The sequence below is a fragment of the Brevibacterium otitidis genome (assembly GCF_042429315.1).
Lineage (GTDB): Bacteria > Actinomycetota > Actinomycetes > Actinomycetales > Brevibacteriaceae > Brevibacterium > Brevibacterium otitidis.
Genome location: NZ_JBHMAU010000073.1, coordinates 1 through 57,421, shown reverse-complemented (window position 1 = coordinate 57,421; position 57,421 = coordinate 1). Strand labels below are relative to the sequence as shown.

Below are 57,421 nucleotides of genomic sequence, written 5' to 3'. Positions count from 1 at the left end.
AGGAGATCCTCGCCTCCGATGACGGCGCGAAGTCGTACATGGAGCGGGTGAAGAACAAGGAGCAGGGCGTCCGCCTCATGGGCTTCGGCCACCGCGTGTACAAGAACTACGATCCGCGCGCGGCGATCATCAAGAAGACCGCCCACGAGATCCTCGAGCGCACCGGCGGCAACGACGAGATGCTCGAACTCGCCCTCAAGCTCGAGGAGATCGCACTGGCCGATGACTACTTCGTCGAGCGCCGCCTGTACCCGAACGTCGACTTCTACACCGGCCTCATCTACAAGGCCCTCGGCTTCCCGACCGACATGTTCACCGTGCTCTTCGCCGTCGGCCGCCTGCCGGGCTGGATCGCGCAGTGGCGTGAGATGATCAACGATCCCGAGACCCGCATCGGCCGCCCGCGCCAGATCTACGTCGGCGAGCCGAAGCGCAGCTACACCGACATCAGCGAGCGCTGATCCGGCCAGGGCGGCGCTGCGCCGGGGAGGCTCCGGCCGGCCCCTCAGGCGCAGGCAGCCGTACAGCGCAGCGCAGGCAGCCGTACAGCGCAGCGCAGGCAGCCGTACAGCGCAGCGCAGGCAGCCGTACAGTACGAAGGGGACAGACCATCTGGTCTGTCCCCTTCGTACTTGCTGGTGCGGCTCAGCGAGCTGCCGATGCCCGCCAGCCGGCGCTGCTGAGCGAGCGCCGCGCCGGCTCAGTGCAGATCGGGATTGAGTGCGATGCCCTGGGCGCTGCGGGCAAGCGCCTCGACCGCACCGGTCTCGGAGTTGCGGCGCAGCAGCACATTGTCGCTGCCGCTCAGCTCAGCGGCCTTGACGACCTTTCCGTCCTGCTCCGGCAGCACCACGCGGGTGCCGGCAGTGACATAGAGCCCGGCTTCGACGATGCAGTTGTCGCCCAGGGAGATGCCGACACCGGCATTGGCTCCGAGCAGCGTGCCCTCGCCAACGGTGATCTTGTGCGAACCGCCGCCGGAGAGCGTGCCCATGATCGAAGCGCCGCCGCCGATGTCCGTGCCGGCGCCGATGACCACACCCTGGGAGATGCGGCCTTCGACCATCGCCTGGCCGAGCGTGCCGGCATTGAAGTTGATGAAGCCCTCATGCATGACGACGGTGCCCGGCGACAGATAGGCGCCCATCCGCACACGGTCGGCATCGGCGATGCGCACGCCCTCAGGCACAACGAAATCGGTCATGCGCGGGAACTTGTCGACACCGTAGACCGACAGCTGGCCGCGGGCCTTGAGCTTGGCGCGGGTGATCTCGAAGCCCTCGACGGCGCACGGGCCCTCCGAGGTCCACACGACGTTGTTGAGCTGGCCGAAGAGCCCGTCGACATTGAGATCGTTGGGCTTCACAAGGCGATGCGAGAGCGCATGCAGACGCAGGTAGCCGTCAGCGGCGCCATCAGGAGCAGCATCGAGGTCGATGGTGACCGAGACGATCTCTGCGCGGGTTCCGCGGACCTCATCGGCAACCGCCAGCGGAGCGAGCACCTCATCGGAGACGGCATCGGCTGCGAGCTTGGCCGCCGAAGTCTCGTCACCGGAGAGGACAGGAGCGGGGTACCACACGCACAGGATCGTGTCGCCGTGGTACGTGGCGACACCCTTGGCTGAGACGAATCGTTGAGTCATGGCACCAGCCTATCGGTCGCTGCGCCGCGGAGACACTAGGCTGAGAGTGATCTGTGCCCCCGCAACGCCAGGAGTGCGTCGTGTTCACATCCGGAATCTACAATCGCGGACCGCTGCGGCTGCGCCGCTCCCAGGTGCCGAAGAAGACCGCCGATGAGCAGCTGCTCGAATCCGTCTCAGAGCACTCATGGCAGGACGAGGACCCCTGGCGGGTGCTGCGCATCCAGTCGGAGTTCGTCGAAGGGTTCGGCGCGATGGCCGATGTCGGCCCCTGCTTCTCCGTGTTCGGCTCCGCCCGCACCGCTGAGACCGCGCCGGAGTATGCGCTCGCCCGTGACATCGGCCGGCGCATCGTCGCGGCCGGCTACGGAGTCATCACCGGCGGCGGACCGGGCATCATGGAAGCCGCCAACCGGGGAGCGCACGATGCCGGGGGACTGTCGGTGGGGCTGGGCATCGAGCTGCCCTTCGAACAGCGCATGAACGACTACGTCGACCTGGGCGTGAACTTCCGGTACTTCTTCGTCCGCAAGACGATGTTCCTCAAATACTCCCAAGGCTATGTCGTGCTGCCCGGCGGATTCGGCACCTTCGATGAGCTGTTCGAAGCGCTGACCCTGGCGCAGACGCACAAGGTGCGCAAGTTCCCGATCGTGCTCATGGGCACCGCCTACTGGTCCGGTCTCGTCGACTGGCTGTCGTCGAAGCCGATCGAGTACGGCACCATCAGCCTCGACGACCCCGACCGGCTCAGCCTCACCGACGATCCGGACGAGGCGATGTCGATCCTCACCTCGGTCTCGGAGGCCTGAGACGCCCGTGCGCCTGCTGATGTTCACGCTGCCGCCGCGCGTCTGTGAGACGATACCGCTATGTTGATCTACCTCATCCTGGGCGTGTGCGCAGTCGTGTTCTTCGCTGTCATCGCCGTCTTCGGTGCCACCGGCGGATTCAACAGCGCCATGGGTGCCGACCAGGCGCAGCGGCGGCCGCTCGGACTGCAGTCCGGCTGGACGTCCGGTGACGTCCGCGATGTCCGCTTCCAGCTGGCCTTCCGCGGCTACCGCACCGATGCCGTCGATATGGTCTTGGAGCAGATGACCCGGCGGCTGGCTGAGCAGGAGGCGGAGCTCGGGCGTCTGCGCGCCGCATCCGATCAGCGCGGTGCCGGGCGTTCGGAAGGCGGCCACCGCCTCGGCGACGGCTATCCGAGCACGCCGGAGGACAGCGCGAACGCAGCCGAGGACAGTGAGCCGCAGACCGGGAAGACCCGCGCCTGAGGCGATGACGACAGCTACACCTGCTTCAGCGCCTGCGCACGGTCCCGCGCCCGCACCCACCGGCACCTGGCGACCCGTGCGCCGCGCCAGCGACTGGCTCGTGCGCCTGCCGGTATGGGCGCAGGCCCTCATCGTCTACGCCGTCTGCCGGATCGTGACGATCGCGTTCATGGCCGATGTCCTGCAGGATCAGGGTGACAACCCGTGGAAGACCGGGGAGCAGACGAGCCTCAGGGACTTCCTCAACTTCTGGGACGCCGGCTGGTACGAGCGCATCGCCACCGAAGGCTATCCGGATGTCCTGCCGCGCGGTGAGACCGGCGACGTCATTCAGAACGCCTGGGCGTTCTACCCGCTGCACCCGCGCATCGCCGGCGATGTCGCAGCACTCACCGGCCTCGACTACCAGCTCGTCTCGCCGCTGCTCTCCACGCTGTACGCCGCAGGCGCGGCGATCGTCATCCTCGCGCTGTTCCGCCGTTACAGCACCCGCGGGCGGGCGATCTTCGGCCTCGCCGTCGTGTTCCTCTTCCCGGCCTCCCCGGTCTTCAGCACCGGATACGCCGAATCGCTCGCGATCCTGCTGCTGGTCCTGTCGCTCACCCTCGTAACCGACCGGATGTACCTGACGGCGCTGCCGGTGGTGGTGCTCATGGATCTGTCGCGGCCGATCGGGGTGGCGTTCTCCTTCTTCATGCTCATCCACCTCATCAGCCGTTTCGTACGCCGGCAGGATGACCCGTATCCGCTCGGCGAGGTGGTCCGCAGCTGGACGCTCGGTGTGGGCTCGTGCATCGCGGCGCTGCTGCACCCCATCCACGCCTGGCTGCGCACTGGTGAGCCGCTCGCCTACATCGACACTGAGCACGCCTGGTCCGGCGGCCACACCCGGTTCGTCATCCAATGGTTCGATATGTCGCGCATCGTCGCCGGCGACATCATCGGCCCGCTCCTGCTGCTGGGGCTCATCGGCGGCTTCGCCTTCCTCATCGTCTCCCCGGCCGGCCTGCAGCTGGGCCGCGAGCTGCGCTTCTTCACCATCGCCTATGCGGTGTACCTCTTCATCTTCTTCAACCCGCAGACCTCGACGTTCCGGCTGCTGCTGCCGCTGTTCCCGCTGGCGCTGGCGATGAGCTACTCGCGGTCGTGGGCGTACCGGGGACTGCTCGTCGTCGTGCTGCTGGTGGCACAGCATGAGTGGATCAGCGAGCTGTGGCACTTCACCCCGCCGGCCGATCTGCCGCCCTGATGGGCAGCGGCGGGGCGGACGCGTTACGTGATCGGGCTCAAATGGGGATAACCTAGGGATACTGGCAAGTATCGACCGGAAGGACAGAGGTTCATGGCAGCACAGAAACCGCGCACTGGCGACGGCCCTCTCGAAGTGACCAAAGAAGGTCGCGGCATGGTTCTGCGCCTCCCCGTTGAAGGCGGCGGACGACTGGTCATCGAGATCAGCCCGGAAGAAGCTGCGAACCTGTACGACACCCTCGCCGAGGCGCTGGGCAAGTGACGCAGTGACGGCCCCTGCGCCCTGACGCAGGCGCCGAGAAGACCGACGCACGCGAGCGCCGGCAGCACGCATTGTGCCGCCGGCGCTCTGCCGTGCTGGCAGGGGAGTGCTGGCGGGGGAGTGCTGGCGGCTGTCAGCCTCGGCGCCGCAGCACGAGCAGCCCGGCGTCGACGGGGATCATGAGCCGTTCGATGTCCTCGCGGTTCTCGATATCGGTGAGCACTGTGCGCATCACCTGGGTGCGCGGTGCGCGATTGGCGGGTTTGGCCACCGCTCCGCTGAGCAGCGCCTGGTTGATGATGAGCATCCCGCCAGCGCCGAGGCGTTCGATCGCCAGGGGCACGAGCCGCGGGTAGGTCAGCGGTTCGGAGTCGAGGAAGACGAGGTCGTAGCCGCCGGGAGCGAGTCGGGCGAGCACATCCTCACCGCGGCCGTGGATCATGCGCACGCAGTGCTGGCGGATGCGCGCAGCGCCGAGCAGCTCGCGGGCGACTGCCTGCTTATCGGCATCGACGTCGATGCTCGTGAGCACCGCGCTGGCTGGCATCGCCCGCATGATCGCCAGGGTGCCGGTGCCGGTTCCGGTGCCCACCTCGATCGCGCTGGCCGGTCTGGCCAGGCTGGTGAGCAGCTGCAGCAGGCCAGCCGTGTTCGACGACAGCGGGGTGACCACATAGTCCGCAGCGATCGTGCGCGCCGCATCCATGACAGGGTCGACAGGGTTGTAGCGCTCAGCGTATTGCGCATTGATCGCCCAGTCGCGGCTCATAGGTTCCTTCCTGCTGCCAGCGGATCGCCCACCGGTGAGAATGCGTGAGAAGCACCGGAGATCCGTGCCCTCAGTGTAGCCCTCAGCGGCCCGGCAGCCGTCGCCCCCACTGCTAGACTGAACGCCATGTTCGGGATCAACGGCACGGAGATGCTCATCATCATCATCGTGGCCCTCCTTGTCATCGGTCCCCAGCGCCTGCCCGAGTATGCCCAGCAGCTGCGCGACTTCGTCAAGGTCGTCAAGCGCCGCGCCGATGAGGCCAAGGGCACCCTCAAGCGCGACTTCGCCGATGACCTGCCTGATGTCGACTGGCAGAGCCTCGACCCCCGGCAGTACGATCCCCGCCGGATCGTGCGCGAAGCCCTCCAGGAGGAATCGCAGGAAGCTGCACTCCGCGCCCGAGGCGGCAGCTCAGCTGGCAGCACAGGCACGGGTTCCGGCGCGAAGGCCGCTGCTGCGCGGGTGAGCCCGGTGCAGCGCTATCGCGCACAGGCTGCGCTGCGCGACGCCGAGGCGGCACCGCCCTACGATCCGGAAGCCACCTGAGGCTGCCGTACGGCCGATCAGCTGGGGGAGAGTCCGAGCGAGCGCCCGGCCAGGCCGCGGGCCCGGGTCGACAGCTGCCGGGCCACTGTCGTCAGGGCCTGCGCCGCCGGTGACTCCGGTGCCGCGAGCACGGCCGGCACACCATCATCGCCGCCGGTGCGCACCGGCGGGTCGAGCGGAATCTGACCGAGCAGCGGCACCTCGCCGCCGGTGATCTGGGTGAGGTTCGCTGCGACCGTCTCACCGCCGCCGGAGCCGAAGACCTCCATCCGGGTGCCGTCGGGCATCTGCATCCACGACATGTTCTCGATGACCCCGACGACCTTCTGCTGCGTCTGCGTGACGATCGAACCGGCCCGCTCAGCGACCTGTGCGGCCGCCTGCTGCGGAGTGGTGACGATGAGCAGCTCGGAGCGCGGCAGCAGCTGCGCAACCGAGATCGCGATGTCTCCGGTGCCCGGCGGCAGATCGAGCAGCAGCACATCGAGATCGCCCCAGAACACATCGGTGAGGAACTGCTGCAGCGCCCGGTGCAGCATCGGTCCGCGCCAGACGATCGGCTGATGGGGCTGGACGAACATGCCGATCGAGATGACCTTCACCCCGTGGGCGAGCTGCGGCAGGATCATGTCATCGACCTTCGTCGGCTTGCCGGAGACGCCGAGCATGCCGGGGATGGAGAAGCCGTAGATGTCTGCGTCGACGACGCCGACACGCAGCCCCTGCCCGGCCATTGCCGCAGCGAGGTTCGCGGTGACCGATGACTTGCCGACGCCGCCCTTACCCGAGGCGACCGCGTAGATGCGAGTGAGCGAGTGCGGCTTGTTGAAGGGCACCTCGCGCTTGGCGCCGGGTCCCTGGAGCTTCTCGCGCATCGCCTGCCGCTGCTCCGGGGTCATCGTCCCGAGAGTGACGCTCACGCCGGTGACGCCGGGCACCTTCGCAACCGCCGCCTCGGTGTCGGCGGTGATGGTGTCCTTGAGCGGGCAGCCGGCGATCGTCAGCAGCACGGTGACCGCAACATGCCCGTCCTCATCGACTCTGATGTCATCGACCATGTCGAGTTCGACGATGCTGCGCCGGATCTCCGGATCGAGCACTGCGGTGAGGGCCTCGCGGACAGCGTCAACAGTGGGTGCGGTCATAGGAGCTGAGGAGTTTCCTTCCGACTGGCCGGCGGTCACGGGATTCCAGCGTACTCCACTCAGCTGCCGGCACGGGTGGGGAACCGATCACCCCGGGCCCAGGCCCGGGCGGTCCAGGGCCGAGTGGTGCAGGGGAGGGTGGTGCCGGGTGGTGCGGTCCGGCGTGGTCCATAATGGAGCTATGGCATCCAGACGACCGGTCACCCAGATCCCGCACGGAGAAGTGCTCGGCTCCTACCGCACACATGAAGACGCGCAGAAGGCCGTCCGCTACCTTGCTGAGAGTGAGTTCGATGTCTCATCGCTGACGATCGTCGGCTCCGATCTGAAGATCGTAGAACCAGTCACCGGCATGCTCACCTGGGCTGCTGCCGCTGGCCGAGGTGCGCTGTCCGGCGCCTGGGTCGGAATGCTCTTCGGGCTCGTGTTCATGCTGCTCGGCGGCGGCGCCGAGGCGTCGCTGACGACCGGGGCGCTGCTGCCGGGGATCGTCATCGGTGTGGGGCTGGGCATGATCTGGGGGATCGCGGTCAAGGCGATCAACCGCAAACAGGGCGCGATCATGTCGAGCCCGCAGGTGCTCGCGCGCACCTATGACATCATCTGCCCGCCCGGAGTCCTCAACGAGGCACGGGAGATCCTCGCCACCCGCTGAGGCCGGCGGGCACTGCTGAGCTGGGAGCGCGGCTCAGTCGACGGCGTTCCAGGCTGCGGCCAGCTGCGGGCACACCGCCTGCAGCGGGGGAGGAGAGGCCGGTGTCGGCGGCCCGTCCGCATAGTCGGCAGCTGAGATGACAGCATCGACGATCGCAGCGCTGAGAGCATCGGCGGCAGCGATACTCAGCTGTGCCAGCACCATCGGATCTGCGGTTGTGCTGGCTTGCGCATGACCGGCGCCGGCCTGCGCATGACCGGCGCCGGCCTGCGCATCACCGGCCGGAGTACCAGCGCTGCCCACCGCCGTGGCGCCGGTGGCGAGAGCGAAGACGGTGTCTCCGTCGAAGAGCGTGTGGGACGGGTGGATCGCCCGGGCGAGCCCGGCATGGGCCGACTGTGCGAGCCGGTGGACCTGAGCCGCATCGAGCTGCGCATCGGTGACGACCGCAGCGATCGTCGTGTTGAGCGACCCCGCGCCCGGTGCCCCGGCACCCGGCGCGTCACCCGGTGCGGAACCCGGTCCCGCTCTGTCGGCCGCTGCGTCACCGCCCGCACCACCGGCGGCCTGTTCAGCTGCGGCCGCCACGGCCGCGAACCGCTCAGCCAGCTCCGGCGTCGCATCTGCCGGCAGCTCGATGCCGTAGCCGGCGAGCACCTCGGCGGCGTGCAGCCGGCCCGCGGCGGAGATGACGGTGCCCATCGGATTGGCCACGACGATCGCCGCCACCCGGTGGCCGGTATCGGTGTCGATGACAGCCGAGCCGAGGCCGCCGCGCAGCAGCCCGCGCCCGGTCCACGCACCGAGCCCGCCGCCGACGGATCCGCGCACCACCGCCTCGGGCCCGGCCGTACGCGCAGCGAATGCCGCCCCGCCGGTCTCCAGGGTCGGAGGCAGGCAGGGCGCGCCGCCGCGGCCCAGATCGAAGATCGATGCCGCCGGTACGAGCGGAACCGTCACCCCAGGCAGACCCGGAGCCGGGAAACCGCGGCCGGCCACCGCCAGCGCAGCCTGCACACCAGAGGCGGTCACGAGCCCATAGGCGCTGCCGCCGGAGAGGACGATCGCATCCGGCCCGGACTGCAGCGTGCCCGGAGCCATGAGCTCCGTCTCATGACTGGCCGGCCCGCCGCCGCGCACATCGACGCCGCCGACGGTGCCGACCGGCACCACGAACATCGTCGTGCCGGTGAGCGCACCGGCCTCCGCATCGACATGACCGGCGTGGCCGATCTCGATGCCGGCGATCTCCAGGATTCCGCGGCCGCGGCGCAGGACAGCCATCAGCGGCCCTGCTGCACCCAGGCTTCGACCTCGGCGCGGGTGCGCGGGAAGTCAGCCGAGAGGTTCTCCACGCCGTCGGCGGTCACGAGGACATCGTCTTCGATGCGCACGCCGATCCCACGGTACTCCTCCGGGATGAGCTGGTCCTCAGCCTTGAAGTACAGACCCGGCTCGATCGTGAAGATCATGCCCGGCTTGAGCTCGGCACCCAGGTACATCTCCGCGCGTGCCTGCGCGCAGTCATGTACATCGAGGCCGAGGTGGTGGCTGGTGCCGTGGACCATCCAGCGGCGGTGCTGCTGGCCCTCCGGCGAGAGCGACTCGGCTGCACTGACCGGCAGCAGCCCCCACTCTTCGAGGCGGTGGGCGATGACGTTCATCGCCGCATCGTGGACCTCGGCGAAGATGACCGGGCGCTGGGTGTGCTCGGCGGCCACAGCGAAGGCGGCATCGGCGGCTTCGAGGACGGCGTCGTAGATCCTGCCCTGCACCTCGGAGAAGGTGCCGTTGATCGGCAGGGTGCGGGTGATGTCGGCGGTGTAGAGGGAATCGGCCTCCGCACCGGCGTCGACGAGGATGAGATCACCGTCGCGCACCTCACCGGTGTTCTTGATCCAGTGCAGGGTGCAGGCATGGTTGCCGGCAGCGGCGATGGTGTCGTAGCCGACACCATTGCCGTCGGTGCGGGCAGCGGATTCGAAGGCGGTCTCGACGACGCGCTCGCCGCGATGGTGGACGATCGCCTCCTTCAGCGAGGTGACGACATTGTCGAAACCGGAGCGGGTGATGTCGATGGCGTGGCGCATCTGCCCGATCTCATAGTCGTCCTTGATGAGGCGCAGCTCGGAGAGGAACTGCGCCATCTGGGCGTCACCCTCCTGGGAGATGTCGAGATCGGCCTCGACAGCCCGGCGCGCCTCGTCGATCTGCGCGGTGATCGCCTCATCGGCCTCGCGCACCACCCGGACGGAGATGGTGTTCAGGTCACGGCAGATCGCCTCGGCGGCGAGGGTGATGTCAGCACAGCGGATGCCGGTCTTGACCGCCATCGTCTCCAGGTCCTCGCGCGGACCCACCCAGTACTCGCCGTAGCGGGCATCGGAGAAGAACTCCTCGGTGTCGGCCCCGGCACGCGGACGGAAGTAGAAGGTCGCCTCATGGCCGTCATCGGTAGGCTCCAGCACGAGCACCGAATCCGGTTCGAGATCCGAGTGCAGGCCGGTGAGGTGGACGAATGCCGAATGGGCGCGGAAGCGGTAGTCGGTGTCATTGGAGCGGACTTTGAGCCCGCCGGCGGGGATGACGAGGCGCTCGCCGGGGAACTGCGCCGACAGCGCCTGGCGGCGGGCACCGGTGTAGGCGGCTGCGGCATAGGGTTCGACATGCGCCTCGGAGGTGCGGTCCCAGCCGGCGGCGACGAACTCGCGGAAGGCCTTCGACTGGGGGCGGCGGGAGCGGTTGTTCACACGGTCGGACAGCGGCTGGTCAGAGGAGGAGGCGGCTGATTCCGCCGCAGCGGAATCGGTGGTCTGCGCGGTGAGATCAGAGTCCTGAGTCATCATGCCGCCATTCTAATCACCGCCGGGTGCCAGCAGAGCATCTCCTAGAATCGACACATGATCATCGACCTGCACACGCATTCGAGCGTCTCCGACGGCACCCAGAGCCCGGCCGAACTCCTCGCTGAGGCGCAGGCGCGCGGGGTCGATGTCATCGCCCTGACCGACCATGACACTACGGCCGGGTGGACGGCCGCCGCCGAGGCGGCAGCGCAGCTGGGCATCGGATTCGTCCCCGGCATGGAGATCTCGTGCCGCTATGAGGGCATCAGCGTGCACCTGCTGAGCTATCTGCACGACCCGGCGAGCCCGGAGCTGGCCGCCACCGTCGGGGCTGTGCGCACCGACCGTGAGGGGCGGGCCCGGACGATCGTCGAGCGTCTGGCTGAGGACTATCCGATCTGCTGGGCCGATGTCGAAGCGGTGTGCGAGCCGGGTGCGACGATCGGCCGGCCCCATATCGCCGATGCGCTCGTGCGCGCCGGCATCGTCGCCGACCGCAGTGCAGCGTTCGCCGAGCTGCTCTCATCGCGGTCGAAGTACTACGTCACCCTGCCGACGGTCAGCCCCATCGACGCGATCCGGATGGTCCGCGAAGCCGGGGGAGTCTCTGTCTATGCGCACCCGCGGGCGCGGATGCGCGGGCGGGTCGTGCCCGATGCCGGTCTGCACGCGATGATCGCCGCCGGCCTCGACGGAATCGAGATCGACCACCGGGACAATCCGGTCGGTGAGCGGGAGGAGCTGCGCCGCATCGCGCAGGCCCACGACCTCATCATCACCGGCTCATCGGACTACCACGGCACCGGCAAACCCAACCGCCTGGCAGAGAACACGACGACCCCGGAGATGCTCGCCCGCATCGTGCAGGCGGCCTCCGGGGTCGCTCCCGTGGGTGTCAGCCTCTAGGCTCAGGCCTCACGCTGGGCTCAGGCCTCAGCCGGCTTCTCTGCGCCGGAGCGGCGACGCCGCCGGCGACGGCGCGGTGCGCCCTCACCGGAGCTCTGCTCCGCAGCCGAGGTGCCGCCCGCCTCGGCCTCGGCTCCGGCCTCGACGGGACGCCCGCCTCGGGTGCGGCGCCGCGGCCGGCGCCGACGGCCCTCGCGTCCTTCCTGCCGGTCGCTGCCGGAACGGCCGCTGTCACGGCCGCCGCGGCCACCGCCTCGGCGACGGTCCCGGTTCTCCTCCGCCGGCTTCGCGCCCTTGATCCGGCCCTTGGTGCCCTTGGGGATGTTGAGGTCTGCGAAGAAGTGCGGCGAGGTCGAATAGGTTTCGACCGGCTCATCGAAGTCGAGGCCGAGCTGCCGGTTGATGAGCTTCCAGCGCGGCACATCGTCCCAGTCGACGAGGGTCACCGCGATGCCGGTCTCACCGGCACGGCCGGTGCGTCCGATCCGGTGGACATAGGTCTTCTCGTCCTCCGGGCACTGGTAGTTGATGACGTGGGTGACATTCGAGATGTCGATGCCGCGGGCGGCGACATCGGTGGCCACGAGCACGTCGATGGTGCCGTCGCGGAAGGCGGTGAGATAGCGTTCGCGCATCTGCTGGGGCAGATCGCCGTGCATCGGCTTGGCGTTCATGCCGCGCTCGGCGAGCTCCTCGGCCAGGCGGTCGGCGGTGCGCTTGGTGCGGGCGAAGATGATCGTGCGGCCGCGGCCCTCCGCCTGCAGCAGGCGGGCGACCATCTCCGTCTTGTCCATCGCATGGGCGCGGTAGACGTACTGGGTGGTGTTCGTCGCTGTCTGCGTATTGTCATCAGGATCCTGCGAGCGGATGTGCGTCGGCTGGATCATGTAGCGGCGGGCCATCGCGATGACCGCACCGGGCATCGTCGCCGAGAACAGCATCGTCTGCCGCTGGGCGGGCAGATGCGAGATGATCTTCTCGACATCGGGCAGGAAGCCGAGGTCGAGCATCTCATCGGCCTCATCGAGGACCGCGGTGCGCACCCTGCCGAGGCGGAGGACGCGACGGCCGACGAGGTCGAGGAGGCGGCCGGGGGTGCCGACGACCACCTCGGCGCCGGATGTGAGCGCCTTGATCTGCGGTTCGAAGTCTTTGCCGCCGTAGATGGTGACGATCGAGAGGCTGCGGCGGGTCGAGGCGGCCTCCAGATCGCCGGCCACCTGCTGGGCGAGCTCGCGGGTCGGCACGACGACGAGCGCCTGCGGGATCCGCTCAGCCGGGGCATCGTCCTCATCCGGGCCGATGACGCGTTCGAGCAGCGGGATGCCGAAGCCCAGCGTCTTGCCGGTGCCGGTCTTGGCCTGGCCGATGATGTCCGCGCCGGTCAGCGCGACCGGCAGGGTCATGGCCTGGATGGGGAAGGGGTGCACGATGCCCTTGTCGGCAAGCGCATCGGCGATCGGGGCTGACACTCCGAGGTCAGCGAAAGTCTGTTCAGTTGTCGTCACGTTCGTCTCCTCACAGTGCTCCTTCGAGGAGCACGCGTTCACATCAGAGCGAGGCGGTAGGCTATGGGATATGCCCCATTCCTCGTCAGCCGCCTCGACTCCGGTGACAACCCTTGCCGTCATCGCCCATGGCCAGCTCACCGCTTTCGAACGGTCAGCCACTGATGCGCAGCACGCCCCCACCATGCAGGACAGAGTGGGACTTGCGACTGTCGCCGGGCACTCCCTGGACAACTTCATGCGCCTGGCCGCCCGCATCGGCGAGCTGGGCGAGGACGCGACGGCGCAGATGCAGCATGTGCAGCAGGCCTTCAGCGAGCTGCGCGACCGCACCACACCCCATGACTGGCACGAAAGCCTGATGAAGGGCTACGTGCTCGACGGGATCATGCACGACGTCTATCGTGCGGTGCTCACCGGCCTCGATGAGGAGAGCCGGCAGGTTGCCACCGCTGTCCTCGATGATACACGTCAGGCCGAGGATCTCTGCACACGCCTGGCCGCAGCGATCGCGGCGGATCGGTCTCTGTCCTCACGGCTGGCGCTGTGGGGACGGAAGCTGGTGGCCGATTCGATGGGCCGCGGCCGGCGCCTCATCCGCCGCTTCCAGGCCGCGGAGACCCAGGAGGCCGAGGCGCAGATCCTGCAGCATGCGATGACGAACCACTCCCGGCGCATGAGCGCGCTCGGCCTGGTGGCCTGAGCGCGCTCATGGGCGGGCGGTGCGGTCGGCGTCGAACCGGCCGTCACCTGAATGCGAGGGGTCAGGAGAGCCCGAAGCCGACGGGATGCTGCTGGGCGCTGCCGGTCTCCACATAGGCCAGGGCGTCGGCCGGGACGATGACCTTGCGGCCGCGGTCATCGGTGAGCACGAGGGTCTCATTCGATGAGAGGGCGGCATTCACCTGCTCGGTGATCTCCTCGGCGGTGGCATCGGTTTCGATGACCAGTTCGCGCGGGGCCTGACGGACACCGATCTTGACTTCCATACTCACTCCTTGTCCTGAGCGTTCGGGGTGGTCGACTGGGGATAGTCTACGTCCCACGGCCGGGCTGCCGCCGAACCCTCAGGTCCCGGTGGGGCGTTGCCGTCGACGCGCGGCATCGCCCCGAGGCCGCGGAAGGTCATGAACGCCAGCAGCCGGGCACTCGAGCGCGGATCCATTCCCTCGGAATCGACGAACAGGCCGGCGGCGTACTCGGCGATGCCGACGACTCCCTGCGCCAGCAGCATCGACTCCTCGAGGGTGGCGTAGGTGTAGCGGGTGATGAGTTCGGCGATCTGGTTGGCGACCCGGCGGCGCGCGGCCTGCGCCTTGCGGGCGGCCTCGGGCTCATAGGCATCCGAGCGGAACAGCACAGCGAACTCGTGGCGGTTCTCTGAGACGAAGGTGAGATAGGCGCGGTAGGTGCCGTGGACGCGCTGCTCGTTGTCCTCAGTGGCGGCCAGAGCGCTGCGGATCGCCTCAGCGAAGCTTTCGGCCGCGGTGTCGATGGCAGCCAGATACAGGTCCTGCTTGGAGGAGAAGTGCTGGTAGAGGACCGGCTTGGAGACCCCGGCGGCTTCGGCGACATCATCCATCGACGTCGTGTGATAACCGGACCGAGCGAACATCTCGGTGGCGACGCGCATGAGCTGCTCGCGGCGCTGCTTGCGGGGCATGCGTTGTGTGGTGGCCATGGGGTCATCCTAGCGACCGGCGTGCGGACGGACCCGGCACGGAGGCGAGAGAGCGGTCCGGAGGCGATGTCCGTGCCCTGTGTTTCAATGACACCATGGTCGCCACAGGAGATGAGAGCACACCGATCCACGCCGCTGCCGCAGCACATCAGCAGGTGTCGCTGAGCGCTGCCGTCGACCGGTGCGTGAGCGAACTGTCCGCTGCCGCAGACGGCTGCAATGTCACCGTCATCGGCGCCCCGGGAACCGGTAAGACGACGCTGGTCTGCCGGGTGTATGAGCAGCTTTTCGGCCTGCCGGACAGCAGCGCTGACGACATCCTCGTCATCACCCCCAATCGGGAGCACGCCAACCAGCTGCGCGACCGCCTCGGGACCGGCCGTGACGGAATCCGCTCCGCACCCGCCGCCCGCAGCATCCACTCCTTCGCCTTCGGGCTCGTGAGTGCCAGAGACGGCGCGCAGCTGGGCCGGGCGTCGACCTTCGTCTCCGGCGCTGAGCAGGATGTGTTCCTCGCTGAGATGCTCGACGGCTATGAGCTCGGCCGGGCACCGGCGCCTGACTGGCCGGAGCATCTGAGCGCCGAGGTGCGGGCCACCCGCGGGTTCCGCGACCAGCTGCGTGAGGCCCTCAACGAGGTCATGGCCCGCACCCTCAGCACCGCTGAGGTGACGGCTGCCGCGCAGACGCACGGGCGGCAGGAATGGGCGGTGCTCGGACACATCATGGCCGAATACCTCGACCTCAACACCTTCTCCGGCTTCGGCGGTGTCGACACCGCCAGCGTGCTGACCGAGGCGCAGCAGATCCTGCGCGACCAGGACTCCCGCGGGGTGCGCGCCGGCCGCGTGTGGGACTTCTCCGTCGCGACCCGGCCGGCTGCCGAGCAGACAGGCCAGCGGGTGCCGCGGTTCGTGCTCGTCGACGCCGCCCAGGACCTTCCCGATGGCGCCCTGCAGGTGCTGGCCGGGCTGCGGGCACTCGGCTGCCGGATCCTCGTGACCGCATCACCGGACACCACCACGCAGGCCTTCCGCGGAGCGACCGGTCTGCTGCTGCGACAGGCGACCCGGCACACGGAGGCGAACACCGGCCTCGCCGGTCCGGGCGGCATGTGCGTGCTCACCCTCGACCCCCTCGACCCCGCCTGCCGCGGCGCCGGCGCGCTCGCCGGGCTGTGGCACCGATTCGCCGGAGCCCTCTCAGCCGAGCAGGCCTATGGCCACCTGCCCGCCGGCAGGGGAGCGCAGGCAGCCGACGCGGAAAGCTCGGTGGGCGACGAGGACAGTCCGGCAGAAGGTGAAGGCAGTCCCGCGGATTTCGCCGTCTATGCCAGTGCCGCTGAGCGCACCCGCGGCATCGCCCGCACCCTGCGCCGCTGGCACCACGACGCGCAGCTCGACTGGTCGGAGTGCGCGGTGCTGTGCCGCACCGCCGGGACCGCAGCCGCCCTGGCGCAGGAGCTCGAACACCTCGGCATCCCCGTCTCCGGCAGCGGTATGTCACTGGCCGCAGACCCGGCCACGGCGCCGCTGCTGCGCCTGCTGGCCCTCGACCAGGACGACGCCCAGGCAGTCGAAGCTGTCGCCCGCGAACTCCTCACCGGCGTCTACGGCGGCGCCGATGCCCTGGCGGTGCGCGGTCTCGAACGCGAACTGGCCGTGCTGACCGGCAGCGCCGACGGCGCGCTCGTGACCGCCCTGCGCACCCGCCGCGCCGCCGAGCTGCCGCGCGAACTCGGCATGGTCCAGCGTCTGCTGGCCACCGCAGCCGAGGTGAAGGGCACCGATCCGCACAGCGCCCTGTGGCAGCTGTGGGAGACGTCCGACGTCGCTCGCCGGTGGGAGCCGCGCGCCTCGGCGCAGCCGACACATCCGCTCAACGACAGGCTCGATGCCGTCATCCGGCTCATGACCCTGGCCGAACGCTACAGCGGCGGCGACGCCATGCCGGCACGCGGCTTCGCCATGAAGGTCCTCGAACAGGACTTCGCTCAGGACTCCCTCGCCCGCCAGCACCACGGCGATATGGTCGTCGTCGACTCACCCGCCGGTGTGGCCCACCGCGATTTCACCGCCGTCATCGTCGCCGACGTCAACGACGGACAGTGGCCCAACCCCAAGATCCGCGGCTCGATCTTCGACACCGCCGACCTCTGCGATGCACTCGACGGCAATCTGCCGGTCGACGCCCCGGAGACCGACAGCCGCACCGCACAGGCGGCCCGGTTCGCCCAGCGGCGCCGCACCGTCATCCGCGATGAGGCGCGCCTGCTGCTGGCAGCCCTGTCGCGGGCACGGAAGCATCTGCTCATCACCGCACTTGATGACGGCGAATCGACCCCCAGCGGCTTCTTCACCCTGTTGCGCCCGGACACCAGCCTCGACACGGATCCTGCCGCTGCCGAGGAGCCGGCTGAGGCAGCTGATGCGCTCGCCGCCGCGGCGCCGGAGCTGGCGGCCGAACAGCTGAGCGTTCGCTCGATCGCGGCCCTGGCCCGCAACCGCTTCGAAACCGCCACCACACCCGACGAACGGGAGCAGTGGGCGCAGCTGCTGGCCGCACTGGCAGCGGCACAGGTCGGTGAGGCTCACACCTCGGCCTGGCAGCGCTGGTATGAGCGCAGCTCCTCAGCACCGATCCGTGAGGCCGATGAGATGGTGACGCTCAGCCCATCGGCGATGGAGAGCTTCGCGACGTGCCCACTGCAGTGGTTCCTCTCCCGCCATTCCGGGGAGATGGCGGCCACGCAGGCGCAGACGACCGGCACGCTCATCCACGCTCTGGCCGAGGAGTTCCCCGACGGCGACCTGCTGGGGATGCAGCAGGCGTTCGAGGAGAAGTTCGCTGAGTTGGAGTTCGACTCCGAATGGGAGCGTGAAGCTGAGTACGCCGCGATCGCGAACATGGTGAGCAATCTCAGCACCTATCTGCGGGGGCGCAGCGGAGCCAGCACCCGTGTCGGCGTCGAAGCCACGATCAGTGCCGTCGAGACCGATCCGGAACAGGGCGGACCGTGGCAGATCCGCGGCCGCCTCGACCGCATCGAACAGCTCGCTGACGGCCGCGGCCTCTACGTCATCGACTTCAAGACCGGCAAGAACCCAACAGGCACGAAGGAGATGCCCACACACGCGCAGTTGGGCACCTACCAGGCGGCGCTGGCCCACCCCAGCGGCGCCGTCGAACTCACCGACGGCACGCAGCTGACAGGCACACCCGCGGGTGCAGAACTGGTGTTCCTGCGCAAGACGAAGCCCACTCTGCGCGAACAGCCAGCCCTGCAGACTGAGGACGACAGTCCCGACGGGCTCAGCTGGGCTGCGCGGATGGTGAATGAGACGGCCCGGCAGATGCGCTCGGCGCACTTTCCCGCCACACCATCGGCAGATGCCTGCCGCTACTGCCGTGTGCGCAGCTCCTGCCCGGCCGTGATGGACAGCGACTCAGAGGAGGGCCGCGGATGACCGCGCAGTACAGTGCCGCAGAACTGGCTCAGATCGTCGGCGTGCATCCGCCGACCGAGGAACAGGCTGCGATCATCGAAGCCGAACTCGAACCCACCGTCATCATCGCCGGAGCCGGTTCCGGAAAGACGGAGACGCTGGCGCTGCGGGTGCTGTGGCTCATCGCCAACAGGTATGCCGACCCGCAGCGCATCCTCGGCCTGACCTTCACACGCAAGGCCGTCGGCGAGCTGACGGAGCGGATCTGGGCGTTCGTACGCACCTTCCGCCGTGCCACCCGCGCCGGCGAGGGCCGCACCCGCACAGCTGCCGCTGGTGGTGCCGGCAGCGGACACGGCGCGACGCTGGCGGAGTTCGAGATGCCGACGATCTCGACGTACAACTCCTATGCTGCGTCGCTCGTCAGCGACTACGGGCTGGTGATCGGCATCGAATCCGACTCCTCTGTCCTCGATGCTGCCGGTTCGATCCGCCTGGCAGAGGAGATCGTCCTGGCCGCTGCATCCCATGAGATCCCGGCCGGTGTCAGCCGCTCCTCGCTCATCGGCCGCGTACGAGAGATGGCCGGCCAGATCAATGAGCATCTCAGGACTCCGCAGGAGGTGATCGACTACCTCGATGCCTGCATCGACCGGCTGCTCGGTGAAGCGGGGATCTCGGCGTACTGCGCTGCGATCAAGCGGGGGAAGATGCTGGCGAAGGAGGAGAAGGAACCGGCGATCGCCGAGATCTGGGCGCTGGCCGAACGGGCCGGTGTCGGCCTTGCCGGGCTCGGCCACGGAGACCGTGAACTGCGCGATCAGCTGGCCGAACGCATCGTCTCGCTGCGCAGCACGAGCGTGCTCGGGGAGCTCATGGCCAAGCGGAAGGTCGCAGTCCTCGCCGAGCGGTTCCTCGAAGCCAAACGCCGCGAATCGGCGATGGAGTTCTCCGACCAGGTCAAGTACGCCTACGAGATCATGAGCCGTCCCGACAGTCGCGTCCTGCCGATCGAACGCAGCCGCTGGGATGCGATCATGCTCGATGAGTACCAGGACACCTCGGACTCGCAATTTCAGCTGCTTCAGCTGCTGTTCAACGGCAAGAACGTCATGGCCGTCGGCGACCCCCGCCAGTCGATCTACGCCTGGCGCGGCGCCTCAGCCCGCAACATCAGCGAATTCCCGCGCCAGTTCCAGCGCCGGCTTCCCGCAGCCAGCCCCGGCGCAGAACCGGAGAGTGCGGATGCGCACATCAGGACTCTGAGCATCGGCTGGCGCAATGACAAGAGCATCCTCGCCGTTGCGAACAAGATCTCCGAAGCACTGCCCGAATACGATGAGAAGGACGTGCTGCGCCACCGTCCCGGTGCTGGTGATGGGCACACCCACATCGTGTCGACGATCGGCGAACCCGATCCTGTGTTCGGCACCGACCAGATGGCCGCGCTCGTCGAGTTCATGCACAGTGCGACCGCTGCATGGCATGACAGCGGCAGGACGGAACCGCCGCAGCGTGCCGTGCTGTGCCGCAAACGCTCCTTCCTCTCCGAAGCGGCCCGTGCTCTGGAGACCGCCGGGTTCGAGGTGCACATCGCCGGTGCCGACGGGCTGCTCGAAGACACCTATGTCGCCGATCTGCATGCTGCGCTGCACGCGGTCGTCGACCCGAACGCCGGGACCGAGGTGATGCGGCTCATCAGCGGCCGCAGCTGTGCCCTCGGCGCCGCTGACATCGCAGCCCTGCACCGGTTCGCATCAGCCCGCAACGACCGTGCGCAGCAGGTCTTCAAAGCCAGCCAGCAGGCAGCAGCAGAATCCGCATCCGCTGCTGGCGCTGGCGGCGGTTCCGCTGCAGGTGGCACGGGACCAGACAGCAATGACGAGCAGGCCGCCGATGATCACGGCGTACCGACAGTGGGCATCATCGAAGCGCTCGATGACCTCATCGCCGTCGGCCCGGTCCTGCGCGAGCCCGACCGCGCTGAGAGGCAGCCGGTGGTCGTCGACTGGCGCACGTCCGGTCTGTCTGAGACAGCCACGCGCAGGCTCATCCGGCTGGCCGAGAGCCTCCGCCACCTCAGGCGCATGGCCGTCACCGTGCCCGGTCTCGTCCGGGCTGCCATCGTCGAACTCGACATCGACACCGAGATCGAGTCACTGCCGCCGGCCGTACGAGCCAATCATGAGAAATCCGTCGATGCGTTCATCTCGTTCACGGCAGATTTCGCAGCCCAGCACCCGGCCGGCACCCTGGAGGAGTTCCTCACCTGGCTGACGATCATGGATGAGGAGAAATCGCTCGGCATGCCGGAGGAACCGGCAGCGGCCGGGGCGATCACGATCATGACGGTGCACGGATCGAAAGGCCTGGGCTTCGACATCGTCGCCATCCCGCACATGACCGAAGGGGATATGCCCACCACGCTGCGCAGCTTCACGGCGTGGCTTTCCGGTGGGGCGCTGCCGTACGCGCTGCGCGGAGACAACCAGCACATTCCGCGCTTCGACCTGACAGAATCCAGGTTCGGCACCGAAGACGAGATCAAAGCGTATAAGGATAACGAGCTGCGCGCACAGCTCACCGAGCACCACAACACGGAGGAGCGGCGCATCGGCTACGTCGCTGTCACGCGCGCCAAACAGCATCTGTGGCTCGGCGGCAGCCTGTTCACGAGCCGGACGAAGCGCAATGAGTTCTCCCCATTCCTCTGCGAGGCAGCCGAGGTGCTCGGCCTCGACCCCGATGAGGTGCTCTCACCCGGGGATGAGAACACCGAACGGCCCGAGCAGCAGGGAACCCATGCTCTGTGGCCGCCGGCAGCCGATGAGTATGAGGCCGCACGCCGAGCAGAGCTCACCGCGGTCTTCGCCTCAGCGCTGCGCGCTGGCCCCAAGCTCAAACAGCTCGCTGACGGCGACGGGGCACCAGCAGAGATCGCAGCGCTGGCGCACATGGCACAGCAGCTGCAGGCCGAACGCCAGCAGCCGGCAGATGAGTTCGCACTGCCCAGCCGGCTCTCAGCGACCGGGCTCGTGCAGCTGGCCGAGGACCCGGAAGGCTACCGTCGGGAGCTGCGCCGCCCCATGCCGCAGGGACCTTCCCACGCGGCCGGGCTCGGCACCGCCTTCCACGCCTGGGTCGAGAACTACTTCGGCCAGGCAGCCCTGAAAGACCTCGACGACGACCCGCACATGGCTGCGCTTCCGGCCTATCTGCGCGCCACGTTGGACGAGCTGTGCGCCCGGTTCGAGAAGTCACGATTCGCGACACTCGACCCCGTCGCCGTCGAGCAGTCCTTCGAGCTGACGCTCACCGGCAGCGAAGGACAGACCGTGACGGTGCCGGGCAAGATCGATGCGATCTTCGCCATCGACGGCGGCTACTACGTCGTGGACTGGAAGACCGGACGGTCACCGCGAACGGAGACCGAACTGGCCGACCGGGCGATTCAGCTGGCGATCTACCGGCTGGCCGTGCAGAAGATGCCGGCTTTCGCCCATGCCGAGCAGATCGAGTGCGGGTTCTACTTCCTCGGAGATGACCGGGAAGTGACGGTCCCGCATGTCATGAGCGAAGCCGAGCTGGTCGAGCGACTCGAGCTCTGAGGGGCAGGTGCCCTGCCTCTGAGGATCAGGAGTTCTGCTGTCCGTCGGCGTCTGGACCGCTGATCCGCTCCGTGTCGTAGTTCGAGATGTCGTCATCGTCGAAGTCCATGATGCGCTGTGTGGGCGCGTCGGCTGCTGCACTCTCGTCGAAGGGAGCCGGTGCCGCCGCCGGCCGGAAAGTGTTGTCGCCGTGGCTGCCGCCCCGCACGTGCGGGCGCACTGCCGGCTGCCAGACAGCATCGGTGTGATCGGCCTCGTCGACGTCTGTCTCGGGATCCGCATCATCTGCCGCGGCAGCAGCAACCTCAGCCGACACATCACTGACCTCGCTGGGATCGTCAGCATCTGCACCGTCATCGGAAGCGGCACGTACGTCATCAGGACCCGCTGCGTCGGTCGGTTCTGCTGGTTCGCCGGCAGCATCCGGTTCATCGGCAGCCCCCGCCTCAGAGGCATCAGCCGGCTGCCGGTCGGTGAACTCAAAGGGCTGGGCGTGGCGCGGCTCCTGAACCTCGGCCGTGGCGACATCAGCCAGTGATCTCAGCAGCTCAACCGCATCGGCCTTCGCCGCATCATCCTCCGTGTCGACTGCGAGCAGCAGCCAGTCGAGCACCGCCAGCTCGGCCAGCAGCTCCGCCCGGGCCTGCAGACCCGCATCCTTGATCTTGCGCTGCTGCCGGTAGCGGGCGAGGAAGGCATCGTACTGCTCCCCGGAGACGAAGGTCGACACTGCAGCCAGATCAGCGGCAGGGTCACCGACCCGGAAGCGGAAGAAGTCACTGACAGAGGCGACCTGGCCCGCATCAATGCGGATCGCCTCGGGCGCAAGCGCTGCATGGATCGGGCACGGCAGGAAACGCCAAGTCGAGACGTTCTCCAAGGCGTCCTCCCACCGCTGCAGCAGCACAGTCGGCACCAGCCCGGTGCCAGCGGCGCGGTCGAGATCTGCCAGCAGCTGTTCGCGCAGCTCAGCAGAGTCATGGACGACAAGACCGGCATCCGCGACGGCGCCGGTATCGCTGTTGTGCAGGTCAGCGAGGAAATCAGCCAGCGAGGCAACCGCATCGGCGGAATCCTCGAAATCGGCAAGCGTCGCCGGAGTTCCGCGCAGTGGATCGGAGATCTGGACTTCATAGGGCACGCCGTCCTGGGTGAGGTCATCCGGGGCCGGCGTCGTCGCCACGATCTGCGGGAACCCGATCGGGGAATCCGGCAGCAGGCTGCGCAGCACGGCACCGGCGACAGCCTCGGTCTGGGCAGCCGGCACCTCGGTCTCGGGGATGAGGCTGACGACCAGCGACCGATCCTCCGAGCTGAGCAGCACCCGCGATCCACGTGAATCGGACAGCTGTGTCCACAGCGTCGGTTCGAAACCGGTGATCTCTCCGGCGGCGATTGCTGCAAGCCTCAGTCCCATGGTGTCCACGTGCACCAATCTACCTGCCGAGGCCAGCCCGATGGTGGATCTACACTCGGAGGATCCGCATCCGCCGTGGCCGCCTGCGGTGCTGTCCACACATCTGCCGGAGTGCGAAGCGGTGTCCGCGGCCTTCGCTACAGTGGGAGACATGGAGCCCCTCCCGATGCTCGAGCCGGCCAGCCTTGCCCGCAGTGCGATCGACCGCAACGATATGGCACGCGGGGCCGACGGTGACCTCTCCGAGCTGTGGCAGCGCCCGCGTGTGCACGGGATCCTCGCCCACCGCGGCTATCTGCTCGTCGCCTCCGGCGGACTGCTGCCGGTTGCCGAGCAACAGGTGCCGCACGACTCCACACAGATCTATCTGGGCGTCGACGACACCGATACGCATTGGATCGGCATCGACCTCAGCGATGACGGCCGGGCGGCAGTCGATGCGTCGCTGGCCGCCCAGCGCGACCGCGACGCCGTCGACTTCTTCGACGCTCCGTCCAGCGGCATCCAAGCAGCCGAGCCCACCTGGCTGTCGCTGCGCGAGATCGCAGAGGCCCTCAGCGACCGCGATGTCGGCCTGGCCTGTGAACTCGTCGCCGTCGGCAACTGGCACCGGACGCACACCCATTCCCCACGCAACGGCGCACCGACAGTGCCGATGCGCGGCGGCTGGGTGCGCCGCGATTCGGAAGCCGGCAGCGAACACTTCCCGCGCACCGACCCGGCGGTCATCATGGCCGTGGTGCACACCGATGATGACGGCACCGAGCGGATCCTGCTCGGCAGCAACGCCGCCTGGCCGGCAGACCGCTATTCGGTGCTCGCCGGATTCGTCGAGCCCGGAGAGACCCTGGAGAACGCCGTGCTGCGCGAGGTGTGGGAAGAGGCGCGGGTCCCGTGCCGCAACCCCCGCTATCTGGGGTCGCAGCCGTGGCCGTTCCCTGCTTCGCTCATGCTCGGGTTCAGCGCCGAAGCCGAGACACTGGACTTCCAAGCCGATATGGTCGAGATCTCGATGCTGCGCTGGTTCACCCGCGAAGAGCTGCGCGAGCAGTCCGCCAGCGGCGCGATCTCGACGCCGGGCAGCGTGTCGATCGCCGGGCAGCTCATCTCTGCATGGCTGCACAACGCATGACCCCAGCCCCCAACCCTCCACACGGCCAACCGCAGCCGAACGCTGCCAGCGGTCCTGGCGCCTCGGGCGCGGCAGAACGACTCCTCGACGCGCTCGATCCCGAGCAGCGGCAGGTGGCCGAGCACTTCGACGGTCCGCTCGTCGTGCTCGCCGGTGCCGGCACCGGCAAGACCCGGGCGATGACGCACCGGATCGCCTATGGCGTGCACAGCGGCCAGTTCCGGCCCACCGAGGTGCTCGCCCTGACCTTCACGTCCAAGGCCGCCGGCGAGATGCGTTCGCGGCTGCGCGGCCTCGGTGTGCCGAGCGTGCAGGCGCGCACCTTCCACTCCGCGGCGCTGCGGCAGCTGCGGTTCTTCTGGTCGGCCTTCGCCGAGGGCCCGTTCCCCGAGGTGCTGGCGCACAAAGCCGGAGTGCTCTCGCAGACGCTGGCCGGCCTCGGCTACGAACCCGAACGCGAAGTCGTCCGCGATGTCGCCGCCGAGATCGAATACGCTGCTGTGTCACTGCTCGGCGTCGAAGAGTATCTGCAGGCTGCGGAGAATCGTGAGCTGCCTGAGGGCATCGACATCGGCGGGATGGAGCGGATCATGCTCGCCTACTCGGAGCTGAAATCCCGCCGCCGTCTCATCGACTTCGAGGACGTGCTGCTCGTCCTCAATGGGGTGCTTGGCACCCGCGAGGACATCCTCGCCAAGGTCCACTCCCAGTACACCAGCTTCGTCGTCGATGAGTTCCAGGACGTCTCCCCGCTGCAGTACGATCTGCTGCGCCGCTGGCTGGGCAGGCGGGAGAACCTGTGCGTCGTCGGCGACCCCGCGCAGACGATCTACACCTTCGCTGGGGCGACGGACTCGTTCCTGCTGGGCCTGCGCCGCGACCTGCCCAACGCCACGACCGTGCGGCTGGTGCGCAACTACCGCTCCAGCACCGATATCGTCGAAACCGCCAACCGGCTGCTGGCTCACACCGGCAGGGGAGCGCTCGTGCTACAGCCGACGCATCCGCGGTCCGGGCCGGTGCAGTACTTCGAGTACAGCGACGACCAGGCAGAGGCCGCCGCCGTCGCCGAGGCGATCGCCGCGGAGCTGGCAGCCGGGCGGGCCGCGCAGGACATTGCGGTGCTGTTCCGCACCAACGGGCAGAGCCAGGCCTATGAAGAGGCGCTTTCGGCGCGCGGCATCAGCTATGTGCTGCGCGGCGGCGAACGGTTCTTCGCTCGGCCCGAGGTCAAGCAGGCGCTCGTGATGCTCAACGCCGCGACCCGCACCCATGGGATCGCGCCCCTGCACGACGTGGTGCGCGAGGTGCTGGAGAACACCGGCTGGTCGGCAACGGATGACGCCCGGGTGGGCGCTGCGCGTGAGAAGTGGGAATCGCTGCGGGCGCTCGTCGATCTGGCCGAGACGATGCAGGCCGAGTCCGAGGTGCCGGTTCCCTTGGAGCGGTTCGTCGCCGAACTCGCCGACCGGCAGGAGCACCAGTTCGCCCCGCCGATCAACGGCGTCACACTGGCTTCCGTCCACGCTGCCAAGGGCCTGGAATGGGACAGCGTGCATGTCGTGGGTCTGAGCGAAGGACTCATGCCCATCAGCTACGCCACCGAACCGGCAGAGATCGCCGAGGAGCGGCGGCTGCTCTATGTCGCTGTCACCCGTGCCCGCAAGCAGCTGCGGCTCAGCTGGTCGAAGGCCCGTCACGCCGGCCGCGCTGGCAGCCGGCGGCCCTCGCGGTTCCTAGCCGAACTGCGCGGCGAACGCGTGCAGCGGCCGCAGACAGCGCGGCGCAGCAGGGCAGCCGGCAGCGCACACGGGCGCGATACGGTGCTGTGCCAGAAGTGCCAGAAGGTCCTCGTCAATGTCGTCGAACGCCGGATCGGGCGCTGCGGCGACTGCCCCGGAGAGATCGACCCGCAGCTGCTGGAGGCACTGCGGGCCTGGCGCAAGCAGACCTCGGAGGAGAACCGGATACCTGCCTATATGGTGTTGACGAATGCGACGCTCAATATGCTCGCCGAGGTCGCACCCCGTGACCGAGAGGCACTGGCTCGGGTGCCGGGAATCGGTGCGGTGAAGCAGGAGCAGTTCGGCGAGGCGATCATCAGCGTCGTCCACCAGCATCAGAACGGCCGCTGAACCGCAGCAGCCTGTGAACCGCGGTGCTGCGTGAATCGCAGTGCTGAATGAACCGCAGAAGCTGCTCATCACACGCTGCTGAGCATCTGCGGCACCGAAGCCTGACAGCTGCAGCTGGGATGGAACTGCGGTGTGCGCTCCTCCACCGCGCCGGTGAGGGAGAAGACGAGGTCGGTGACCATATCGCTGCGTCCGAGGATGTGATCGCGCAGCTGGGCAGCCGTCTGGGCGAAGGACAGCGCACACAGCACGGGATCGACCTGCCCGGCTGCCGGTGTCTGCTGCCACAGCCCCTGCCAGGCGGCGAACCAGTTCTCATCCTCATCGCTGCGGAAACCGAACGCGCACGCGGTGCACGGGCTCTGCTGCGCACGGACGATGTGGGACAGCCGTGCCTGCTGCTGGCCGATGGTGAGATGGCAGTGTTCGATCTCGTGGTCGTGCAGGAACCCGGCTCCGACGGCGTCTTCGACCCACACGCCGGTCATGACGACGAGCGGACGGGCGACGGTGAGAGCGTCCTCAGCGCGTTCGATGATCTCCACCCGCATACCAGCCGACACGAGCTGGGCGTAGAGGCCGCGGCGCAGCGGTCCGAGCACCAGCACATGGGGTGCGGTCAGCTGACCGGCGGCCGTGCTGGGCTCGAGGCGGCAGCCGGCGGCATAGGCGTCGATATGCCCGGCCGTGCCGGCGCGGGCAGCGGCGTGCTCAGCAGGGATGAGGGCGCCTGCTTCATCGAGCAGCGACAGCAGTGACGCAGCTCGGGCCGGACTGACGTTGAGCTGCGCGGCACGGGCGTCGAAGTCACCGGCCCCGATGCCCATCCGGACGGCGCTGATGAGCTCCGCATCTGCCGCGGTGAGCCCGTCGATGAGCACCGGGTCGTCGATGCCGAACTGCACACATGTGCCGCTGCGCCAGACCACCGGAACCGACCGGTAGAGCTGATATCTCATTGCCGTGAACCCCCCTTGTTCACCGGCATCGTAGTCCGCCTGAGAGCACCGAAGACAGACCTGGGTGGAAAGTGTGGAAAACTCCGGGCCGACAGCCTGCTGGCGGGCTTCCGCCGCAGCCGCGCGGCACGGCTGCGCGGGGCGTGATGAGAGCTGTGCGGCGACAGCAGAGGGACAAAAGAGACCGGGCGAACGCACCCCTGACATGCGGTGTCATGCACACGCTGCCGGAGCTGTTCGCCCGGTCGACGCCCTCAGCCGCTCGCGAGGTTCGTGAACCTTCCCCCAGCCCACGAATCTCGGGTTTTCCGAGGGTCTGACTCCTCAAACTATGTTGCCCGCCGCGCCCACGTCAACAGAGTGCGGCCCAGCCCCTGTGCATGAGGTGTGGAAAACGCCGCATACTGGTTCCGAATACGTGGATAACGGTGTGCATGCTCAGGTGGATTCTCTTCCGCACGATCCCGCTATGCCGCCTCTGACATGAGCAATCGTCGTATCAGCAGGTGTGGACACAGAGAAAATCCAAGAAAGATTTTCTCCTGGTGCTTCCAACGGCGTGGCGGCTTGGAGAATCTGGTCACATGTGGAAGATGGGCGGCTGTCGGGTGGGCTGCGTCACGCTGTGCTGTCGGGGGAGCAGAGGTGCTCAGCAGCCGGTGTCAGTGGCACGTGCGAAGATGAGCGGCGGAAGAACGAGCGGTCGGGGCGGTCGGCTGGCGCGCTGGCTGTGTGGCTGCAGATAGGGCCGATGAGAAGAGGAGATGACGTGGACGTCGCGGATGTGCGTGCAGGGATCGACGACGGCAGCATCACGCTGCGCCGCTCTGCCAGGCGCCGGAAGACGATCTCGGCGACGAAGACTCCGCTGGGCTACCAGCTGGCAGTTCCGGCCCGCTTCGACCTGGAGCGCAACCTCGGCACCATTGCTCGCCTCATCGCGCGTCTGGAGCGTCGAGCAGCATCCTCGGCGCCCGGGGACGCTGAGCTTGAAGCTCGTGCTGCTGAGCTGAACAGGCGGCTGTTCGACGATGGGATCCACCCGAGCTCCGTGCGCTGGGTCGGCAACCAGCGCACGCGCTTCGGCTCGACCACCTCGGCGACGGGTCAGATCCGCATCTCCGACAGGCTGCGCGGCGTCCCGGACTGGGTGCTCGATGCTGTGCTCGTCCACGAGCTGGCACACCTGCGCGAACCCAATCACTCGCCGGACTTCCACGCGCTGGCGGCACGCTATGAGCGCACTGCGGATGCCGACATCTTCCTCGCCGGCTTCAGTCACGGGGAGGCCGCAGCCTCGCAATCAGGCGGATAGGACTAACCTACGGTTCGCAGGCTGACCGGCGAGGTGCGGGCATTCCTGCTGGTGCCGCTGGGGCGCTGCCGCGCCCGTGCGCTCAGCTGGCGGCAGCGGTTCGGGCGGCCTCCCACAGTGTGTGCAGGCGGTCGGTCAGGTCCGGCATGAGGTCCTCCGGCAGCTCGGTGAGGCTGAACCAGCCCAGAGCATGGGACTCGGCGGATCTGCGGGTCACGGCATCACTGGGCACATCGGCGGCGAAGAGCACATCCCGATGACGTGTGCAGCTGCCGTGGGCGGCTGAGAGCACATACTCGCTCACCTCGACAGGGGCGGGGGAGAACCAGCGCCAGCCTGTCAGCCCGGCCTCCTCGGACAGCTCCCGGGCCGCGGCAGCAGCGAACGATGCGTCTGCCGGTTCGATATGGCCGCCGAACTGCATCCACCGGCCGGTCTTCCGGTGCCGCTGCAGCAGCACCTGCCCGCCGTCTGCTGCCAGGTCGAAGACGATGCAGCTGGCGGTGAAATGCTCGCCGCTGTCGGCCTTGGACAAAGCGGCAGGCCCCGCAGCGAGGAGGAACTCTGCCTGCGGGGCCTGGCCGGCGCTGCTGAGCTCAGCAGCGAAGCGCGTGAGCTCGCGCTCAGCGTGCATCGCCGGAATCGGATTCGTCACCAGAGCCGGAATCGGAGTCAGTGTCGGAGTCTGTGTCGTTGCCGGAGGCGGAAGCCTCACCCGCACCGGAATCCGCCTCGCGCGCACCGGAGTCCGCATCGCCACTGCCGCCCGCATCGCTGCCGGCGCCTTCGCTCAGGATCTTCTCCAGCGCCTCATCGATCGCCGATTCACTCGACCAGGCCTCCTGGCGGCGCTCACGGTAACCGAGCGGATCATCGAGATCCTTCGTCGTCGGCAGCAGATCCGGATGGGTGAAGACATGGTCACGGGCCTCAGCGCCCTGCGACTGCTCAAGGTAGCCGAACAGCGCCACCGCATCGCGCAGGCGGGTGGGCACCAGCTCCAGGCCGACGAGCTCGGCGAAGCGGCGATCAGCTGAGCTCTGGGTCGCCAGCCGGCGGTGCAGCGCCTCACGGATCGCATCGCGACCGGTGAGCGCCTCGCAGGCGGCATAGGTGACGACATCAGCCCAGCCGGCGATGACGGAGAGCAGATTCTGCACCTGCTCGAGCGCCTGCGCCTGCTGCGGCGTCTGCTGCGGATTGAACAGACCCTCCCGGACTTCTTGGCTGACCTGTTCGAGGTTGCTCGGATCGATCTGCGCGGCCAGGCCTTCGATGCGGTCCATATCGACTTCGATGCCGGAGGCGTACTTCGCCAGCGCGGTCTCGACGTGACCGGCCAGCCACGGGGCGCGCTTGAACAGCCACAGATGTGCCAGCTCGCGCACCGCCAGGTAGATGCGCAGCTCCTTGGGATCGACATCGAGCTCAGCAGCCGCGCCGACGACATTGGCGTTGACGAGCACCGGGCGGTCACCGCTCACCAGCGGCAGCCCGATATCAGTGGAGGTCAGCACCTCGCCGGAGAGCCCGCCGAGCGCCTCGCCCAGCTGCACGCCGAACATCGAACCGGCCATCGAGCCGAACATCTGCGAGGCCCCCGCCAGCATCGGCTTGAGCTCTTCAGGCGCCTGCTCGGCGATCGTGCCGGTGAGCGCCTGCGTCATATTCGTCTGCACCGGCGACAGGAACCTCTCCCAGCCCTGCAGCGACTGCTGCACCCACTCCCTGCGGGTCAGCGCCTGCGCATCGCCGAGGCTCGTCGGCTGATCGGTGACCTGCCCCAGCCACAGCTCCGCGATCCGGAAAGCGTCGCGGATCGTCGCCAGCGTCTCCTCGCTGGCAGCCGGATCCGGGGTCGGCACCGACTGCTCAGCAGCCTGCACCGCAGCCTTCTGCGCGCCTGCGCCGCTCATCATCTCCTGCAGCTGCTGCATGATCCCGCCGAGCATCGCCGGATCGAATGGGAAGCCGCTCGGCATGCCCTGCTGACCGGAGCCATCGCCGGGACCGCCGAAGCCCGCACCGCCGCCGGGGCCGAAGAACATGCCGAACATATTGCCGAAAGGACTCTGATCGTCAGGCTGTTGTTCGCGGTCGTTCTCATCGCTCATGGTGACCCCCTGGTTCGGAGCGGGCAGTGGTATTCCTGTCAGGCTAACGGCACAAGCTGGTGAAATGTTCCAAGCGCGCGCGGCTGACACACCGGTTTCGTCCTCGGCGAAACCGCACGCGGCCAGCCGGAATCCGGCTGCGGCGAGCCGGTTCCTGAGTGGTTCGCAGGCAGTGCCTCGTCTAGACTGGATCAGGTCTGTTCACTGGTGCGTGTCGAAAGGGTTGAACCACGTGACGAACACCGTCGGTGCCGGTTCGGCACAGGATCCTGAGCCGGCTCACGGCAGCCAGTCTCAGCCCAGTTCCGGCGCCGCGCAGACCAGCCCTGCCACCGCCTCGGGAACGGCCGGTGAGAACGCGAAGAAGCCGCGTGCACGCGCCGGCGGAGTGCTCTCCGGGATCCTCACCTACAGCCTCGTGCTCGTCTGCGCGCTCGTCCCCGTGCCCTATCTGCTGCAGATGCCCGGACCGGTCGTCAACACCCTCGAACCGGTCGACGGTAAAGATCTCATCACGATCAGCGGCACCGAGACCTATGAGGCCGACGGCCAGCTCGACATGCTCACCGTCGCCGTCGCCGGCGGGCCGGGCAAGAAGGTCTACGCCTCCGAGGCGCTGCGCTCGGTCATCAGCCGCACCCAGACAGTCGTGCCGAACGAGACCTTCTACCCGCTGACCACCACGCGGGAGGACGTCTCCGGCGAGAACACCGCGCAGATGGCCTCCTCGCAGGACACCGCGACCGCCGCAGCGCTCGGCGAGCTGGGCATCGACTACTCCTCTGTCACCACCGTCGCCGAGGTGGTGGCCGACTCCCCAGCCGATGGTCACGTCGAGCCAGGTGATGAGATCCTCTCGATCGACTGCACCGACGTCGCCGGCGACCCCGAGGCCGCGAGCGCTGTCGCAGCTGCGGTGACGGAAGCGGACGGCACCGTCGAGCTCGGCCTCCTCCGCGGTGAGGAGGAGATGAGCGTCGAACTGGAGCCGACGCCGGTGCACGGGAAGAAGATGATCGGCATCTCGATGCAGCAGAGCTTCGACTTCCCGTTCGACGTCACCTTCAACGTCGAGGACATCGGCGGCCCGTCCGCCGGCATGGTCTTCGCGCTCACGATCATCGATGAGCTCACCCCCGGCAACCTCACCGGCGGCGTCCCGATCGCCGGCACCGGTGCCATCGAGGCCGATGGCACCGTCACGCCGATCGGCGGGGCCCGGCAGAAGGTGAGTGCCGCCTCGGACGCGGGAGCCGAGTACTTCCTATCCCCGCGGGACAACTGCGCGGAGGTGCTCGACGCCGCCGCCTCCACCGATCTTCATGTCGTGCGCATCGATACGCTGTCCGATGCCCACACGGCGGTCAAGGACATCGCCGCCGGCAACACCGACAGCCTTCCTCAGTGCGATGCCTCCCAGGGCGCACACTGATATCGCTTCGACGAAAGGGAACGAGTGACGTTTTCGGCCGGTCAACCCCGCAAGCCTGCCCGCAGCGGCGGGTCGCAGGGGCGTTCGACGAAGGTTTCGCCGCTGCTCCTCACGCTCATCGGCGTGGCCGTGGTGCTGGGCCTGTTCGTCGTGTTCGCGCAGCTCTACACCGACATCCTCTGGTTCGACCAGCTGGGCTTCCTGCAGGTCTTCACCACCGAATGGATCACGAAGATCGTGCTGTTCCTCATCGGTGTGCTCGTCATGTCCGGACCGCTGTGGCTGTGCCTGAGCCTCGCGCACAGCAAGCGCCCGGTCTACGCCCCGACGACGCCGCAGCAGGAGAACCTCGACCGCTACCGTGAGGCCATCGAGCCGCTGCGGGCGGTTGTGACGATCGTCGCCTCGCTCGTCGTCGGTGTGCTCGGCGGCATCGCGCTGTCAGCCTCCTGGCAGGAGGTGCAGATGTTCCTGCACTCCACGCCCTTCGGCATCGACGACCCCGAGTTCGGCATGGACGTGTCGTTCTTCGTCTTCCAGCTGCCGGTCCTGCGCATGGCCGTCGACTACCTCGGCATGGTGGCGCTGCTGGCCTTCATCGGCTCGCTCGTGGCTCACTACCTGTTCGGCGGACTGCGTCCGGGTGAGCAGCGCGGACTGGATATGAGCCGGGCCGCCCAGGTGCAGATCGCCGTCACCGCCGGCATCCTCATCCTCATGCAGGCCGGCCGGCTGTTCGTGCTGCGCTTCGAATCGCTGACCAACACCGGCGGCATCGTCACCGGTGCGACCTACACGACGAGCAACATCACACTCCCGGCGATGCTCATCATCGCGCTGGCCGCCCTCGTCGTGGCCGCGCTGTTCATCGCCAATGCCTTCCGCAGCATGTGGAAGCTCTCGATCGTCTCGGTCATCATGCTGCTCGTGCTCGGCGCGGTGTCCGTCATCGGCCTGCCGACAGCCGTGCAGCAGTTCCAGGTCTCGCCCTCGGAGCAGTCGCTGGAGCGCGAGTTCATCCAGCGCAACCTCGACGCCACCCGGTATGCCTACGACATCGAAGACGTCGATGTCATCCCGTACTCGCCGACCACCGAAGGCGAATCCGGTGCGCTGCGCGCGGATGCCGAGACTGCTGCCTCGGTGCGTCTGCTCGACCCGAACCTCGTCTCCGATACGTTCCGCCAGCTGCAGCAGCAGCGGCCGTTCTACAGCTTCCCCGAGCAGCTCGACGTCGACCGCTACCGCATCGATGACGAGATGCAGGACACCGTCATCGCGCTGCGTGAGCTCAATCCGGACTCGCAGGCGGACTCCTCATGGCTCAACCAGGCTGTCGTCTACACCCACGGGTTCGGCATCGTGGCCGCCTACGGCAACCGCCAGGGCAATGACGGCCAGCCGTCGTTCCTTGAGGCCAACATCCCGCCGACCGGTGAGCTGGGGGAGTACGAGCCGCGGATCTACTTCGGTGAGCGCTCACCGGTGTACTCGATCGTCGGCGGCCCCGAGGGATCGGATCCGCGCGAGATCGACTACCCGGCCGATGGTGAGGATGGTGAGGCGCAGGTCTACAACACCTTCTCTGGTGAGGGCGGCCCGAGCGTCGGAAACCTCTTCAACCGGCTGGTCTACGCCGTGAAGTTCCAGGATGAGCAGATCGTGCTCTCCGATGCGGTCAATGCGAAGTCGCAGATCCTGTATGAGCGCACTCCGCGTGAGCGCATCAAGCGGGTCGCGCCCTTCCTCGAAGTCGACGGCGATCCGTACCCGGCGGTCATCGACGGGCGCATCAAGTGGATCGTCGACGCCTATACGACGAGCCCCAACTACCCGTACTCGACTCCGCAGGTGCTGCAGGACGCCACGCAGGACTCGAACACCGAGCGCAGCAACAGCCAGCAGGCGCTGCCGCCGCAGCAGGTGAACTACATCCGCAACTCCGTCAAGGTCACCGTCGATGCTTATGACGGTGAGGTCGACCTGTATGCCTGGGAGGACGACGATCCGGTCCTGCAGACCTGGATGAAGATCTTCCCGGACCTGTTCAACTCCACGAAGGATATGAGCGCTGAGCTCATGGCGCACGTGCGCTACCCGGAGGATCTGTTCAAGGTCCAGCGTTCGCTGCTGACCCGCTACCACGTCGATGACGCGAACTCCTTCTACACCGGCCAGGACTTCTGGACGCTGCCGACGGATCCGACGGTCAATCAGGAGCGCAACCTCCTGCAGCCGCCGTTCTACCTGACGCTCAAGATGCCCGGCCAGGAGAAGTCGGCGTTCTCGCTGACCTCGTCGTTCATCCCACGCCAGGCGCAGGGACAGACTCGAAACAACCTCACCGGCTTCCTGGCAGCCAATGCCGATGCGGGTGAGGAGGCCGGCACCAAGAGCGAGGACTACGGCCGTCTGCGGCTGCTGCAGCTGCCGCGCAACACGACCTTCCCGGGACCGGGCCAGGCGCAGAACAACTTCAACACCGAGCCGGAGATCCAGTCGAGCCTCAACCTGCTGCGCCAGGGTGAGTCGCAGGTGCAGAACGGCAACCTGCTGACCCTGCCGGTGGCCGGCGGCCTGCTGTACATCCAGCCGGTCTACGTTCGCTCAGCTGGTGAGACCTCGTATCCGGTGCTGCAGCGGGTGCTCGTGGCCTTCGGCGAGCAGATCGGATTTGCGCCGACACTCGACGCGGCCCTCGACCAGGTGTTCGGCGGTGACTCCGGTGCCCAGGCCGGCGACGCCGGCCAGGAGCCCACGGACGAGGAGGAGGGCGCCACCGGTGGCACCGACTCCGGTGAGACCGCCGGCGAGGCCCTCGCCAACGCCCTCGACAAGGCGGCCCGCGCGATGGAGGACGCTGACAAGGCGCTCAAGGACGGCGACTTCGCCGCTTATGGCGAGGCACAGCAGCGTCTGCGCGATGCGCTCGACGAGGCCATGAAGGCTGAGAACGAGACGAATCCGGCTGACCGGGAGACCGATCCCGGCGATGCTGCCACCGAAGGTGCCGAGGACACCGGCGGCGGCAACTGAGCCAGCCTGCTCCGCGCCCGAGGCGGCGGTCACCACTGCGGTGACCGCCGCCTCGGCGTATGGGGGAGATGAGGGCATCAGGAGGTGGGAACCTGACGTCCGTGGGATCATGTGTGCGCGGCGTGCCTGCTGCTCAGCTCCACACGCCCTGGTCCAGCGAAGCGATGCCCTCATGTGCACCATCACCGCAGCCCTTTTTGAGCATTGACCCGCATTAGTCCGATTGTGCGTACAGTGGACATGAGAAAGGCCGCTGACCAGCGAAACTGCTGATCAGCGGCCTTTTTGGTGGCGGGGGGAGGATTCGAACCTCCGACCTCCGGGTTATGAGCCCGGCGAGCTACCTAGCTGCTCCACCCCGCGGCGCACATTCAACTATACGGCAGACCTCATGCGCAGCCAAATCTATGAGGGTGATGTTGTTAACACCTGCGTAACCGGGGCGTTGCCGACTTCACCTGAAGGTCGCCGTGGCCGTCAGCGGAGAGCCGCCGCGGCCGCGCGCACCCGTTCGGCCGCCTCGGCGGTGTCGTCCATGCCCTTGCAGAAGGAATAGCGGATGGTCTGGGCGAAGGCCTCGCTGATCGGGGTGCCGGCAGCGCACATTGCGGGGCCCGGGATGCCGGTAAAGCCATAGTCGCGGGTCAGACGCTCGTTGAGGGCATAGGCATCCTCATCCGTGGTGCCGGCGAAGTCGACGAGTGTGAAGTAGCCGCCCTGCGGCTGTGAGACCCGCACCCCGGGCAGCTCCTCGAAAGCCGGCACGAGGATCTTCGACCGTGCCTCCAGGCTGCGTGCCGTGGCCTGGGCGAAGTCCTCGTGGGCGTTGAGCGCCTGTGCCACCGCCGGCTGCAGCGGAGAACCACCGGTGAAGCAGAAGTACTGCTTCACCGCCTGGATCGCCTCACGGACCTCCGGCGCGGCGATCGTCCAGCCGATCTTCCAGCCGGTGATGTTGAAACTCTTGCCCGCCGAGGAGATCGACACGACCCGGGCCGGATCATCGACGATGCTCGCCAGCGCCGCATGCCTGTGCTCACCGAAGACGAGGTACTCGTAGACCTCATCGGTCAGAACCCACGCATCGTGCCGGACGGCCGCCTCATAGATGCGGGTGAGCATCTCCTCGGTGAAGACCATGCCGGTCGGGTTGTGCGGCGTGTTCACGATGATCGCCGAGGTCTGCGGGCCGATGGTGCGCTCGAAGGCCTCCCAGTCCGGGGTGAAGCCACCGGCACCGTCCTCGACGAGCCCGACGGTGCGCAGCTGTGCACCCGCGAGCACCGTAGCTGCGGCATAGGAGTCGTAGAACGGTTCGAACACGACGACCTCGCCGCCGCGGGGGACGAGCGCGACGATCGCGGCTGTCAGGCCTTCGGTCGCACCGATGGTGACGAGCACCTCGGCGGCGGAGACCGCCTGGCCGTAGCAGCGGCGACGCTGCTCAGCCACCGCATCGATGAGCACCTGGTGGCCCTGGCCGGGAGCGTACTGGTTGATGCCTGCGCCCATCGCCTCGGTCGCGGCGTCGACGAGGAAATCGGGGGTCGGATCGCCGGGCGATCCCTGCCCGAGGTTGACCGCATCGTGGCGGGCGGCCAGCGCGGTCATCTGTCCGAAGATCGTCTCGCGGATGGACCCGTCGGTGTTGACGAGGCCGGTCGACTGCGCCATCTGGTGCCAGGTGGGGGCAGCGAGCAGGTCCGGGTGGGCAGCGCTGGGCTGGCCCGATGAGATGGGATCAGACATAGGTGAGTACCTCCGCATGCAGTCGTCCGTTGGTGGCCAGGCCGTTGGCGCCGAAGGGCCCCGGCTGGCCGTCGAGATCAGTGAAAGCGCCGCCGGCTTCCGTGACGATCGGCACGAGGGCGGCCATATCGTAGAGTTCGAGCTCCGGTTCGCAGGCGGCGTCGACGGTGCCTTCGGCGACCATCATGTACGACCAGAAGTCCCCATAGGCGCGGGTGCGCCACACCGCATCGGTCAGCGCGATGAACCTGTCCCGGTCGCGGTGGTCGGCCCAGCCGGTGAGCGAAGAATACGACAGCGACGCATCAGCGAGCTCGCTCACCGTTGAGACCTCGATCCCCTCCGGCTCACCGCTGCCGCCGAGGCCTGCGGCCAGCTGCCGATGCGCGCCGGCATCAGCCGCGGCATACCAGCGCATCCCCAGCGCCGGAGCACTGACGACGCCGATGAGCGGCTGCTCACCTTCATAGAGTGCGATGAGCGTCGCATAGACGGGCACCCCGCGCACGAAGTTCTTCGTCCCGTCGATGGGGTCGACGATCCAGCGGCGGGCAGCCGTGCCGCTGCTGCCGAACTCCTCACCGTAGAAGGAGTCCGCCGGGCGCTGCTCGGCGATCGCAGTGCGCAGCATCTGCTCGACAGCCCGATCGGCGTCGGTGACCGGGGTCAGATCCGGTTTCGTCGAGACATGGAAGTCATGCGCGCGGAAGCGGGGGAGGCTGATGGCATCAGCCGCATCGGCCAGCTCCAGCGCCAGCGCGAGATCGTCAGTGGTGACGCGTTCGTCCATGGTGACACTGTAGCGGTGCGCCCGGCGGCCGCCGCTGCCCGGCCGTCATATGAACAGCGCAGCCAGCCTGCAGCAGGGCCCACAGCCGGCCCGCAGCCGGCCCTCAGTACGCTGGCTGCTGCAGTCCGCTCAGCAGCCGGCGCAGCGAGGCCAGCCGCTGGGCGCCGGCCTCACCGGCCCGGCCCGCGGCAACCCACGCATCGAGCGCGCAGTCCGGGGCGTCTGCCATATGCGTGCATCCGCGCGGGCAGTCGGCGGTTGCCTCGACGAGCTCATCGAAGGCCGAGAGCACACTGTCGGTGTCGACGTGGGCGAGCCCGAAGCTGCGCACGCCCGGAGTGTCGATGAGCCAGCCGGAGCTCGGCAGCGGCAGGCACAGCGCCGAGGACGAGGTGTGCCGGCCGCGTCCGGTGACGGCGTTGACATCGCCGGTCGCCCGGTCAGCCTCCGGGATGATCTCGTTCATGAGCGTCGACTTGCCGACCCCCGAATGCCCGACGAGCACTGAGAGTCGGCCGGTGAGCTGCGGCAGCAGCTGCGCGACCTGCGGCCGGCCTGCGGTATCGAAGCCGCAGGGCACGACGGTGACATCGGCATCGGCGTAGTAGTCGCAGATCGCGTCGATGGGTGCCAGGTCGAGCTTCGTGACGGCGATGAGCGGATCCATCCCGGCGTCGAAGGCCGCCACGAGCGCGCGGTCGATGAGCCCCCAGGATGGCTCGGGATCCGCTGCAGCGGTGACGATGACGAGCTGATCGGCATTGGCTACGAGCACTCGTTCGGTCGGATCGGTGTCATCGGCGCTGCGGCGCAGCAGCGTCTTCCGCGGCAGGATCTCGACGATGCGGGCCATCGTGCCCTCCGCGCCCGAGGTATCGCCGACCACCCTGACCCGGTCACCGGGGACGATCGAGCGGCGACGCAGCCGCGAGGAGCGCACACAGGTCACGACCGGCCCGCCGACCGGTGCGCTGCCGTCAGCGCCGTGCAGCACCACCCGGTAGCGGCCGCGGTCGACGGCGGTCACCATCGCCGTGGGCGCATCGGAGTAGTCAGGACGCTCCTTGGTGCGCGGACGCGAGCCCCTGCGGTTGGGCCGCGGCCGGTAGTCGTCTTCGGTGAAGTTGTCGTAGCGTCTGCCCATGCTCAGCGCTCGCCTGCCAGCATGCCTGCCCACAGCTGTGTGAACTCCGGCATCGTCTTGGCCACTGTGCCGACATCGATGACCTCGACAGCGTCGATGCACAGTCCGAGCACGGCAGCGGCCATCACCATGCGGTGGTCGTGGTAGGTCTCGAACGCCGCCCCGTGCGTCACCGGGGAGTGGATGGTGAGCGCATCGGCATGCTCGGTCACGCGTGCCCCGAGCTTCGTGAGCTCAGCAGACAGGGCAGCGAGCCGGTCGGTCTCGTGCCCGCGCAGATGCCCGATGCCGTGCAGCCGGCTCTTACCGGCAGCGCAGGCGGCCACGGCCGCGGTCACCGGGGTGAGCTCGCCGACAGCGGAAAGATCGGCATCGATCGCGGCCACCGACTCGAGCCCGGTGATGCACAGGGTGCCGTCAGCGAGCGCGACGCGGGCGCCGAAGTCAGCGGCCAGCTGCCGGAAGGCATCGCCGCCCTGCGTGGTCTGCGCCGGCCAGTGGGGCACGCACACCTGCCCGCCGGTGACGATCGCCGCAGCGAGGAAGGTGGCGGCATTCGACAGGTCCGGTTCGACGGTGACGGTGAAGCCGTGCGGCCGGCCGGGTGCGACCGTCCACGTGTCATCGCCGGTGGCCTGCACCTCGATCCCGGCGCGGCGCATCGTCTCCACGGTCATGTCGATGTGCGGGCGCGAGGGCACGCTCTCGCCGGTGTGCACGAGGGTGAGGCCGTCTGCGAAGAGGCAGCCGGCCAGCAGCAGCCCGGAGATGAACTGGCTGGAGGCCGAGGCATCGATCTCGACGCGTCCGCCGCGCACACCGCCGGGGGAGTGCAGCTCGAAGGGCAGGGAGGCAGCTCCAGGGGTGATGTCGACGCCGAGGCCGCGCAGCGCGGTGATCATCGTGTCCATCGGCCGCGCATAGGCCTGCGTATCGCCGTCGATGCGCACTTTCCGTCCCGTTGCGGCGGCCAGCGGCGGGATGAAGCGCATGACGGTGCCGGCCAGTCCGCAGTCGACGGCCGCTGCGTCCGTGCCCGAGGCAGTGGCCGGCTTCGTGCCCGAGGCAGTGGCCGGCAGCGGGGTGATCGTCACCTGGCCCGGGGTGGAGCGGTCGACCGCGGCGCCGAGGGCGGTGATCGCTGCGAGCATGAGCTCGGTGTCACGGCTGATGAGCGGATTCATGATCGTCGACGGTTCGGACGCGACCGCTGCCAGTGCGATGTAGCGGTTGGTCAGCGATTTCGAACCTGGAACAGTGACTGTGGCCCGCACCGGCGCGGTTGCACGCGGTGCGGGCCACAGTGACGTGGTGGGCTGGGTCATAGAGCTCAGCTGAGGTTGACGGCGTCCATCGCCTTGGCAGAGGTCTTCTCGACGTTCTTCCACAGATCGTCGGCAGCGTGCTGCACGCGCCAGGCCAGACCCGGCTTGCCGGCGGTGTCGACGCTGGCGAGCAGTGCGCCGCCGAGCATCGAGGTCTTCGTCAGCAGCGAGGTCTGCGAACGCTCCTCCTTGGGCGTGAGCAGCTGCTCGCCGATGACGTCGATGAGGTAGGTGCCCACGAGCACCGTGGAGGCCAGGCGCGGGAACTTGCCGATCGCGAGCATCGAACCGGCAGCGACCTGGGCGACACCGGTCGCACGCGCGGCCAGCTCAGGGTCGACCGGGATGTCCACCTGCTTGCGCACAGCGTTGATGACCGGGGTGATGGAATCGGCGGCGGCCTGGGGGTGCTTGATCCGGCTGATGCCGTTGGCGATGTATGCCGAGGCGAGCATGGGGCGGGCGATGAGACGAACCAGGGACACGGTGGTTTCCTTCCGATTGACGTCGGTGAGTCGAGCCTGCCACCAGCATAGTCGAAGTTCGCAGCACTGCTGCGTGGGGCGCCGGGCGATGAATCGCCTGAGCGGGGCCGCAGTCGTGCTGACTGCGGCCCCGCTCAGTGCAGAAGTCTCAGATGACGCGCACCGAGGTGGCCTGCAGGCCCTTCGGGGTGCTCTCTGCGGTGTACTCCACCGTCTGGTTCTCTTCGAGGCTGCGATAGCCGGTGCCCTCGATGGCGCTGAAGTGTGCGAACACATCAGCTGAACCATCGGACGGCTCGATGAAGCCGAATCCCTTTTCGGCGTTGAACCATTTGACGTTGCCTGTAGCCATTGCTTTTCCTTTGTGTTGAGATGGCCATCTTCATGACCGTGTGCCCCATGCTCGGGTGATCGAACATGTAAATCTGTGACGAGTGCACAGCAGGCGGAGATCAGCCCGGATGCGCTCTGCTGGAGAGATGAACATGCGCATGCTGCTGCCGGAGTCCGGTGTCAGCGGTTCGTCGCTGCCGGTCTCAGGGCCGGCGGAGACAAGCGCGGCGGAGCGGTGCATGCGGAACGGATCGCACAGCGGCGATCATGCGTGAGAAGGGGAACTGAGATAAACCAACCGAATCGTCTATTGGCAGGCCGCGCGAAGCCCCAGCTGCCGAAATGTACATCAGCACACCGATTTGAGATCCGCAGACGAAACCGGATGAGCCGAGGCGAATTCCCGATGATCGGAATTCAGCGCCTTGGACAGGTTTCACTGTATCACCGTTCGAACTCGGCAGAATCCAGTCTCCAGCCCCCAGACATTTCTGCTGCCGCACAGCCGATGCGCCTATGGGAGACCGAGCGTCGGAATGAACGCGGCTGCCGGAGTGTTGTCTGAGGTGAAGAACCCACCGGCACGCGGTGGCTAAGGAATCGACGCTCATGCGGCGGCGTCGGCAGAGTCCGGACGTCGTGAATGGACCGGCAGGAAGGGGCTGACGCTATGCCAGTGATAGAGGCGCAGTCGACGAAGCGCGTACCATGGACGGTGATGACGAAACCTCTTGCACCAGACGCGCCCGGGCCCTCACACGTGGAAAGCGAGTCCACTGCATCCGCTGAGGCTGTGGAGACTCCGGAAGAGCAGCATGCGCGCTTCGAACGCGATGCGCTCGAATACGTCAACCAGCTCTATGCCGCCGCGCTGCGGATGACGCGCAATCCGGCCGACGCTGAAGACCTCGTCCAGGAGACCTATGTCAAGGCCTATGCGGCCTTCCACCAGTACCGGAAGGGCACCAACCTCAAGGCCTGGCTGTACCGGATCCTGACGAACACCTTCATCAACTACTATCGGAAGAAGCAGCGCCAGCCGCAGGAGTCCAGCGGTGAGGGCATCGAGGACTGGCAGATCGCACGCGCCGCCAGCCACACCTCGTCCGAGGGCCGTTCGGCAGAGCTCGAGGCTCTCGACCACCTGCCGGATTCCGATGTCAAGGAGGCGCTGTCGAAGCTGCCTGATGACTTCCGGATGGTCGTGTACTACGCCGATGTCGAAGGCCTGCCGTACAAGGAGATCGCCGAGATCATGGATTCGCCGATCGGCACCGTGATGTCGCGTCTGCACCGCGGCCGGCGCCAGCTGCGCGAGATGCTCTCCGACTATGCGCGCGAACGCGGCTTCGGCGTTGCCGAGGCGGAGAAGAAGACCACCGAGGAGGTGACCTCATGAGCGAACAGCCGGCCCGCAGCGATGACTGCTGCCAGGAACAGGACCGCCAGCATCGGCTCATGCGGATCTACAACTACCTCGACGGTGAGCTGACCCGCGATGAGATCGACGTCATCAAAGATCACCTGGAGCACTGCCCGCAGTGCCAGGACGACTACACCGTCGAAGCAATGCTCAAAGAGCTCGTGCGCCGCTCCTGCTGCCATGAGCAGGCCCCGGCTGGGCTCGCCGAGCGGATCCGGGCGCGGATCGTCGTCGAGCGCCGCACCTACGTGCGCCGCACGTTCGGCTGAGAGACGGCATGGGAAAGGCGGGGCGGAGATCATATCTCCGCCCCGCCTTCGTCAATGTCTGAATAGATCAGGTGTTGGGACGCTTGCCGTGGTTGGCCCCACGCTTCTTGCGATCCTTACGCTTGCGAGCGCGCTTGCTTGCCATCTCGGTTCACTCCTTCTTTTGAATCCAGTCTATTTTTCCACACCCGTGCCAGCGGGGCAAAACAGTCCAGGCTGCAGGATGGGGTGTGTGGGGCCTTGCTAGGCGGGTTGGCAGGCCGGTCCTCGCACGGATTGGTGGCTATTTGAGTTGCCCTCTGTCCTGCGATGTGGACAGGAAGCTTCTACTCGATTCGTCGCGTGGAGTTTCGCAAAGTGCATAGAGCTCTGAGGGTTTCATTGGGATACAAGTCGAGGGGCGCCTTACTGGTTCCGCCGTGGGTCGGCCAGGACCAGTCAGCAGAGATCGTGAATGCCCTGAGAAGTCTAGAAGTGCCGACACGGCGAGACTAGGCTGAAAGCACCACACCATCTCAAACCTAGGAGGGCGCGATGAGTGACAGCTACCGTGTACAGAACCCCGCTACTGGTGACATTCTTGAGGATTTCGGCACTGCGACAGACGAACAGATTGAGGATGCGCTGTCGGCAGCACAGAGTTCCTATAGTGATTGGGCTGGGCGGCCCATGAGCGAGCGAGCAGCGATTGTTTCGAAGGTCGCTGCGCTCTTCGAGGAGAGGAAAGATGAGCTTGCAGACATCATCGGTACCGAGATGGGCAAGCGTAAGGCCGAAGGGATAGAAGAAGCCGAGTTCTGCTCAGCGATCTTTGCTTACTACGCAGACAACGGAGAGAAGCTCACTAAGGACCTTGACCTTGAAGTCGACGGTGCCAAGGCGGTGCTTGAACGCCGTCCTATCGGTGCCATTCTCGGCATCATGCCCTGGAACTTCCCTTACTACCAGGTGGCAAGGTTCGCTGCGCCGAACCTTGTGCTCGGTAACACCATCCTCCTGAAGCATGCTGAGATCTGTCCTAAGTCGGCTGGAGCGATCCAGTCGATCATGGATGAAGCTGGCGTGCCGAAGGGCGTCTACCAGACCATCTACGCGACTCACGATCAGATCTCGACCGTCATCGCTGATCCGCGAGTGGCTGGCGTATCCCTGACCGGATCGGAGCGAGCCGGAGCAATCATTGCTCAGCAGGCTGGCAAGGCGCTGAAGAAGGCAGTGCTCGAACTCGGTGGTTCCGATCCGTACATCATCCTCGATACGGACGATGTCAAGTCCGCAGCTGCAAATGCGTGGGCGACACGCATGTACAACACTGGCCAAGCTTGCGACTCGAACAAGCGACTCATCGTGATGGAGGATGTGTACGACGAGTTCGTGGCAGAGCTCGAGTCACTCGCTTCCAAGATGAAGCCCGGTGATTACGACACCGAGGATGAAACGATCTATCAGCCGTTGTCCTCCCGCAGCGCTGCAGAGCGGCTCGCCGATCAGCTTGACCGCGTCAAGAAGGCTGGTGCCAAGATTCGCGTTGGTGGAGAGCTAGCCGATGAAGGCGCGTATATCAGCCCGGCCGTAGTTACCGATATCCCGCGCGGTTCCGATGTCTACTATGAAGAGCTCTTCGGGCCGGTTGCTGTTGTCTACAAGGTGTCCAGCGATGAAGAGGCGATTGAGCTTGCGAACGATTCGCAGTTTGGCCTTGGCGGCTCCGTGTTCTCCAAGGATCGCGAGCGGGCTGAGAAAGTCGGATCCCAGCTGGAGGTCGGAATGTCAAAGGTGAACACTCACGCTGCTGAGGGTGAGGGGATTCCGTTTGGCGGCGTGAAACGCTCCGGTTATGGACGAGAGTTAGGCCCAGTGGGTATGGACGAGTTCGTTAACAAGCGTCTGTACTGGGTTGGAGACGAGGGAGCGTAAACCTAGCAACTCGCGAGGCAACTCCTGGCGAGCAGCGAATCGGCCCCTGACAGAGAGCTTCTGTCAGGGGCCGTCTATGTGACCAAGAACAAATCAGACCTGACTTCCACAATTTTTGGGGTTTTCTTCGTTTCTGGAACTGTTTGCGCTGGTCAGCGTGTTGTGCGGTTCGCTCTTGGGTAACTACATGGGTGTCTGGAATGGGGTTATGAGCCCGTCTGTCCGTCGTGTTCCTGGAAGACCGGGAGTCACGCTTGTGCAGATTGTGGACAAGTCTGGCGGGCAGTACAAGATCGTTAAGCATAGTGGTTTGGCTCGAACTGAAGCGGAACTGGCTGTGATGATGGACGAAGCGCGGGAGTTCCTCAATCCCGGCCAAGGTGTTTCGGACTTCGGTGCTGTCGACTCCGCAGCGGTCGGCCATACCGTCGCTGCCGCCGACCCAGTCAGCGAAGACGTCGCTCACATCCGCGTCGCAATCACACCGCCAGGGTAACTACAGTTGTGGAAGTCAGGTCAGAACACGCCGTGGTCGTGAACCGCGTCTTCGTCGGCGGGAACTTCGGAGATCGCATCCCATAGTTCGGCGATAGCTCCATCCTCGACACGCCAGAGCTCACAATACGAATGCCGAGCTCCAGCAATGCTGCCTTCAGAGTGAGTCAGAACGAAATCGCCTTGTGCTACAGTCCGGTGGATTCGGTCGTAGACCAGCCCTTCACCGGAGTCTCGTAGCTTCTCCAGAAAATCGATGACAGCGGGGATGCCGTCTCCGATGTCTGGACTGTGCTGTGTGAACTTACCGTCACGGCTGTACTCTTCGAAGCCCTGGTAGTCTCCGCCGATGAGCGTCTTCTTGAAGAACTCCGTGACCAGCGCGCGGTTGGCTTCGGTGTCTGCGTTCGAGTCGACATCGGTTGGCCCGTCCAACTGGGTATGCCCGGACTCGTTCGGGGGCGCGGCCGGTACGAGATTGTCCCAGTGCTCTGCGAGCTTGCCGTTCTCGACTCGGTAGATGTCGAAACCGACGAGGTCGTGCTCGTCCAGGCCTTCGAACTTCCCGTGCAGAGCGACCAAGTCCCCGTCTTCGATGACACGAACGTTCGTGTATTTCAGCCCGTCTCCCGCTTCGTCAACGAGCGCCTTCAGACCGCTCCGGTCTCCGGCGACCAACGGCGAGTGTTCGATGAAACCGTCGGCGAAGTGGGATTCGAGCACGGACGTGTCGTGCTCGTGGAAGAGCTTGGTATGGATTTCCAGTACGAGGCTTCCGATATCTGACATGTCAGCGTCTCCTCTGCTGCTCCAAATGCATGGCATTCGCCTGCTCCTTGCAGTCTAAGCGGCAGAGTCACACTTCGATAGGGTCAACCGCTGCTCCTCAGCGGCCGGCGAGGACGTCGGGCACGCCGAGCCAGTCGAACCAGCCGCGGTGGATGATGAGCCAGGCCAGCAGTCCGTAGCCCTCCTGGCTCGGCAGGCCGGTCGAGGATGAGGCGATCTCCCGCTGCCACACGGCGTGGCCGCGCAGGGGAGTGAAGGTGTCGACGTACGGCACACCTCGGCGGTGGGCGACATCCGCGAAACCGGCATTGAGCTCGGCGATCGAGCGGTTCGCCAGCTCGCCGATCGCCGGCGGCGGGCCGATGACGAAGGTCGAGACCTCAGCGGCCAGCGCCGCATCGAGGATGTTCGCCAGGTTCAGCCGCGAGCGGGCGGTCGAGAGGCCGGCCTCGATATCGGCGATGCCCGGCGCGATGACGAGCCGGTTGTCCGTCTCCGAGGAGAACCGCCGCATCGCTTCGCTGATGCACCGTTCGTGCAGATCAGCCGAGGTCTCATCAGGTGCCGCAAGAGTGTAGAAGCGGGCGCTCGGCAGGGCAGGGTGCGTGCGCACGGCAACACGGCCGACCCATCCGAGACCGCGCCCATCGCCGTGGCCGGCAGCGAGTTCGCTGCCGGCCACAACGATAGCGGTGGACTTCGGTGAACTCACGCTTCAGCGCTTGAAGACGCGTTCGATGAGCTCCGCCTGCTCAGCATCGTGGATGAGCTTGAGGCCGGTGGCCGGGGAGGCCGAGGCGGCGCGGGCGACGACGCGGATGTCGCGTCCGAGCTCCGGCACCAGGTTGACGGCCATGAACGGCCAGGCACCCTGGTTCTCCGGCTCCTCCTGCGCCCAGACGAGCTCGGCATCGCCGTACTGGCCGAGCACCCCGGCGATCGCATCGGCGTCGAGCGGGTAGAGCTGCTCGACGCGCACGATCGCGGTGGTCTCATCGCCGGCCTTCGCACGCTTGGCGACGAGATCCCAGTACAGCTTGCCGGAGACGAGGACGACACGGTCGACCTTCTTCGCATCCACCGAGGTATCGGCGATGACCGGCTCGAACCGGCCGGAGGTGAAGTCCTCGACCTCGGTCGCAGCGGCCTTGAGACGCAACATCGACTTTGGGGTGAAGACGACGAGCGGACGCTTGTTCGCCGAGTGCGCGTGGCGGCGCAGCAGGTGGAAGTACGAGGCGCCGTTCGAGGGCATCGCGACCGTCATGTTGTTCTCTGCGCACAGCTGCAGGTAGCGCTCGATGCGGGCAGAGGAGTGGTCCGGTCCCTGGCCCTCGAAGCCGTGGGGAAGCAGCAGCACGATGCCGCCGGTCTGCGCCCACTTCTGCTCCGAGGAGGAGATGTACTCGTCGATGACCGACTGTGCGCCCTGCGCGAAGTCGCCGAACTGCGCCTCCCAGCACACGAGGGCGTCCTTGCGCTCAACGGAGTAGCCGTACTCGAAGCCCATCGCCGCGTACTCGCTCAGCAGTGAGTCGTAGACCCAGAACTTCGCCTGGTCGTCGCTGAGGTTCGACAGCGGCGTCCACTCATTGCTGTTGAGGTGGTCGATGATGACGGAGTGGCGCTGGGTGAAGGTGCCGCGGCGGGAGTCCTGGCCGGCCAGTCGCACCGGCACACCCTCCATGAGCAGCGAACCGAAGGCCAGCAGCTCGGCGAAGCCCCAGTCGATGCCGCCCGAGCGCGACATCTCCAGCCGCTTTTCCAGCAGGCTCTTGAGCTTCTTGTGCACATCGAAGTTCGCCGGCACCTCGACATGGGCGGCGCCGATGCGCTCGATGACATAAGCCGAGACCGCGGTCTCCACGCCGTTGTCGGTCTCCAGATCGTCAGGGCGGCGGTCCTTGGTGAAGGTGGTGTCCTTCTCCGAGCTGTCCTTCTCCGCATCCTTGGTCTCAGCGAAGGCGGTCTCGAGCTTGGACTGGTAGTCCTTGAGGGCTTCCTTCGCCTCGTCCTCGGTGATGCAGCCGCGGCCGACGAGCGATTCGGTGTAGAGCTTGCGCACCGAACCCTTCTTCTCGATGAGCGAGTACATCACCGGCTGGGTCATCGACGGATCGTCGCCCTCGTTGTGGCCGCGGCGGCGGTAGCACACGAGGTCGATGACGACATCGCGGTTGAACTCCTGGCGGTAGGCGAAGGCCAGCTGCGCGGCCCGGTAGACGGCCTCCGGGTCATCGCCGTTGACGTGCAGCACCGGAGCGCTGATCGTCTTGGCGACGTCGGTGCAGTAGTACGAGGAGCGGGCCGAGGCCGGCGGCGTGGTGAAGCCGACCTGGTTGTTGATGACGACGTGGATGGTGCCGCCGGTGCGGTAGCCGCGCAGCTCCGACAGGTGCAGGGTCTCAGCAACCACACCCTGTCCGGCGAACGCCGCATCGCCGTGGACGAGGACCGGCAGCACGGTGAAGCCGCCCTCGCCCTGGTCGATGACGTCCTGCTTGGCGCGGGTGATGCCTTCGAGCACCGGGTTGACGGTCTCCAGGTGGCTCGGGTTGGCAGCGACCTGGACCTTCGTCGAGTTGCCCGACGGCGAGGTGAAGGAGCCTTCGGCGCCGAGGTGGTACTTGACGTCGCCGGAGCCCTGGAAGCTGTCCGGTGCCATCGTGCCGTCGAACTCGCGGAAGATCTGCGTGTAGCTCTTGCCGGCGATGTTGGCGAGCACGTTCAGGCGGCCGCGGTGGGCCATGCCGATGGTGACCTCGTCCATCCCGACATCGGCTGCCTGGTTGAGCACCTCGTCGAGCAGCACGATCGCCGATTCGCCACCTTCGAGCGAGAAGCGCTTCTGGCCGATGTACTTCGTCTGCAGGAAGGTCTCGAAGGCCTCAGCCGCATTCAGACGGCCGAGGATGTGACCCTGCTCGGCGCGGGTGAGCTCCTTGTGCGGAACCTCCAGGCGCTCCTGGAACCAGCGGCGCTGGGCCGGATCGGAGATGTACATGTACTCGATGCCGGTGGTGCGGCAGTACGAGTCGCGCAGCAGCCCGAGGATGTCGCGCAACGGCATGATCGGCTTGCCGCCGAAGCCGCCGGTCGGGAACGAGCGCTCCAGATCCCACAGCGTCAGGCCGTGCTGGTTGATGTCGAGGTCCGGGTGGGAGCGCTGGCGGTAGACGAGCGGGTCCGTATTGGCCATGAGGTGGCCGCGGTTGCGGTAGGCATCGATGAGCTCGATGACGCGGGCGGTCTTGTTGACATCGTCCTGATCGCCGGTGTCGACATCGGGCACCCAGCGCACCGGCTCGTACGGCAGGCGCAGCGAGGCGAAGACGTCATCGTAGAATCCGTCCTTGCCCAGCAGGTACTCGTGGACATCGCGGAGGAACTCACCGGAGCCGGCGCCCTGGATGACGCGGTGGTCGTAGGTCGAAGTCAGGGTCACGATCTTCGAGATCGCCAGGCGGTTGATGGTCTCCTGGCTGGCGCCCTGGTACTCGGCCGGGTAGGTGAGCGCACCGACGCCGATGATGCAGCCCTGGTTCTTCGTCAGCCGCGGCACCGAGTGCACGGTGCCGATGCCGCCGGGGTTCGTGAGCGAGACGGTGGTGCCGGCGAAGTCGTCAGCGGTGAGCTTGCCGTCGCGGGCGCGCTCGACGAGGCTGTCGTAGGCGTCGACGAACTCCTTGAACGTCAGGGTCTCGGCCTTCTTGACATTGGGCACGAGCAGCGAGCGGGTACCGTCCTTCTTCGGCACGTCGATAGCGAGGCCGAAGTTGACGTGGCCGGGCTTGACCATCACCGGCTTGCCGTCCTGGACGTCGTAGTAGACGTTCTGCATCGGATTGGCCTTGAGGGCGCGGATGACGGCGTAGCCGATGAGGTGGGTGAAGGACACCTTGCCGCCGCGGGTGCGCTTGAGGTGGGAGTTGATGACGATGCGGTTGTCGATGAGCGCCTTGGCCGGCAGGGAGCGCACCGAGGTGGCGGTCGGGATCTCCAGCGACTCGTCCATGTTCTGGGCGATGAGCTTGGCCGGTCCGCGCAGCTTGACGATCTCGTTCTCGCTGGTCTCGTTCGCAGCGGGCTTCGCCGCCGAGGTGGTCGAGCGTTTGCGGGCGGCGGCCGCGGACTTCGACTCGGCCTTCTGCGTCTCCGACTCCGTCACTGAGGGGGCCACACGCTTCTGGTCGGTGGAAGCGGACTTCGCCTTCGCCTCGGGCGCGGCGGTCTGCGTGTCGTTCTGCTTCTCAGCTGACTGCTTCGCAGCCGGCTTCTTCGCACCTGCAGCCGCCTTGCTGCTCGCAGCGGGGGCGGCCTGGCCGTTGCTGTTCTCGAACTTCTCGAAGAACGGCCACCATGACTTGTCCACCGAGTTCTTGTCCGCCTGGTACTGCTCGTACAGCTCTTCGACGAGCCATTCATTCGACCCGAAGTCTTCGACGCTGCAGGTGCTGGTCTGTTCCGACACGGCGGGAATCGCCTTCTTCCTCATCTGGATACTAGACGGTTTGCCACAATATTAGCGCTTCACCGGGTCTGGCAGGGAGACTAGGGCTATGCGTTTTCTCACTGACAAGCCAGCTCATGACCTGACCTACTCCGATGTGTTCCTCGTTCCCCGTCGTTCGGCGGTTGCATCGCGCTTCGAAGTCGACCTGTCGACCGCTGACGGCACCGGAACCACGATCCCTCTGGTGGCGAGCAATATGACCGCTGTCTCCGGCCGTCGGATGGCCGAGACGATCGCCCGCCGCGGCGGCATGGCGGTGCTGCCGCAGGACACGCCGCTGCCGATCGCCGCCCGCACGATCGACTGGATCAAGGACCGCCACACCGTCTATGAGACCCCGGTGCGGGTCTCCGTCGACGACACGGTGCTGTCGGCGATGCACCTGCTGCCCAAGCGCGCCCACGGCCACGCTGTCGTCGTCGACGATGAGGACCGGGTGCTCGGCACCGTCTCGCAGGCCTCGCTCACCGGGGTCGACCAGTTCAGCCCCGTGCACCGGGTGATGGAGCCGGTCGAGGAGCCGGTCGCGGCCTCCCGCCTCGACGATCCCAGCCGCGAGGTGCTCGCCGGCGTCTACGAGGAGCTCGTCTCCCAGCGCCGGGACTTCGTGCCGGTCGTCGACGGGGAGAACCTCGTCGGCGCGCTGACCGCCCAGTCGATCCTGCGCTGCTCCATCTACTCACCGGCCCTCGACGACCAGGGTCGCCTGCGGGTCGCCGCCGCCGTCGGCGTCAACGGCGATGTCGCCTCCCGTGCGCAGGCGCTCGTGAGCGCCGGGGTCGATGTGCTCGTCGTCGACACCGCCCACGGCCACCAGGACAAGATGCTCGATGTGCTCGCCGCCATCAGCGGCCTCGACCTCGGTGTGCCGATCGTCGCCGGCAACACTGTGACGGCTGAGGGCACCCGCGATCTCGTCGAAGCCGGTGCGACGATCGTCAAGGTCGGTGTGGGCCCGGGCGCGATGTGCACGACCCGGATGATGACAGCCGTCGGCCGTCCGCAGTTCTCCGCCGTGGCCGAATGTGCTGCCGCCGCCCGCGAGCTCGGCGCCCATGTGTGGGCCGACGGCGGCGTCAAGCATCCGCGCGATGTCGCCCTCGCACTCGTCGCCGGCGCCTCCCAGGTGATGATCGGCTCGTGGTTCGCCGGCACGCTCGAAAGCCCCGGCGATCTGCTCACCGACCCGGACGGTCGGCAGTACAAGGAGAGCTTCGGCATGGCCTCAGCCCGCGCGGTGGCCGCACGCACGCAGAGCGACTCGCCGTTCGACCGCGCCCGCAAGGGCCTGTTCGAAGAGGGCATCTCCTCCGGCAAGATGTACGTCGACCCGGCCCGCCCCGGCGTCGAGGATCTGCTCGATGAGATCACCTCCGGTGTGCGCTCTTCGTGCACCTATGCCGGCGCACGCAATCTCGCGGAGTTCGCCGAGCGCGCCCAGGTCGGCGTGCAGTCGGCGGCCGGCTATCAGGAGGGCATGCCGGTCCACCATTCGTGGTGACCTCTCTCCGCACCCGAGGCGGGGGTCGCCGCGCGTGGCGACCACCGCCTCGGGCGCGGTAAACTGCGTCCCATGGCCAGTGACAGTCCCGGCCGGCGTGAAGCCGGCAGCCCCAGCAACCTCCGAAGATCGAGCCTCGGCGCTCCCGCCCGTGCGGCCCAGCCGATGCAGTCCTCCTCCTGGCGCCTGAGCGCCGCTCACGGTCACCCAGCGGCAGGGGACAGTCGCTGATGGAATGGATCCTCCTCGTCCTCGCCCTGCTCCTCATTCTGGGCACCGGCGTGTTCGTCGCCGCCGAATTCGCACTCCTCACCCTTGACAAGCACACGGTCGACGAGGCCGTCGCGCGCGGAGACCGCGGCGCGAAGTATCTGCGTAAGGGCATCACCCATCTGTCGACGCAGCTGTCAGCCGCCCAGGTCGGCATCACCATCACGACGCTGCTCACCGGCTACCTCATGGAGCCCTCCCTCGGCGCGCTGCTGCGGGCGCCGCTGCAGTCGCTCGGCCTGCCGGCAAGCGCTGCCGGCAGCGTGTCGCTCACGGTCGCGCTCGTGGTCTCCACCCTGCTGTCGATGGTGATCGGCGAGCTGGTGCCCAAGAACATGGCGATCTCCTCACCGCTGAAGACCGGCAAAGCCTTCGTGCCGCTGCAGTACTTCTTCTCGATCGCCTTCCGGCCCATCATCGCCGTGCTCAACGGCACTGCGAACAAGGCGCTGCTCGCCATGGGCATCGAACCGCAGGAGGAGGGCTCGGCCGGGCGCTCCGCCGATGAGCTGACCGCGCTCGTGCGCCACTCAGCCCAGGAGGGCACGATGAATGAGCAGACCGCTGATCTGCTCACCCGCACCCTGAGCTTCTCCGAACGCACCGCCGAAGACGTCATGACCCCGCGCACCCGGATGGTCACCGTCAAGCGCGAGACGACGGCCGCTGAGATCGTCGAGCTCGCCCGCTCGACCGGCTTCTCGCGCTTCCCGGTCACCGGTGAGTCCCGCGATGAGATCGAAGGCGTCGTCCACATCAAACAGGCCGTGGCGGTGCCGCTGGCGAACCGGCATGACGCCTATGCCGCTGGCCTCATGACCGAGGTCGCCGAGTTCCCCGAGACCCTGGCGCTCGACCCGCTGCTCATGGAGCTGCGCTCGCGCGGCACCCAGATGGCGGTCGTCGTCGACGAATACGGCGGCACCGCCGGTGTCGTGACCCTTGAGGACGTCGTCGAAGAGCTCGTCGGCGAAGTCGTCGACGAACACGACCGGCTCTCGGTCACGGTCCGGCCGGCCCGCGACGGCTCCTGGATCATCCCCGGCCGCCTGCGCCCCGATGAGGTCGCTGCCATCATCGGCATCTCGATCCCCGAAGACCCCGACTACGAGACGATCGCCGGATTCGTCCTCATGGAGCTCGGCCGGATCCCCGATGTCGGCGATACAGTGCGCATCGACGACGCCACCCTCACCGTTGAGCGCCTGCACGGCCGGCGCATTGAGCGCCTGCGGCTGCGCCCGGACTACACCACCGTCGACTGGGGCGAGAACTCCAGCACGGCTGCCGAGACGCACACCGGAGGGCCGTCATGAGTGACTGGTTCGGACTCATCTGGCTCGTCCTGCTGCTCTTGGGCAATGCCTTCTTCGTCGCGGCCGAGTTCGGCATCGTCTCAGCGAAGCGCTCGCAGATCGAGCCCAAAGCCGAAGAGGGGTCGAAGGCCGCGCAGACAACGCTGTTCGCCATGGAGCACGTCTCGCTCATGCTCGCGATCTGCCAGCTGGGCATCACCGTGTGCTCGCTGCTGCTGGGCAATGTCGCAGAACCGGCGATCCACCATCTGCTCGTCGGTCCGATGAGCTTCCTGGGAGTGCCCGAGGCGCTCTCGGGAGTCATCGCCTTCATCATCGCGCTGTCGGTGGTCACCTATCTGCACGTGGTGGTCGGGGAGATGATCCCCAAGAACATCGCGCTCGCCGTCTCCCAGCAGGCTGCGATGCTGCTGGCGCCGCCGCTCGTCGTGCTCGCGCGGATCTTCGGGTTCGTCATCCGGCCGATGAATGCCTTCGCCAACCGGACCCTCAAGCTCATCGGCATCGATCCGCGTGACGATGTCAATGCCGCCTACACGATCGAGGAAGTGCAGTCGATCGTCGCCGAGTCCCAGCGCGAAGGCCTGCTGAGCGATGACACCGGGCTGCTCAAGGGCGCACTCGAGTTCTCCGACAAGACGATCCGCGATGTCATGGTGCCGATGGACCGCGTCGTGACGGTGGCAGAGGACGTCACCCCAGCCACCATCGAGCATCTCGTCGCCCGCACCGGGTTCTCCCGCTACATCATCCTCGACTCCGACCGGGAGCCCAGCGGCTACGTCCACGTCAAGGACGTGCTGTACGCAGACACCGAGGACGACTACACCTGCGAGATCCCCGACAAGCGGTTCCGCTCGCTTGTGACGCTGCGGGCCGCCGATGAGATCGAGGACTCACTCGACTCAATGCAGCAGGCGGGCCATCACGTCGGTCGCGTGCTCGATGACGATCACCGCACCGTCGGCATCCTGTTCCTCGAAGACGTCATCGAGGAGCTCGTCGGCGAAGTCCACGACGTCATGCAGCGCACACCTCGGGCGCGCCGCGCAGACTGAGGGATCCTGGCCGCCGCCGGCCGCAAACGCGGTCACAGATCCCTGCCGACGCACAGCTAGACAACAGTTCTGTTACATGTAACAGCTCTGTGGCACACTGCATCGTAAGATTTTCTGCGTATCTGTACGGGATATACACGTGCATATGAGGGTCGCAGGTGTGTGGAGCATTGGCATATGCATATCTCCATGACGCGCGGAATGGCGCCGAAATGACAAGCCGTGACTTTGTCGTTATAGTGCTGTGACATGTGGCCAGGCGCCGTGACAATCGGCTCGGACCACCCGGTGCGACCAGCACCATGACCGACCTTGGACCAGACGCAGTTGGGAGATGAGTAGTGGCACACGAGCCGACTTCTTCGGTCGCCATGACTCGCCGCGAACGCCGGGAGCTGGAGAACGCGAACCGCACACAACGCTCCGCATTCCGCATCCCGGGAACCCGCCGGAAGCGCAGTGCCGACGCAGGCACCGCATTCGCCCCCGCAGCTTCGCGTACCCGCAAGGTCGGCGCCAACGCCGCCGCCTTCCGCGGCTCCGATGGATCGCTCGTCCGCTCGCTCAAGCGCCGCCGCCTCGCAACCGTCTCTGCCATGGCCTCCGTGTCGGTGGCCGGCAGCGCCGTCGCCGCCATGCTCCTCATCGGCAACACCTCCGCACCGCAGCAGGTTGCCGCCGGCAGCGCCGTCGACACTTTCGGCACCAGCGTCGTCGGCGCTGAGGCCGTTTCGACCAACATTGAGTCCGGTGACAGCGAATCCGGTGCCCAGAACTACGCTGGCGGTGCGCCGAGCGCTACGAAGGACCGCGACGCAGAGGCGGCCTCCCGCTCTGTCACCCGTACCGTGCTGCCCGGCTGCTCGGGCGAAGCACCCCCCGGCAGCTACAGCAACGGCCAGGTGCCCGACGGCTACCTGTGCGACGTCGGTGTGGGCAAGCACAAGCTGCGCGCCGATGCCGCTGTCGCCTTCGCCGAGATGAACGCCGCGTTCAAGGCCGAGACCGGCAAGGACATGGCGATCACCGACTCCTACCGGACCCTGGAATCCCAGGTGTCGGTCGCCGGCCGCAAGCCCGGCCTCGCCGCCCGCCCCGGCACCTCGATGCACGGGTGGGGCGTCGCCCTCGACTTCGGCGGCGGCGCCGCCAGCGCCTCGGGCGAGCAGTACAACTGGCTCGTCAAGCACGGCGCGGAGTACGGCTGGGAGAACCCGGATTGGGCCAAGAGATCGAAGTACGAGCCGTGGCATTGGGAGTACGTCCCGGCGCGCGACAAGATCAAGGGTCAGTGACCCACTGGCACGATGCCGTTGCGCTGACAGACAGCGCCGCGGCATCGTGGCTCGGCTCACCAGCGGCCGGTGCGCGTGACAGCCCACAGGAGTGCTAGTATTGTCTAGTTGCCAGCCCGCGTAGCTCAGCGGATAGAGCGTCTGCCTCCGGAGCAGAAGGTCGTAGGTTCGAATCCTGTCGCGGGCACCACCGAGACCCCCTGGGTGACCAGGGGGTTTCTCATGTCTCCACGGCACACGATCATGGTTGTCAGTGCTTGTTGGGCATACTTTGGACATGCCAGGTGTCGAGAGCCTGGTTCAACGCGTTCCCCAGCTCATCGACCTCGTCGTCGTACAGGTGCCCGTATCGGTCGATAGTCGTAGCGATCTCCCGATGACCCAGCACCCGTTGGAGCACGTACACGTCTGCCCCCGCACGCCGAACGAGGCTCGCATACGTGTGACGCAGGTCATGCAATCGCACCCGGCCCAAGTTCAGGCTGTCTAGGGCGCGGTTCCACCCCGCGTCACGCCGCCAGTTATTCGGGTTCCAACGGCTCCCACTACGCGCCCCCAACACAATCGGCGCATACGGGTGCTGGTGCTCCTCGGGCCGCTCAGCGATACGACGCTCGATGATCGACCGAGCTGCACCGATCACCGGCACCTCCCGTTCACCGGCCTTCGTCTTCGGCCTGCCGACCACTGCGCCACCCTTCGGCCACGACACCGCCCGCGCCACCTTGATCCGGCCCCGATGAGGGTTATAGTCGCGGACCTCAAGACCCGCCAGCTCTCCCACGCGCAACCCCGTATACGCCAGAAGGCGAACGATCTCGCCATGATGCCCGCCGATCTCATCCGCCACCGCTTCCACCTCATCGATGCTCAACGCACGCTGACGAGTCTCGGGAGGCCGAGGAGACGCCATATTCGCCGTAGACGGCAGCACCTCCCACCCAAGGCCCTGCACATGCCGCAGAGCGCCCTTCACTGCGTTCACCGACTGTCGCGCCACATGCGGACTAAACTCCGAGACAGCCTCACGAACCGCCTCCGGAGTAGCCCTGTCCACACGAACCGCCGCAATCGAAGACAGCCGCCCCGCAGCAGACGCATTGACCACCCGCGTCTTCTCCGTCCAGCGCTCCTCATTGACCGCAAGCCACAGATCCAGCGCCTCACCCACAGTGATCCTGTCGCCAGCACCACGAGGGCGTTCCGCTGCGCCGACAGACTCCACGCCCGTCCGGTACTTCCGGGCCTCCCGCTGAGTCTTGAACGAGCGCGTCTTCAGACGACCCGAGCCGTCGTACCACCTCACACGCCACGAGATGTTGCCCGACGGCAGCTCACGTCTCTCAATCGAAGCCATCACAGGCCCCGCTTCTCATCGATCCAGGCCACCACATCCGCCTTCGCCCACACACGCTTACGGGGCGACAGCTGAATATGCGGAGGACCGAACGCTGCACGCCCACGATCCGCGTCAGCAGCCCAATTCGCCAGCGTCGACTTCGGCACCCGAGTAATCTCCGAGACCTCCTCGACCGTGAGGAGTTCCGGTACGTCGACCTGAGTTGCACAGGTTTAGTTACCCTTGCGCTGGTTCGGTCGGTGGTGTCTGAGGGCGTCGAGGATTGTGGTGGTCTCGGCTGGGATTTCTGGGGTGAAGG

The 57,421-nt window shown here is 67.0% G+C and carries 47 protein-coding genes, 2 tRNA genes and 1 pseudogene (1 of these 50 cut by a window edge); 25 read left to right on the top strand and 25 right to left on the bottom strand.

Translation table 11 applies throughout. From position 1 onward, the window contains the following. Window positions 1-461: the 3' end of a citrate synthase gene (locus ACFFN1_RS12650; protein WP_376841140.1), read on the top strand. Its footprint begins 826 nt before the window's first position; the window shows 461 of its 1,287 coding nt (coding positions 827-1,287); its start codon lies off the left edge, out of view; the stop codon is at window positions 459-461. Between the two features lie 239 nt (window positions 462-700). Here the strand turns inward: ACFFN1_RS12650 and dapD are convergent, their stop codons facing one another. Further along, complete coding sequence (gene dapD, locus ACFFN1_RS12645; RefSeq protein WP_376841139.1) at window positions 701-1,645, bottom strand: 2,3,4,5-tetrahydropyridine-2,6-dicarboxylate N-succinyltransferase; 945 nt, start codon at window positions 1,643-1,645, stop codon at window positions 701-703. A gap of 80 nt (window positions 1,646-1,725) precedes the next feature. On the opposite strand from dapD, the gene ACFFN1_RS12640 reads away from it, so the two are divergent. From ACFFN1_RS12640 to ACFFN1_RS12625, 4 genes are all read left to right on the top strand, one after another. Continuing rightward, window positions 1,726-2,457, top strand: a complete 732-nt coding sequence (locus ACFFN1_RS12640) for an LOG family protein (RefSeq protein WP_376841138.1) — start codon at window positions 1,726-1,728, stop codon at window positions 2,455-2,457. A gap of 60 nt (window positions 2,458-2,517) precedes the next feature. Next, window positions 2,518-2,925 (top strand): DivIVA domain-containing protein, encoded by a 408-nt coding sequence (locus ACFFN1_RS12635; protein ID WP_376841136.1) that lies wholly within the window; start codon window positions 2,518-2,520, stop codon window positions 2,923-2,925. Window positions 2,926-2,929: 4 nt separating this feature from the next. Beyond that, window positions 2,930-4,174: a putative hexosyltransferase gene (locus ACFFN1_RS12630; protein ID WP_376841135.1), complete on the top strand. Its 1,245-nt coding sequence runs from the start codon at window positions 2,930-2,932 to the stop codon at window positions 4,172-4,174. 93 nt (window positions 4,175-4,267) lie between these two features. Then, complete coding sequence (locus tag ACFFN1_RS12625; protein ID WP_102162712.1) at window positions 4,268-4,438, top strand: DUF3117 domain-containing protein; 171 nt, start codon at window positions 4,268-4,270, stop codon at window positions 4,436-4,438. 133 nt (window positions 4,439-4,571) lie between these two features. On the opposite strand, the gene ACFFN1_RS12620 is transcribed toward ACFFN1_RS12625, so the two are convergent. Next, window positions 4,572-5,207 carry an O-methyltransferase gene (locus ACFFN1_RS12620; protein WP_376841134.1) on the bottom strand — a complete coding sequence of 212 codons (636 nt, stop codon included), beginning with the start codon at window positions 5,205-5,207 and terminating at the stop codon, window positions 4,572-4,574. Between the two features lie 126 nt (window positions 5,208-5,333). Here ACFFN1_RS12620 and ACFFN1_RS12615 point away from each other — a divergent pair, with 126 nt between their 5' ends. Then, a complete protein-coding gene (locus tag ACFFN1_RS12615) occupies window positions 5,334-5,756 on the top strand; it encodes a twin-arginine translocase TatA/TatE family subunit (RefSeq protein ID WP_376841133.1) in 423 nt (140 codons plus the stop codon). Window positions 5,757-5,773: 17 nt separating this feature from the next. Here ACFFN1_RS12615 and ACFFN1_RS12610 read toward each other — a convergent pair whose 3' ends face one another. Beyond that, a complete protein-coding gene (locus ACFFN1_RS12610; protein WP_376841132.1) occupies window positions 5,774-6,901 on the bottom strand; it encodes an Mrp/NBP35 family ATP-binding protein in 1,128 nt (375 codons plus the stop codon). Between the two features lie 181 nt (window positions 6,902-7,082). On the opposite strand from ACFFN1_RS12610, the gene ACFFN1_RS12605 reads away from it, so the two are divergent. Continuing rightward, the gene (locus tag ACFFN1_RS12605; protein WP_376841131.1) at window positions 7,083-7,556 is read left to right on the top strand and encodes a general stress protein; all 474 of its coding nucleotides are present in this window, start codon (window positions 7,083-7,085) and stop codon (window positions 7,554-7,556) included. A gap of 33 nt (window positions 7,557-7,589) precedes the next feature. On the opposite strand, the gene ACFFN1_RS12600 is transcribed toward ACFFN1_RS12605, so the two are convergent. Both ACFFN1_RS12600 and ACFFN1_RS12595 read right to left on the bottom strand, forming a co-directional pair. After that, window positions 7,590-8,840, bottom strand: coding sequence for a P1 family peptidase (locus ACFFN1_RS12600; protein WP_376841130.1), 1,251 nt, complete (start codon window positions 8,838-8,840; stop codon window positions 7,590-7,592). Then, a complete protein-coding gene (locus ACFFN1_RS12595) occupies window positions 8,840-10,402 on the bottom strand; it encodes an aminopeptidase P family protein (protein WP_376841129.1) in 1,563 nt (520 codons plus the stop codon). The genes ACFFN1_RS12600 and ACFFN1_RS12595 overlap by 1 nt, the downstream gene beginning before the upstream one ends. 54 nt (window positions 10,403-10,456) lie before the next feature. Here ACFFN1_RS12595 and ACFFN1_RS12590 point away from each other — a divergent pair, with 54 nt between their 5' ends. Then, complete coding sequence (locus ACFFN1_RS12590) at window positions 10,457-11,308, top strand: PHP domain-containing protein (RefSeq protein ID WP_376841128.1); 852 nt, start codon at window positions 10,457-10,459, stop codon at window positions 11,306-11,308. A 20-nt stretch (window positions 11,309-11,328) separates the two neighbouring features. Here the strand turns inward: ACFFN1_RS12590 and ACFFN1_RS12585 are convergent, their stop codons facing one another. Next, window positions 11,329-12,939 carry a DEAD/DEAH box helicase gene (locus tag ACFFN1_RS12585; protein WP_376841127.1) on the bottom strand — a complete coding sequence of 537 codons (1,611 nt, stop codon included), beginning with the start codon at window positions 12,937-12,939 and terminating at the stop codon, window positions 11,329-11,331. Here ACFFN1_RS12585 and ACFFN1_RS12580 point away from each other — a divergent pair. Beyond that, on the top strand, window positions 12,887-13,519 hold the full coding sequence (locus tag ACFFN1_RS12580; protein ID WP_376841126.1) for a ferritin-like fold-containing protein: 633 nt from the start codon (window positions 12,887-12,889) through the stop codon (window positions 13,517-13,519). The two genes, ACFFN1_RS12585 and ACFFN1_RS12580, sit on opposite strands and share 53 nt — an antisense overlap. A gap of 61 nt (window positions 13,520-13,580) precedes the next feature. Here the strand turns inward: ACFFN1_RS12580 and ACFFN1_RS12575 are convergent, their stop codons facing one another. Both ACFFN1_RS12575 and ACFFN1_RS12570 read right to left on the bottom strand, forming a co-directional pair. Then, on the bottom strand, window positions 13,581-13,805 hold the full coding sequence (locus tag ACFFN1_RS12575) for a DUF3107 domain-containing protein (RefSeq protein WP_376841125.1): 225 nt from the start codon (window positions 13,803-13,805) through the stop codon (window positions 13,581-13,583). 2 nt (window positions 13,806-13,807) lie between these two features. Continuing rightward, window positions 13,808-14,497: a TetR/AcrR family transcriptional regulator gene (locus tag ACFFN1_RS12570; protein ID WP_376841124.1), complete on the bottom strand. Its 690-nt coding sequence runs from the start codon at window positions 14,495-14,497 to the stop codon at window positions 13,808-13,810. A gap of 95 nt (window positions 14,498-14,592) precedes the next feature. Between ACFFN1_RS12570 and ACFFN1_RS12565 the strand changes: the two genes are divergently transcribed. Together ACFFN1_RS12565 and ACFFN1_RS12560 are read left to right on the top strand one after the other, a co-directional pair. Beyond that, window positions 14,593-17,964 carry a PD-(D/E)XK nuclease family protein gene (locus ACFFN1_RS12565; protein WP_376841123.1) on the top strand — a complete coding sequence of 1,124 codons (3,372 nt, stop codon included), beginning with the start codon at window positions 14,593-14,595 and terminating at the stop codon, window positions 17,962-17,964. Continuing rightward, window positions 17,961-21,551: an ATP-dependent helicase gene (locus ACFFN1_RS12560; protein WP_376841122.1), complete on the top strand. Its 3,591-nt coding sequence runs from the start codon at window positions 17,961-17,963 to the stop codon at window positions 21,549-21,551. The genes ACFFN1_RS12565 and ACFFN1_RS12560 overlap by 4 nt, the downstream gene beginning before the upstream one ends. A 25-nt stretch (window positions 21,552-21,576) precedes the next feature. Here ACFFN1_RS12560 and ACFFN1_RS12555 read toward each other — a convergent pair whose 3' ends face one another. Then, the gene (locus ACFFN1_RS12555; protein ID WP_465251187.1) at window positions 21,577-22,977 is read right to left on the bottom strand and encodes a protein kinase family protein; all 1,401 of its coding nucleotides are present in this window, start codon (window positions 22,975-22,977) and stop codon (window positions 21,577-21,579) included. Window positions 22,978-23,119: 142 nt separating this feature from the next. Here ACFFN1_RS12555 and nudC point away from each other — a divergent pair, with 142 nt between their 5' ends. Then, complete coding sequence (gene nudC, locus ACFFN1_RS12550; protein WP_376841121.1) at window positions 23,120-24,100, top strand: NAD(+) diphosphatase; 981 nt, start codon at window positions 23,120-23,122, stop codon at window positions 24,098-24,100. Continuing rightward, window positions 24,082-26,235, top strand: a complete 2,154-nt coding sequence (locus ACFFN1_RS12545; protein ID WP_376841120.1) for an ATP-dependent DNA helicase UvrD2 — start codon at window positions 24,082-24,084, stop codon at window positions 26,233-26,235. The genes nudC and ACFFN1_RS12545 overlap by 19 nt, the downstream gene beginning before the upstream one ends. Before the next feature lie 68 nt (window positions 26,236-26,303). Here the strand turns inward: ACFFN1_RS12545 and ACFFN1_RS12540 are convergent, their stop codons facing one another. After that, the gene (locus tag ACFFN1_RS12540) at window positions 26,304-27,194 is read right to left on the bottom strand and encodes a hypothetical protein (protein ID WP_376841119.1); all 891 of its coding nucleotides are present in this window, start codon (window positions 27,192-27,194) and stop codon (window positions 26,304-26,306) included. 769 nt (window positions 27,195-27,963) lie between these two features. Here ACFFN1_RS12540 and ACFFN1_RS12535 point away from each other — a divergent pair. Further along, a complete protein-coding gene (locus tag ACFFN1_RS12535; protein ID WP_376841118.1) occupies window positions 27,964-28,509 on the top strand; it encodes a M48 metallopeptidase family protein in 546 nt (181 codons plus the stop codon). Between the two features lie 82 nt (window positions 28,510-28,591). Here the strand turns inward: ACFFN1_RS12535 and ACFFN1_RS12530 are convergent, their stop codons facing one another. Next, window positions 28,592-29,164 (bottom strand): NUDIX hydrolase, encoded by a 573-nt coding sequence (locus ACFFN1_RS12530; protein ID WP_376841117.1) that lies wholly within the window; start codon window positions 29,162-29,164, stop codon window positions 28,592-28,594. Beyond that, the gene (locus ACFFN1_RS12525) at window positions 29,133-30,623 is read right to left on the bottom strand and encodes a zinc-dependent metalloprotease (protein WP_376841116.1); all 1,491 of its coding nucleotides are present in this window, start codon (window positions 30,621-30,623) and stop codon (window positions 29,133-29,135) included. Before ACFFN1_RS12525 ends, ACFFN1_RS12530 begins: the two co-directional genes overlap by 32 nt. Window positions 30,624-30,855: 232 nt before the next feature. On the opposite strand from ACFFN1_RS12525, the gene ACFFN1_RS12520 reads away from it, so the two are divergent. Together ACFFN1_RS12520 and ACFFN1_RS12515 are read left to right on the top strand one after the other, a co-directional pair. Beyond that, window positions 30,856-32,055 (top strand): YlbL family protein, encoded by a 1,200-nt coding sequence (locus tag ACFFN1_RS12520; RefSeq protein WP_376841115.1) that lies wholly within the window; start codon window positions 30,856-30,858, stop codon window positions 32,053-32,055. 24 nt (window positions 32,056-32,079) lie between these two features. After that, a complete protein-coding gene (locus ACFFN1_RS12515; RefSeq protein WP_376841114.1) occupies window positions 32,080-35,091 on the top strand; it encodes a UPF0182 family membrane protein in 3,012 nt (1,003 codons plus the stop codon). Between the two features lie 286 nt (window positions 35,092-35,377). Here the strand turns inward: ACFFN1_RS12515 and ACFFN1_RS12510 are convergent. The 7 genes from ACFFN1_RS12510 to ACFFN1_RS12480 form a co-directional block, all read right to left on the bottom strand. Then, window positions 35,378-35,454, bottom strand: a tRNA-Met gene (locus tag ACFFN1_RS12510). A gap of 114 nt (window positions 35,455-35,568) precedes the next feature. Next, on the bottom strand, window positions 35,569-36,840 hold the full coding sequence (locus ACFFN1_RS12505; RefSeq protein ID WP_376841113.1) for an aminotransferase class I/II-fold pyridoxal phosphate-dependent enzyme: 1,272 nt from the start codon (window positions 36,838-36,840) through the stop codon (window positions 35,569-35,571). After that, complete coding sequence (gene hisN / locus ACFFN1_RS12500) at window positions 36,833-37,630, bottom strand: histidinol-phosphatase (protein ID WP_376841112.1); 798 nt, start codon at window positions 37,628-37,630, stop codon at window positions 36,833-36,835. The genes ACFFN1_RS12505 and hisN overlap by 8 nt, the downstream gene beginning before the upstream one ends. A gap of 103 nt (window positions 37,631-37,733) precedes the next feature. Then, window positions 37,734-38,774: a ribosome small subunit-dependent GTPase A gene (rsgA, locus tag ACFFN1_RS12495; RefSeq protein ID WP_376841111.1), complete on the bottom strand. Its 1,041-nt coding sequence runs from the start codon at window positions 38,772-38,774 to the stop codon at window positions 37,734-37,736. Window positions 38,775-38,776: 2 nt separating this feature from the next. Then, window positions 38,777-40,099 carry a 3-phosphoshikimate 1-carboxyvinyltransferase gene (gene aroA / locus ACFFN1_RS12490; RefSeq protein ID WP_376841110.1) on the bottom strand — a complete coding sequence of 441 codons (1,323 nt, stop codon included), beginning with the start codon at window positions 40,097-40,099 and terminating at the stop codon, window positions 38,777-38,779. Between the two features lie 5 nt (window positions 40,100-40,104). Further along, a complete protein-coding gene (locus ACFFN1_RS12485) occupies window positions 40,105-40,584 on the bottom strand; it encodes a DoxX family protein (protein WP_376841109.1) in 480 nt (159 codons plus the stop codon). Between the two features lie 148 nt (window positions 40,585-40,732). After that, window positions 40,733-40,936 carry a cold-shock protein gene (locus ACFFN1_RS12480; RefSeq protein ID WP_376841108.1) on the bottom strand — a complete coding sequence of 68 codons (204 nt, stop codon included), beginning with the start codon at window positions 40,934-40,936 and terminating at the stop codon, window positions 40,733-40,735. Between the two features lie 699 nt (window positions 40,937-41,635). On the opposite strand from ACFFN1_RS12480, the gene ACFFN1_RS12475 reads away from it, so the two are divergent. After that, window positions 41,636-42,316, top strand: coding sequence for a sigma-70 family RNA polymerase sigma factor (locus ACFFN1_RS12475; protein WP_376841107.1), 681 nt, complete (start codon window positions 41,636-41,638; stop codon window positions 42,314-42,316). Continuing rightward, entirely contained in the window at window positions 42,313-42,609 is a 297-nt protein-coding gene (gene rsrA, locus ACFFN1_RS12470; protein ID WP_376841106.1) for a mycothiol system anti-sigma-R factor, read from the top strand. Before ACFFN1_RS12475 ends, rsrA begins: the two co-directional genes overlap by 4 nt. 67 nt (window positions 42,610-42,676) lie before the next feature. Here rsrA and ACFFN1_RS12465 read toward each other — a convergent pair whose 3' ends face one another. Continuing rightward, a complete protein-coding gene (locus ACFFN1_RS12465; RefSeq protein WP_375544706.1) occupies window positions 42,677-42,754 on the bottom strand; it encodes a 50S ribosomal protein bL37 in 78 nt (25 codons plus the stop codon). 389 nt (window positions 42,755-43,143) lie between these two features. Between ACFFN1_RS12465 and ACFFN1_RS12460 the strand changes: the two genes are divergently transcribed. Beyond that, the gene (locus ACFFN1_RS12460; protein ID WP_376841105.1) at window positions 43,144-44,526 is read left to right on the top strand and encodes an NAD-dependent succinate-semialdehyde dehydrogenase; all 1,383 of its coding nucleotides are present in this window, start codon (window positions 43,144-43,146) and stop codon (window positions 44,524-44,526) included. 256 nt (window positions 44,527-44,782) lie between these two features. Beyond that, entirely contained in the window at window positions 44,783-45,022 is a 240-nt protein-coding gene (locus tag ACFFN1_RS12455) for a hypothetical protein (protein ID WP_376841104.1), read from the top strand. Between the two features lie 20 nt (window positions 45,023-45,042). On the opposite strand, the gene ACFFN1_RS12450 is transcribed toward ACFFN1_RS12455, so the two are convergent. The 3 genes from ACFFN1_RS12450 to ACFFN1_RS12440 all read right to left on the bottom strand — a co-directional run bounded on the left by ACFFN1_RS12450 (window position 45,043) and on the right by ACFFN1_RS12440 (window position 50,281). Beyond that, window positions 45,043-45,810, bottom strand: a complete 768-nt coding sequence (locus ACFFN1_RS12450; RefSeq protein WP_376841103.1) for a nuclear transport factor 2 family protein — start codon at window positions 45,808-45,810, stop codon at window positions 45,043-45,045. A gap of 97 nt (window positions 45,811-45,907) precedes the next feature. Next, window positions 45,908-46,522 carry a GDSL-type esterase/lipase family protein gene (locus ACFFN1_RS12445; RefSeq protein WP_376841102.1) on the bottom strand — a complete coding sequence of 205 codons (615 nt, stop codon included), beginning with the start codon at window positions 46,520-46,522 and terminating at the stop codon, window positions 45,908-45,910. Between the two features lie 3 nt (window positions 46,523-46,525). Then, window positions 46,526-50,281, bottom strand: coding sequence for a multifunctional oxoglutarate decarboxylase/oxoglutarate dehydrogenase thiamine pyrophosphate-binding subunit/dihydrolipoyllysine-residue succinyltransferase subunit (locus ACFFN1_RS12440; RefSeq protein WP_376841101.1), 3,756 nt, complete (start codon window positions 50,279-50,281; stop codon window positions 46,526-46,528). A gap of 88 nt (window positions 50,282-50,369) precedes the next feature. Here ACFFN1_RS12440 and guaB1 point away from each other — a divergent pair, with 88 nt between their 5' ends. From guaB1 to ACFFN1_RS12415, 5 genes are all read left to right on the top strand, one after another. Continuing rightward, a complete protein-coding gene (gene guaB1, locus ACFFN1_RS12435) occupies window positions 50,370-51,824 on the top strand; it encodes a GMP reductase (RefSeq protein WP_376841099.1) in 1,455 nt (484 codons plus the stop codon). 230 nt (window positions 51,825-52,054) lie between these two features. After that, on the top strand, window positions 52,055-53,410 hold the full coding sequence (locus ACFFN1_RS12430; protein WP_376841098.1) for a hemolysin family protein: 1,356 nt from the start codon (window positions 52,055-52,057) through the stop codon (window positions 53,408-53,410). Beyond that, window positions 53,407-54,468, top strand: coding sequence for a hemolysin family protein (locus ACFFN1_RS12425; RefSeq protein ID WP_376841097.1), 1,062 nt, complete (start codon window positions 53,407-53,409; stop codon window positions 54,466-54,468). Before ACFFN1_RS12430 ends, ACFFN1_RS12425 begins: the two co-directional genes overlap by 4 nt. Window positions 54,469-54,839: 371 nt before the next feature. Beyond that, entirely contained in the window at window positions 54,840-55,763 is a 924-nt protein-coding gene (locus ACFFN1_RS12420; protein WP_376841096.1) for a M15 family metallopeptidase, read from the top strand. Window positions 55,764-55,877: 114 nt separating this feature from the next. Further along, a tRNA-Arg gene (locus ACFFN1_RS12415) sits at window positions 55,878-55,953 on the top strand. A gap of 60 nt (window positions 55,954-56,013) precedes the next feature. On the opposite strand, the gene ACFFN1_RS12410 is transcribed toward ACFFN1_RS12415, so the two are convergent. Further along, window positions 56,014-57,120, bottom strand: coding sequence for a tyrosine-type recombinase/integrase (locus tag ACFFN1_RS12410; RefSeq protein ID WP_376841095.1), 1,107 nt, complete (start codon window positions 57,118-57,120; stop codon window positions 56,014-56,016). Continuing rightward, window positions 57,120-57,293: pseudogene (locus tag ACFFN1_RS12405) on the bottom strand (helix-turn-helix transcriptional regulator); the annotation flags it as partial. The gene ACFFN1_RS12410 and the pseudogene ACFFN1_RS12405, both read right to left, overlap by 1 nt. Window positions 57,294-57,421: the final 128 nt, after the last annotated feature.

Bases quoted from the DNA above. Each gene is read 5' to 3' on its own strand.
- ACFFN1_RS12505 (WP_376841113.1), bottom strand. From the start codon at position 36,840: ATGTCTGATCCCATCTCATCGGGCCAGCCCAGCGCTGCCCACCCGGAC.
- aroA (WP_376841110.1), bottom strand. From the start codon at position 40,099: ATGACCCAGCCCACCACGTCACTGTGGCCCGCACCGCGTGCAACCGCG.
- hisN (WP_376841112.1), bottom strand. From the start codon at position 37,630: ATGGACGAACGCGTCACCACTGACGATCTCGCGCTGGCGCTGGAGCTG.
- ACFFN1_RS12595 (WP_376841129.1), bottom strand. From the start codon at position 10,402: ATGATGACTCAGGACTCTGATCTCACCGCGCAGACCACCGATTCCGCT.
- ACFFN1_RS12625 (WP_102162712.1), top strand. From the start codon at position 4,268: ATGGCAGCACAGAAACCGCGCACTGGCGACGGCCCTCTCGAAGTGACC.
- ACFFN1_RS12480 (WP_376841108.1), bottom strand. From the start codon at position 40,936: ATGGCTACAGGCAACGTCAAATGGTTCAACGCCGAAAAGGGATTCGGC.
- ACFFN1_RS12450 (WP_376841103.1), bottom strand. From the start codon at position 45,810: ATGTCAGATATCGGAAGCCTCGTACTGGAAATCCATACCAAGCTCTTC.
- ACFFN1_RS12620 (WP_376841134.1), bottom strand. From the start codon at position 5,207: ATGAGCCGCGACTGGGCGATCAATGCGCAATACGCTGAGCGCTACAAC.
- guaB1 (WP_376841099.1), top strand. From the start codon at position 50,370: ATGCGTTTTCTCACTGACAAGCCAGCTCATGACCTGACCTACTCCGAT.
- ACFFN1_RS12615 (WP_376841133.1), top strand. From the start codon at position 5,334: ATGTTCGGGATCAACGGCACGGAGATGCTCATCATCATCATCGTGGCC.
- ACFFN1_RS12575 (WP_376841125.1), bottom strand. From the start codon at position 13,805: ATGGAAGTCAAGATCGGTGTCCGTCAGGCCCCGCGCGAACTGGTCATC.
- ACFFN1_RS12610 (WP_376841132.1), bottom strand. From the start codon at position 6,901: ATGACCGCACCCACTGTTGACGCTGTCCGCGAGGCCCTCACCGCAGTG.
- ACFFN1_RS12635 (WP_376841136.1), top strand. From the start codon at position 2,518: ATGTTGATCTACCTCATCCTGGGCGTGTGCGCAGTCGTGTTCTTCGCT.
- ACFFN1_RS12420 (WP_376841096.1), top strand. From the start codon at position 54,840: ATGACTCGCCGCGAACGCCGGGAGCTGGAGAACGCGAACCGCACACAA.
- ACFFN1_RS12430 (WP_376841098.1), top strand. From the start codon at position 52,055: ATGGAATGGATCCTCCTCGTCCTCGCCCTGCTCCTCATTCTGGGCACC.
- ACFFN1_RS12565 (WP_376841123.1), top strand. From the start codon at position 14,593: ATGGTCGCCACAGGAGATGAGAGCACACCGATCCACGCCGCTGCCGCA.
- ACFFN1_RS12570 (WP_376841124.1), bottom strand. From the start codon at position 14,497: ATGGCCACCACACAACGCATGCCCCGCAAGCAGCGCCGCGAGCAGCTC.
- ACFFN1_RS12560 (WP_376841122.1), top strand. From the start codon at position 17,961: ATGACCGCGCAGTACAGTGCCGCAGAACTGGCTCAGATCGTCGGCGTG.
- nudC (WP_376841121.1), top strand. From the start codon at position 23,120: ATGGAGCCCCTCCCGATGCTCGAGCCGGCCAGCCTTGCCCGCAGTGCG.
- ACFFN1_RS12465 (WP_375544706.1), bottom strand. From the start codon at position 42,754: ATGGCAAGCAAGCGCGCTCGCAAGCGTAAGGATCGCAAGAAGCGTGGG.
- ACFFN1_RS12545 (WP_376841120.1), top strand. From the start codon at position 24,082: ATGGCTGCACAACGCATGACCCCAGCCCCCAACCCTCCACACGGCCAA.
- ACFFN1_RS12605 (WP_376841131.1), top strand. From the start codon at position 7,083: ATGGCATCCAGACGACCGGTCACCCAGATCCCGCACGGAGAAGTGCTC.
- ACFFN1_RS12580 (WP_376841126.1), top strand. From the start codon at position 12,887: ATGCCCCATTCCTCGTCAGCCGCCTCGACTCCGGTGACAACCCTTGCC.
- ACFFN1_RS12475 (WP_376841107.1), top strand. From the start codon at position 41,636: ATGACGAAACCTCTTGCACCAGACGCGCCCGGGCCCTCACACGTGGAA.
- ACFFN1_RS12600 (WP_376841130.1), bottom strand. From the start codon at position 8,840: ATGGCTGTCCTGCGCCGCGGCCGCGGAATCCTGGAGATCGCCGGCATC.
- ACFFN1_RS12585 (WP_376841127.1), bottom strand. From the start codon at position 12,939: ATGACGGCAAGGGTTGTCACCGGAGTCGAGGCGGCTGACGAGGAATGG.
- dapD (WP_376841139.1), bottom strand. From the start codon at position 1,645: ATGACTCAACGATTCGTCTCAGCCAAGGGTGTCGCCACGTACCACGGC.
- ACFFN1_RS12630 (WP_376841135.1), top strand. From the start codon at position 2,930: ATGACGACAGCTACACCTGCTTCAGCGCCTGCGCACGGTCCCGCGCCC.
- ACFFN1_RS12540 (WP_376841119.1), bottom strand. From the start codon at position 27,194: ATGAGATATCAGCTCTACCGGTCGGTTCCGGTGGTCTGGCGCAGCGGC.
- rsrA (WP_376841106.1), top strand. From the start codon at position 42,313: ATGAGCGAACAGCCGGCCCGCAGCGATGACTGCTGCCAGGAACAGGAC.
- rsgA (WP_376841111.1), bottom strand. From the start codon at position 38,774: ATGGGCAGACGCTACGACAACTTCACCGAAGACGACTACCGGCCGCGG.
- ACFFN1_RS12425 (WP_376841097.1), top strand. From the start codon at position 53,407: ATGAGTGACTGGTTCGGACTCATCTGGCTCGTCCTGCTGCTCTTGGGC.
- ACFFN1_RS12590 (WP_376841128.1), top strand. From the start codon at position 10,457: ATGATCATCGACCTGCACACGCATTCGAGCGTCTCCGACGGCACCCAG.
- ACFFN1_RS12525 (WP_376841116.1), bottom strand. From the start codon at position 30,623: ATGAGCGATGAGAACGACCGCGAACAACAGCCTGACGATCAGAGTCCT.
- ACFFN1_RS12460 (WP_376841105.1), top strand. From the start codon at position 43,144: ATGAGTGACAGCTACCGTGTACAGAACCCCGCTACTGGTGACATTCTT.
- ACFFN1_RS12410 (WP_376841095.1), bottom strand. From the start codon at position 57,120: ATGGCTTCGATTGAGAGACGTGAGCTGCCGTCGGGCAACATCTCGTGG.